The organism is Nocardioides sp. YJ-D4 (assembly GCF_054031495.1).
In genome coordinates this window covers 2,939,419-2,995,417 of the sequence record NZ_CM132932.1, presented here as the reverse complement: position 1 = coordinate 2,995,417, position 55,999 = coordinate 2,939,419, and the positions used below count along the sequence as shown (strand labels likewise).

At 69.8% G+C, this 55,999-nt stretch carries 52 protein-coding genes (2 of these 52 running past the window's edge); 35 read left to right on the top strand and 17 right to left on the bottom strand.

Translation table 11 applies throughout. The features are described 5' to 3' along the window. Nucleotides 1-289: the beginning of a GAF domain-containing protein gene (locus ACW14X_RS14195; protein WP_457165993.1), read on the bottom strand. The gene continues 923 nt to the left of window position 1, outside the view; the window shows 289 of its 1,212 coding nt (coding positions 1-289); its start codon is at nucleotides 287-289; the stop codon falls past the left edge of the window. 146 nt (nucleotides 290-435) lie between these two features. Between ACW14X_RS14195 and exaC the strand changes: the two genes are divergently transcribed. Genes exaC through ACW14X_RS14170 form a run of 5 tightly spaced genes read left to right on the top strand, consistent with a single transcriptional unit; the run spans nucleotide 436 to nucleotide 4,785 of the window. Further along, nucleotides 436-1,959: an acetaldehyde dehydrogenase ExaC gene (exaC, locus tag ACW14X_RS14190; protein ID WP_457165992.1), complete on the top strand. Its 1,524-nt coding sequence runs from the start codon at nucleotides 436-438 to the stop codon at nucleotides 1,957-1,959. After that, nucleotides 1,959-2,351 (top strand): DUF779 domain-containing protein, encoded by a 393-nt coding sequence (locus ACW14X_RS14185; RefSeq protein ID WP_457165991.1) that lies wholly within the window; start codon nucleotides 1,959-1,961, stop codon nucleotides 2,349-2,351. The genes exaC and ACW14X_RS14185 overlap by 1 nt, the downstream gene beginning before the upstream one ends. A 37-nt stretch (nucleotides 2,352-2,388) precedes the next feature. Next, entirely contained in the window at nucleotides 2,389-4,359 is a 1,971-nt protein-coding gene (acs, locus tag ACW14X_RS14180; protein WP_457165990.1) for an acetate--CoA ligase, read from the top strand. 1 nt (nucleotide 4,360) lies between these two features. Next, a complete protein-coding gene (locus ACW14X_RS14175) occupies nucleotides 4,361-4,639 on the top strand; it encodes a hypothetical protein (RefSeq protein WP_457165989.1) in 279 nt (92 codons plus the stop codon). Between the two features lie 23 nt (nucleotides 4,640-4,662). Further along, on the top strand, nucleotides 4,663-4,785 hold the full coding sequence (locus ACW14X_RS14170) for a hypothetical protein (RefSeq protein ID WP_457165988.1): 123 nt from the start codon (nucleotides 4,663-4,665) through the stop codon (nucleotides 4,783-4,785). 48 nt (nucleotides 4,786-4,833) lie between these two features. Here ACW14X_RS14170 and ACW14X_RS14165 read toward each other — a convergent pair whose 3' ends face one another. The 3 genes from ACW14X_RS14165 to ACW14X_RS14155 all read right to left on the bottom strand — a co-directional run bounded on the left by ACW14X_RS14165 (nucleotide 4,834) and on the right by ACW14X_RS14155 (nucleotide 9,702). Continuing rightward, the gene (locus ACW14X_RS14165; protein WP_350837616.1) at nucleotides 4,834-5,055 is read right to left on the bottom strand and encodes a heavy-metal-associated domain-containing protein; all 222 of its coding nucleotides are present in this window, start codon (nucleotides 5,053-5,055) and stop codon (nucleotides 4,834-4,836) included. A gap of 62 nt (nucleotides 5,056-5,117) precedes the next feature. Beyond that, the gene (locus ACW14X_RS14160; RefSeq protein ID WP_350837614.1) at nucleotides 5,118-6,560 is read right to left on the bottom strand and encodes an MFS transporter; all 1,443 of its coding nucleotides are present in this window, start codon (nucleotides 6,558-6,560) and stop codon (nucleotides 5,118-5,120) included. A gap of 58 nt (nucleotides 6,561-6,618) precedes the next feature. After that, on the bottom strand, nucleotides 6,619-9,702 hold the full coding sequence (locus ACW14X_RS14155) for an ATP-binding protein (RefSeq protein WP_457165987.1): 3,084 nt from the start codon (nucleotides 9,700-9,702) through the stop codon (nucleotides 6,619-6,621). Between the two features lie 146 nt (nucleotides 9,703-9,848). Here ACW14X_RS14155 and ACW14X_RS14150 point away from each other — a divergent pair, with 146 nt between their 5' ends. The 4 genes from ACW14X_RS14150 to ACW14X_RS14135 all read left to right on the top strand — a co-directional run bounded on the left by ACW14X_RS14150 (nucleotide 9,849) and on the right by ACW14X_RS14135 (nucleotide 15,173). After that, on the top strand, nucleotides 9,849-10,745 hold the full coding sequence (locus ACW14X_RS14150; RefSeq protein ID WP_457165986.1) for a hypothetical protein: 897 nt from the start codon (nucleotides 9,849-9,851) through the stop codon (nucleotides 10,743-10,745). 43 nt (nucleotides 10,746-10,788) lie between these two features. Beyond that, nucleotides 10,789-10,995 carry a heavy-metal-associated domain-containing protein gene (locus ACW14X_RS14145; RefSeq protein ID WP_350717426.1) on the top strand — a complete coding sequence of 69 codons (207 nt, stop codon included), beginning with the start codon at nucleotides 10,789-10,791 and terminating at the stop codon, nucleotides 10,993-10,995. A 72-nt stretch (nucleotides 10,996-11,067) separates the two neighbouring features. Beyond that, on the top strand, nucleotides 11,068-13,341 hold the full coding sequence (locus ACW14X_RS14140; protein WP_457165985.1) for a heavy metal translocating P-type ATPase: 2,274 nt from the start codon (nucleotides 11,068-11,070) through the stop codon (nucleotides 13,339-13,341). Nucleotides 13,342-13,469: 128 nt separating this feature from the next. Then, nucleotides 13,470-15,173 (top strand): cation:proton antiporter, encoded by a 1,704-nt coding sequence (locus tag ACW14X_RS14135; protein WP_400458550.1) that lies wholly within the window; start codon nucleotides 13,470-13,472, stop codon nucleotides 15,171-15,173. Nucleotide 15,174: 1 nt separating this feature from the next. Here the strand turns inward: ACW14X_RS14135 and ACW14X_RS14130 are convergent, their stop codons facing one another. Beyond that, on the bottom strand, nucleotides 15,175-15,552 hold the full coding sequence (locus ACW14X_RS14130) for a winged helix-turn-helix transcriptional regulator (protein WP_457165984.1): 378 nt from the start codon (nucleotides 15,550-15,552) through the stop codon (nucleotides 15,175-15,177). A 114-nt stretch (nucleotides 15,553-15,666) separates the two neighbouring features. On the opposite strand from ACW14X_RS14130, the gene ACW14X_RS14125 reads away from it, so the two are divergent. The 4 genes from ACW14X_RS14125 (at nucleotide 15,667) to ACW14X_RS14110 (ending at nucleotide 18,042) form a co-directional block, all read left to right on the top strand. Next, the gene (locus tag ACW14X_RS14125) at nucleotides 15,667-16,032 is read left to right on the top strand and encodes a DoxX family protein (RefSeq protein WP_457165983.1); all 366 of its coding nucleotides are present in this window, start codon (nucleotides 15,667-15,669) and stop codon (nucleotides 16,030-16,032) included. Nucleotides 16,033-16,132: 100 nt separating this feature from the next. After that, complete coding sequence (locus ACW14X_RS14120) at nucleotides 16,133-17,014, top strand: sigma-70 family RNA polymerase sigma factor (RefSeq protein ID WP_457165982.1); 882 nt, start codon at nucleotides 16,133-16,135, stop codon at nucleotides 17,012-17,014. 88 nt (nucleotides 17,015-17,102) lie between these two features. Further along, nucleotides 17,103-17,573 (top strand): carboxymuconolactone decarboxylase family protein, encoded by a 471-nt coding sequence (locus tag ACW14X_RS14115; RefSeq protein ID WP_457165981.1) that lies wholly within the window; start codon nucleotides 17,103-17,105, stop codon nucleotides 17,571-17,573. 82 nt (nucleotides 17,574-17,655) lie between these two features. Next, on the top strand, nucleotides 17,656-18,042 hold the full coding sequence (locus ACW14X_RS14110; protein ID WP_350837600.1) for a DoxX family protein: 387 nt from the start codon (nucleotides 17,656-17,658) through the stop codon (nucleotides 18,040-18,042). On the opposite strand, the gene ACW14X_RS14105 is transcribed toward ACW14X_RS14110, so the two are convergent. From ACW14X_RS14105 to ACW14X_RS14095, 3 genes are all read right to left on the bottom strand, one after another. After that, nucleotides 18,043-19,599 carry a multicopper oxidase family protein gene (locus ACW14X_RS14105; RefSeq protein ID WP_457165980.1) on the bottom strand — a complete coding sequence of 519 codons (1,557 nt, stop codon included), beginning with the start codon at nucleotides 19,597-19,599 and terminating at the stop codon, nucleotides 18,043-18,045. After that, a complete protein-coding gene (locus tag ACW14X_RS14100; protein ID WP_457165979.1) occupies nucleotides 19,596-20,009 on the bottom strand; it encodes a hypothetical protein in 414 nt (137 codons plus the stop codon). Before ACW14X_RS14100 ends, ACW14X_RS14105 begins: the two co-directional genes overlap by 4 nt. A gap of 73 nt (nucleotides 20,010-20,082) precedes the next feature. Beyond that, nucleotides 20,083-21,243 (bottom strand): ROK family protein, encoded by a 1,161-nt coding sequence (locus tag ACW14X_RS14095; protein WP_457165978.1) that lies wholly within the window; start codon nucleotides 21,241-21,243, stop codon nucleotides 20,083-20,085. Nucleotides 21,244-21,408: 165 nt separating this feature from the next. Here ACW14X_RS14095 and ACW14X_RS14090 point away from each other — a divergent pair, with 165 nt between their 5' ends. The 4 genes from ACW14X_RS14090 to ACW14X_RS14075 all read left to right on the top strand — a co-directional run bounded on the left by ACW14X_RS14090 (nucleotide 21,409) and on the right by ACW14X_RS14075 (nucleotide 25,372). Continuing rightward, the gene (locus ACW14X_RS14090) at nucleotides 21,409-22,578 is read left to right on the top strand and encodes a glycoside hydrolase family 19 protein (RefSeq protein WP_457165977.1); all 1,170 of its coding nucleotides are present in this window, start codon (nucleotides 21,409-21,411) and stop codon (nucleotides 22,576-22,578) included. Between the two features lie 222 nt (nucleotides 22,579-22,800). After that, the gene (locus ACW14X_RS14085) at nucleotides 22,801-23,664 is read left to right on the top strand and encodes an alpha/beta hydrolase family protein (protein ID WP_160026027.1); all 864 of its coding nucleotides are present in this window, start codon (nucleotides 22,801-22,803) and stop codon (nucleotides 23,662-23,664) included. 86 nt (nucleotides 23,665-23,750) lie between these two features. After that, nucleotides 23,751-24,113: a non-heme iron oxygenase ferredoxin subunit gene (locus ACW14X_RS14080; protein WP_160026026.1), complete on the top strand. Its 363-nt coding sequence runs from the start codon at nucleotides 23,751-23,753 to the stop codon at nucleotides 24,111-24,113. Then, complete coding sequence (locus ACW14X_RS14075; RefSeq protein WP_457165976.1) at nucleotides 24,110-25,372, top strand: NAD(P)/FAD-dependent oxidoreductase; 1,263 nt, start codon at nucleotides 24,110-24,112, stop codon at nucleotides 25,370-25,372. The genes ACW14X_RS14080 and ACW14X_RS14075 overlap by 4 nt, the downstream gene beginning before the upstream one ends. Nucleotides 25,373-25,469: 97 nt before the next feature. Here the strand turns inward: ACW14X_RS14075 and ACW14X_RS14070 are convergent, their stop codons facing one another. Continuing rightward, complete coding sequence (locus tag ACW14X_RS14070; protein WP_457165975.1) at nucleotides 25,470-26,000, bottom strand: Dps family protein; 531 nt, start codon at nucleotides 25,998-26,000, stop codon at nucleotides 25,470-25,472. A 149-nt stretch (nucleotides 26,001-26,149) separates the two neighbouring features. Between ACW14X_RS14070 and ACW14X_RS14065 the strand changes: the two genes are divergently transcribed. The 7 genes from ACW14X_RS14065 (at nucleotide 26,150) to ACW14X_RS14035 (ending at nucleotide 32,713) form a co-directional block, all read left to right on the top strand. After that, nucleotides 26,150-27,124, top strand: coding sequence for an AraC family transcriptional regulator (locus ACW14X_RS14065; protein ID WP_350837586.1), 975 nt, complete (start codon nucleotides 26,150-26,152; stop codon nucleotides 27,122-27,124). A 255-nt stretch (nucleotides 27,125-27,379) separates the two neighbouring features. Continuing rightward, a complete protein-coding gene (locus tag ACW14X_RS14060; protein ID WP_350837584.1) occupies nucleotides 27,380-28,672 on the top strand; it encodes an ABC transporter substrate-binding protein in 1,293 nt (430 codons plus the stop codon). Further along, a complete protein-coding gene (locus ACW14X_RS14055; protein WP_457165974.1) occupies nucleotides 28,669-29,451 on the top strand; it encodes an ABC transporter ATP-binding protein in 783 nt (260 codons plus the stop codon). Before ACW14X_RS14060 ends, ACW14X_RS14055 begins: the two co-directional genes overlap by 4 nt. Beyond that, entirely contained in the window at nucleotides 29,448-30,167 is a 720-nt protein-coding gene (locus tag ACW14X_RS14050; protein WP_350837580.1) for an ABC transporter ATP-binding protein, read from the top strand. The genes ACW14X_RS14055 and ACW14X_RS14050 overlap by 4 nt, the downstream gene beginning before the upstream one ends. After that, nucleotides 30,167-31,033: a branched-chain amino acid ABC transporter permease gene (locus ACW14X_RS14045; protein ID WP_457165973.1), complete on the top strand. Its 867-nt coding sequence runs from the start codon at nucleotides 30,167-30,169 to the stop codon at nucleotides 31,031-31,033. The genes ACW14X_RS14050 and ACW14X_RS14045 overlap by 1 nt, the downstream gene beginning before the upstream one ends. Then, nucleotides 31,030-32,055, top strand: a complete 1,026-nt coding sequence (locus tag ACW14X_RS14040) for a branched-chain amino acid ABC transporter permease (protein WP_160026019.1) — start codon at nucleotides 31,030-31,032, stop codon at nucleotides 32,053-32,055. The genes ACW14X_RS14045 and ACW14X_RS14040 overlap by 4 nt, the downstream gene beginning before the upstream one ends. A gap of 58 nt (nucleotides 32,056-32,113) precedes the next feature. Continuing rightward, nucleotides 32,114-32,713, top strand: a complete 600-nt coding sequence (locus ACW14X_RS14035) for a TetR/AcrR family transcriptional regulator (RefSeq protein WP_457165972.1) — start codon at nucleotides 32,114-32,116, stop codon at nucleotides 32,711-32,713. A gap of 74 nt (nucleotides 32,714-32,787) precedes the next feature. Here the strand turns inward: ACW14X_RS14035 and ACW14X_RS14030 are convergent, their stop codons facing one another. Together ACW14X_RS14030 and ACW14X_RS14025 are read right to left on the bottom strand one after the other, a co-directional pair. Continuing rightward, nucleotides 32,788-34,017 carry an epoxide hydrolase family protein gene (locus ACW14X_RS14030; RefSeq protein ID WP_457165971.1) on the bottom strand — a complete coding sequence of 410 codons (1,230 nt, stop codon included), beginning with the start codon at nucleotides 34,015-34,017 and terminating at the stop codon, nucleotides 32,788-32,790. Nucleotides 34,018-34,078: 61 nt separating this feature from the next. Next, nucleotides 34,079-34,534, bottom strand: coding sequence for a nuclear transport factor 2 family protein (locus tag ACW14X_RS14025; protein ID WP_350837570.1), 456 nt, complete (start codon nucleotides 34,532-34,534; stop codon nucleotides 34,079-34,081). A gap of 120 nt (nucleotides 34,535-34,654) precedes the next feature. Here ACW14X_RS14025 and ACW14X_RS14020 point away from each other — a divergent pair, with 120 nt between their 5' ends. From ACW14X_RS14020 to ACW14X_RS14005, 4 genes are all read left to right on the top strand, one after another. Beyond that, nucleotides 34,655-35,506 carry an alpha/beta fold hydrolase gene (locus tag ACW14X_RS14020; RefSeq protein ID WP_457165970.1) on the top strand — a complete coding sequence of 284 codons (852 nt, stop codon included), beginning with the start codon at nucleotides 34,655-34,657 and terminating at the stop codon, nucleotides 35,504-35,506. A gap of 118 nt (nucleotides 35,507-35,624) precedes the next feature. Next, a complete protein-coding gene (locus tag ACW14X_RS14015; protein WP_457165969.1) occupies nucleotides 35,625-37,415 on the top strand; it encodes an FAD-dependent oxidoreductase in 1,791 nt (596 codons plus the stop codon). Between the two features lie 29 nt (nucleotides 37,416-37,444). Next, entirely contained in the window at nucleotides 37,445-38,497 is a 1,053-nt protein-coding gene (locus ACW14X_RS14010; protein WP_457165968.1) for a maleylacetate reductase, read from the top strand. After that, nucleotides 38,497-39,390 (top strand): dioxygenase family protein, encoded by an 894-nt coding sequence (locus ACW14X_RS14005; protein WP_457165967.1) that lies wholly within the window; start codon nucleotides 38,497-38,499, stop codon nucleotides 39,388-39,390. Before ACW14X_RS14010 ends, ACW14X_RS14005 begins: the two co-directional genes overlap by 1 nt. 57 nt (nucleotides 39,391-39,447) lie before the next feature. Here ACW14X_RS14005 and ACW14X_RS14000 read toward each other — a convergent pair whose 3' ends face one another. From ACW14X_RS14000 to ACW14X_RS13980, 5 genes are all read right to left on the bottom strand, one after another. After that, the gene (locus ACW14X_RS14000) at nucleotides 39,448-40,437 is read right to left on the bottom strand and encodes a hypothetical protein (RefSeq protein ID WP_457165966.1); all 990 of its coding nucleotides are present in this window, start codon (nucleotides 40,435-40,437) and stop codon (nucleotides 39,448-39,450) included. 83 nt (nucleotides 40,438-40,520) lie between these two features. Beyond that, entirely contained in the window at nucleotides 40,521-41,276 is a 756-nt protein-coding gene (locus ACW14X_RS13995; protein WP_457165965.1) for a Clp protease N-terminal domain-containing protein, read from the bottom strand. Between the two features lie 43 nt (nucleotides 41,277-41,319). Next, complete coding sequence (locus tag ACW14X_RS13990) at nucleotides 41,320-42,126, bottom strand: class I SAM-dependent methyltransferase (protein ID WP_457165964.1); 807 nt, start codon at nucleotides 42,124-42,126, stop codon at nucleotides 41,320-41,322. A 148-nt stretch (nucleotides 42,127-42,274) separates the two neighbouring features. Then, a complete protein-coding gene (locus ACW14X_RS13985) occupies nucleotides 42,275-43,618 on the bottom strand; it encodes an FAD-dependent oxidoreductase (protein WP_160026008.1) in 1,344 nt (447 codons plus the stop codon). Between the two features lie 923 nt (nucleotides 43,619-44,541). Continuing rightward, the gene (locus ACW14X_RS13980) at nucleotides 44,542-45,816 is read right to left on the bottom strand and encodes a DUF222 domain-containing protein (protein WP_457165963.1); all 1,275 of its coding nucleotides are present in this window, start codon (nucleotides 45,814-45,816) and stop codon (nucleotides 44,542-44,544) included. Nucleotides 45,817-46,264: 448 nt separating this feature from the next. Between ACW14X_RS13980 and ACW14X_RS13975 the strand changes: the two genes are divergently transcribed. Then, the gene (locus tag ACW14X_RS13975; RefSeq protein WP_457165962.1) at nucleotides 46,265-48,286 is read left to right on the top strand and encodes an ArnT family glycosyltransferase; all 2,022 of its coding nucleotides are present in this window, start codon (nucleotides 46,265-46,267) and stop codon (nucleotides 48,284-48,286) included. Next, nucleotides 48,283-49,482 (top strand): glycosyltransferase, encoded by a 1,200-nt coding sequence (locus ACW14X_RS13970; RefSeq protein ID WP_457165961.1) that lies wholly within the window; start codon nucleotides 48,283-48,285, stop codon nucleotides 49,480-49,482. Before ACW14X_RS13975 ends, ACW14X_RS13970 begins: the two co-directional genes overlap by 4 nt. Here the strand turns inward: ACW14X_RS13970 and ACW14X_RS13965 are convergent. Next, nucleotides 49,454-50,308 (bottom strand): helix-turn-helix transcriptional regulator, encoded by an 855-nt coding sequence (locus tag ACW14X_RS13965; protein WP_457165960.1) that lies wholly within the window; start codon nucleotides 50,306-50,308, stop codon nucleotides 49,454-49,456. The two genes, ACW14X_RS13970 and ACW14X_RS13965, sit on opposite strands and share 29 nt — an antisense overlap. Before the next feature lie 102 nt (nucleotides 50,309-50,410). On the opposite strand from ACW14X_RS13965, the gene ACW14X_RS13960 reads away from it, so the two are divergent. From ACW14X_RS13960 to ACW14X_RS13940, 5 genes are all read left to right on the top strand, one after another. Continuing rightward, a complete protein-coding gene (locus ACW14X_RS13960) occupies nucleotides 50,411-51,412 on the top strand; it encodes an aldo/keto reductase (RefSeq protein ID WP_457165959.1) in 1,002 nt (333 codons plus the stop codon). Between the two features lie 346 nt (nucleotides 51,413-51,758). Then, nucleotides 51,759-53,288 (top strand): Re/Si-specific NAD(P)(+) transhydrogenase subunit alpha, encoded by a 1,530-nt coding sequence (locus tag ACW14X_RS13955; protein WP_160026002.1) that lies wholly within the window; start codon nucleotides 51,759-51,761, stop codon nucleotides 53,286-53,288. Nucleotides 53,289-53,290: 2 nt separating this feature from the next. Beyond that, a complete protein-coding gene (pntB, locus tag ACW14X_RS13950) occupies nucleotides 53,291-54,691 on the top strand; it encodes a Re/Si-specific NAD(P)(+) transhydrogenase subunit beta (protein WP_160026001.1) in 1,401 nt (466 codons plus the stop codon). 84 nt (nucleotides 54,692-54,775) lie between these two features. Continuing rightward, nucleotides 54,776-55,411, top strand: a complete 636-nt coding sequence (locus ACW14X_RS13945; RefSeq protein ID WP_160026000.1) for a YitT family protein — start codon at nucleotides 54,776-54,778, stop codon at nucleotides 55,409-55,411. A gap of 53 nt (nucleotides 55,412-55,464) precedes the next feature. Then, nucleotides 55,465-55,999, top strand: the 5' portion of a protein-coding gene (locus tag ACW14X_RS13940) for a nitroreductase family protein (protein WP_457165958.1). Its footprint extends 80 nt past the window's final position; 535 of the gene's 615 nt are visible here — the first part of the coding sequence; it begins with the start codon at nucleotides 55,465-55,467; its stop codon lies off the right edge, out of view.

The window sequence follows — 55,999 nt, the reverse complement described above, 5'->3', positions numbered from 1 at the left end:
GCTCCGCGCGGCGGAGCGCCGTCGGGGCACCGCACACCCAGAGCAGCTGACCGGCCTCGTCCGAGACGGCCATGATCGCGTCGCAGTCGCGCGCCGCCTGCCCGAGCACGTCGTCGAGGAGCGGAAACACGCGGGCCAGCGGATGGGCCGCGCGGATGTCCCGGAGCTGGTCCTCGGGCAGGGTGATCGGCGCGGACGTGTCGTCCGCGGTCACCCCGGCGGCAGCGGATCGGTGCCACGAGTCCGCCACGGCTGCACGCATGGAGGGGCTCTGCTTCGTGTCGTTCATCCGGACCTCCTCAAGTGATGAGGGTCACATTTGAAGGTTGCATTCACGTTGCATCGGTCGCGCAACGTTGCTGCAACCTCAGCGTTCCTAGCGTCTGTGACCACGATCACGCCCCAATGCCTGACTTTGCCTGAGGAGAATTCCCGATGACCGTATACACAGCTCCCGGCCAGCCCGACTCGCTGGTCACCGTCCAAGGCCGCTACGGCCACTACATCGGTGGTGCCTGGGTCGACCCGGTCAAGGGTGCCTACTTCGAGAACATCTCGCCCGTGAACGGCAAGCCCTTCACCGAGATCGCCCGGGGCACGGCCGAGGACATCGAGGCCGCCCTGGACGCCGCACACGCTGCCGCTCCGTCGTGGGGGAAGACCTCGACGACGGAGCGGGCCAACATCCTGCTCAAGATCGCCGACGTGATGGAGGAGAACCTCACCGCGATCGCCGTCGCCGAGACCTGGGAGAACGGCAAGCCGGTCCGCGAGACGCTGGCCGCCGACATCCCGCTCGCCATCGACCACTTCCGCTACTTCGCCGGTGTGCTGCGCGCCCAGGAGGGCACCATCGGCGAGATCGACGAGAACACCGTGGCGTACCACTTCCACGAGCCGCTGGGCGTCGTCGGCCAGATCATCCCGTGGAACTTCCCGATCCTGATGGCGGTCTGGAAGCTCGCCCCGGCGCTCGCCGCGGGCAACTGCGTCGTCCTGAAGCCGGCCGAGCAGACCCCCTGGTCGATCCTCAAGCTCGTCGAGCTGGTCGGCGACCTGCTGCCCGTCGGAGTGCTCAACGTCGTCAACGGCTTCGGCGTCGAGGCCGGCAAGCCGCTGGCCTCCTCGCCGCGCGTCGCCAAGGTCGCCTTCACCGGCGAGACCACCACCGGCCGCCTGATCATGCAGTACGCCAGCCAGAACATCATCCCGGTGACCCTGGAGCTCGGCGGCAAGAGCCCGAACATCTTCTTCGACTCCGTCGCCGCGGAGAAGGACGCCTTCTACGACAAGGCGCTCGAGGGCTTCACGATGTTCGCCCTCAACCAGGGCGAGGTCTGCACCTGCCCGTCGCGTGCGCTCGTCCAGCGCTCGATCTACTCCGACTTCGTCGGCGACGCCATCGCCCGGGTCGAGAAGATCAAGCAGGGCAACCCGCTCGACGACACCACGATGATCGGCGCCCAGGCCAGCAACGACCAGCTCGAGAAGATCCTGTCCTACATCGAGATCGGCAAGGACGAGGGCGCCAAGGTCCTCACCGGTGGCGAGCGGACCATCCTCGAGGGCGACCTCGCCGAGGGCTACTACGTACAGCCGACCGTCTTCGAGGGTGACAACTCGATGCGGATCTTCCAGGAGGAGATCTTCGGCCCGGTCGTATCGCTGACCGGCTTCGACGACGAGGCCGACGCGCTCAAGGTCGCCAACGACACCCTGTACGGCCTCGGCGCCGGCGTCTGGTCGCGTGACGGGTCGCAGGCGTTCCGGGCCGGCAAGGAGATCAAGGCCGGCCGGGTCTGGACGAACTGCTACCACGCCTACCCGGCCCACGCGGCCTTCGGCGGCTACAAGCAGTCCGGCATCGGTCGCGAGACCCACAAGATGATGCTGGACCACTACCAGCAGACCAAGAACCTGCTCGTCAGCTACAGCCCCGACGCCCTCGGGTTCTTCTGATGAGCGCGACCCACGCCTCCTCCCTTCCGGCGCGGGTCGCCGTGACCGACGGGGCGGCGGACCTTCTCCGCCGCCTCGTCGGTATCCACGGGCCGGTCATGTTCCACCAGTCCGGTGGATGCTGCGACGGCTCCGCCCCGATGTGCTACCCGAGCGGCGACTTCATGCTCGGCGACGCCGACATCCACCTGGGCGACCTGGACATCGGTCTCGACTCTCAGGTGCCGGTCTGGATGTCGCGCTCGCAGTTCGAGTACTGGTCGCACACCCACCTCACCATCGACGTCGTCCCCGGACGCGGCGCCGGGTTCTCCCTGGAGGCGCCCGAGGGCGTGCGGTTCCTGATCCGGTCGCGACTGTTCACCGACGACGAGGCCGCCCTGCTCGGCTAGCGCCTCCCCTCCCGCCCTCCCGAGAAAGCACGACGCCATGACCGACCTGACCATCTCCAGCACACCGATCCGCTTCGATCCTCCGGCCGACCTGGCCGCCGCCGCCAATGTCACCGAGGAGGCGTACGCCCGGGCCGAGTCCGACGTCGAGGCGTTCTGGGCCGAGCAGGCCGAGCGGCTGACCTGGGCCGAGCCGTTCACCGAGGTGCTGGACTGGTCCGACGCACCCCACGCGCGGTGGTTCGCGGACGGGAAGCTCAACGCGGCGTACAACTGCATCGACCGGCACGTCGAGTCCGGTCGCGGCGACAAGGTCGCCTTCCACTTCGTCGGCGAGCCCGGTGACACCCGAGACATCACCTACGCCGACCTCAAGGACGAGGTGTCCCGAGCCGCCAACGCGCTGACCGACCTCGGCGTGGTCAGTGGCGACCTGGTCGCGATCTACCTGCCGATGATCCCCGAGGCCATCGTGGCGATGCTGGCCTGTGCCCGCATCGGGGCCACCCACACCGTGGTCTTCGGCGGGTTCTCGGCCGAGGCCCTCGCCTCGCGGATCGAGGACTGCCGGGCCAAGCTGGTGATCACCTCCGACGGCGGCTACCGTCGCGGGGCTCCGTCGGCGCTGAAGCCGGCCGTCGATGCCGCCTTGGCGCGGCTGGGCGGCCAGAGCCCGGTCGAGCACGTCCTCGTCGTGCGCCGCACCGGGGAGTACGTGCCGTTCGACGACGCCACCGACCTGTGGTGGCACGACGTCGTCGACAGCGCTTCGCCCGAGCACACGCCGGAGGCGTTCGACGCGGAGCACCCGCTGTACGTCATGTACTCCTCGGGCACGACCGGGAAGCCCAAGGGCATCCTGCACACCACGGGTGGCTACCTGACCGGCGCGGCCTACACGCACCACGCCGTGTTCGACCTCAAGCCGGACACGGACGTCTACTGGTGCACCGCCGACATCGGCTGGGTCACCGGCCACAGCTACATCGTCTACGGGCCGCTCGCCAACGGCGTCACCCAGGTGCTCTACGAGGGCACTCCGGACAGTCCGCACCGGGGTCGCTGGTGGGAGATCATCGAGCGGTACGGCGTGACCCTCTTCTACACCGCCCCGACGGCGGTCCGGACGTTCATGAAGTGGGGACGTGAGATCCCGGACAGGTACGACCTCACCTCGCTGCGGCTTCTCGGATCGGTCGGCGAGCCGATCAACCCCGAGGCGTACCTCTGGTACCGCACGGTCATCGGCGGCGACCGCTGCCCCGTCGTCGACACCTGGTGGCAGACCGAGACCGGTCAGATGATGATCAGCCCCCTCCCAGGCGTCACCGCCGGCAAGCCCGGCTCGGCGATGCGGCCGCTGCCCGGTATCGGCGCCGACGTGGTCGACGAGGAGGGTCGCTCGGTGCCGAACGGGTCGAGCGGCTACCTGGTTCTGACCAAGCCGTGGCCCGCCATGCTGCGCACGCTGTGGCAGGACGACGACCGCTTCGTCGAGACGTACTGGACTCGCTTCGCCGACCTCGGCTACTACTTCGCCGGCGACGGGGCCAAGAAGGACGAGGACGGCGACATCTGGATCCTGGGCCGCGTCGACGACGTGATGAACGTGTCCGGCCACCGTCTCTCGACGAGCGAGATCGAGTCCGCCCTGGTCTCCCACCCGCGGATCGCCGAAGCAGCCGTCGTCGGCGCCGCCGACGAGACCACCGGCCAGGCCGTCGTCGCCTACGTGATCCTGCGCTCCGGGGACGGCAACACCGGCGAGGCGCTGATCCAGGAGCTACGCAACCATGTGGCCCGAGAGATCGGGGCCATCGCCAAGCCGCGGCAGATCACGATCGTCCCGGAGCTGCCCAAGACGCGGTCCGGGAAGATCATGCGCCGCCTCCTGCGCGATGTCGCCGAGGGCCGAGACGTGGGCGACACCACCACGCTCAGCGATCCGAGCGTCATGGCTCTGATCGCAAACCGCGACGCCGACGTCGTCGAAGCCGCGGAGGGATGAGATGGCCGCGCCCGCCACAGGCGTCGACCCCAGGACGATCGGGCACAGCTGGATCGTCGTGGCCAGGCACCGCCAGCCGGCGGGGACCAGGGATCCAGGCCCGTGGGGCGAGGCGCACCTCAAGCGGATCGGCACGTCCGTGACCCTCTGCGGTGTGCCGACCCAGGGGTGGCACGCGTTCTGGCACCTGCGCTCCGAGGACATCCGCCGGTGGTGCGCCTCCTGCTCGGTCGCAGCACGCCCGACCCGCACCGTGTCAGGCTCACTGAGCACCAAGTGACCCCACCGAGAAGAGGACGATCAATGAAGACCGTGATCCACACCTGTACGTGCCCCGGGGCGTTCCACGAGCTCGGACTGCACACTCGCGAGGGCGTGCTGCCAGGCCCGCGCTGGCTGCAGGTGCTGGCGCAGCTGCTGCGCTGAATGCGACCGAGGCACGTATCGTTCGGGTCCTGCCGGACCGACGACGGCTCAACGCACAGGCGTCACGGAACGCACCTCGGCCGTGAAGCTGCTGCCCGCGAGGGCGGAGAGCAGGTCGGTGGCGGCGACGTCTCCGGTGACGGTGATGCGGCCGGTGCCGCGGTCAGCGGTGAGGGTGGCGATCCCGGGGAGGTCCCGGAGCCGAGCCGTGGCCTCACGGACGCATTGAGGGCAGCGCATGCCCTCGACGTACAGCTGAATGGTCTGCATGGCGGTCTCCTGGTGCCGTCGTGGCCCCGGACGGATCCGGGGCCACGAAGAGGGGCGGACTGCTAGCGGCCGGCGGGAACCGACTCGGCGGCGGTCGCGGTGCGGACCGGCTTCCAGCCGATCCCGGTGACGACCGCACCGGCGAGGGCGATGCCGGCCGCGCCGAGGAAGCCGGCTGAGAAGCCGTCGGTCATGGCGGCCAGGTCGCCGACCTGGTCGGAGCCGTACGCGGAGGCGACGACGGTCATCGCCGCCAGCCCCAGCGCGGAGCCGACCTGGTAGCTGGTGTTGACGATCCCGGCGGCGAGACCGCCCTCCTCGGGTGCGGCCGCGCCGAGCGCCGTGCTCAGCGACGGGATGAACGCCAGCGCCATGCCCGCCGCGGTGACCAGCGTGGCCGGGAGCACGTCGACGGCGAAGCTGCCGTCGGCGTCGATCCGGGAGAGCCAGACCAGGCCGATTCCGAGGGCGACGAGGCCGCCGACGGTCATCGCCTTGGGTCCGTACGCGGCGGTCAGTCGCGGGGCGATGGCGACCATGCCGAGCATGATCGTCACCGTCATGGGCAGCAGGGCGGCGCCGGACTCGAAGGCACCGAGCCCGAGAACCTGCTGGAGGTAGAGGTTGATGAAGAAGAACATCGGGATCCAGGCCGCGCCGAGCAGGAGCTGGGCGATGTTGGCGGCGGCCAGGTTCGGCGCCCGGAAGATCCCCAGGCGCATCAGCGGTGCCGCCGAGCCGGCCTGCAGGGCCACGAAGGCGGCGAGCAGGGCGATGCCGACGAGACCGGCGATGAGCGTGCTGGGCGACCCCCAACCCTGCTCAGGGATGCGTACGACGGCGAACACCACCGCGGCGAGGCCCAGGGTGACGGTGAGCGCGCCGAGAACGTCGATGCGGCCGCGCTGCGCCCGGCCCGCCGGCATCACGGCGGGCGTCAGGAGGAGTACGCCGACGGCGATCGGCACGTTGATGAAGAAGACCCACGGCCAGGACAGGTACTCGGTGAGCACGCCACCGAGGAACACGCCGGCCGTGCCGCCGGCCGGGGCGGCCGCGCCGTAGAGCGCGAGCGCCTTCGTCAGCTCCTTCGGGTTCGCCCCGAACGTCATGAACAGGAGCGTCAGTGCCGACGGTGCGATGAGTGCGGATCCGGCGCCCTGGACGGCGCGACCGACGATCTCGACCGCGACGCCGTCAGCCAGTCCGGCGACGAGGGAGCCGACTCCGAGGACCAGCCACCCGATGGCGAAGATCCGTCGGGCGCCGAGCAGGTCGGAGAGCCGGCCGCCCAGCAGGAGGAGGCCACCGAAGGCCACCACATAGGCGTTGAACACCCAGCTGAGGTCCTGCGGGGCGAATCCGAGGTCGCGCTGTATCTCAGGGAGTGCGACTCCGATGATGGAGGTGTCCATGATGACCATGAACTGGGCGGCGGCGATGAGGCCGAGCGCGAGCCAGCGGCGGCTGTTGGCACCCGCCGCCGGGGATGCTGTGGAAGACATGGTTCTCTCTTTTCGTCAGGGCGGCCGTCCGGCCGCGTGAAAGAGAACCTGTCCCGGGTCACTGTCCCTGGACTGTCCGGCCGCCGTCTGTGCGGCCGCCGGCCAGCCGAGCCAGCGCCTCCTCCGCCCTGGCGGCGACGGCGGTCTCGCCGGCGGCGAGGCCGAGCGCGCGGGCCTCGTCGTAGCGCTCCGCCGCCGCCTCCGGCTCGGAGACCTGCTCGTGGCACCGGGCCAGGGCCAGCGTGGCCTTCGCCGTCATCGCGGGCGTCTCCAGCGTCTCGAAGCCCTGGATGGCGCTCGACAACAGTGCGATGGCGCTCGACCAGTCCTGCTGGCGCTCGGCCAGCCGGCCCCGTCCGTACGCGGCGAGGACCGAACCGGCGCGGTCGCCGACGTGACGGGACGCGAGCTCGGCGCGACGGAAGGCGTCCCGGGCCGACTCCTCGTCCCCGAGCTCGAGGTGGGTGATCCCGAGGTCGGCGAGGGCCCACTGCACGGTGTTGTGGATGCCTGCGGACGCCGCGACGTCGATGGCCTGCTCGAGCGTCCGGGCCGACTCCCGCAGGCGTCCGAAGTGCCGCAGCCCGTAGCCGAGGTGGTAGAGGACGGCGCTCTGACCCCACGGGTCGTCGAGGTGACCGAACTCGGCCGCGGTGGCCCGTCCGAGGCGTATCGCAGCCGGCTCGTCCCTGGCCTTCAGCGCGGTCTCGAGCCGGACGAAGCCGGCGACGGCGAGACCCCAACGGTCCCCCTGCTCGCGGAACCACGTCTCGGCGTCGTCCAGGAGCGCGGCGGCCTCCGGGTCCGTACCGTTGACGCCTTCGACGGCGAGCAGCACCCGGGAGACCGCGGCGCCGTCGGCGTCCCCGTCAGCGAGGAAGATCGCGAGGCTCTCCCGGGCCGCCTCGGCGCAGCGCGGATGGGGGTGGACGACGCAGGCCCGGGGACGCTCGACCAGCGCCACCGCCTGGAGGGCAGCCGCCCGAGCCGCGGCCGAGCCGCGGTCCTGCTCGAGGAGCCGACGCAGGATCCGGCGGCCCTCGAGATGGCGGCCCTGATGCCAGAAGAGCCCCAGATGACCGGCCAGACGCAGCGCGGCGTCGATGTCGCCGGCCGGACCCTCCAGCCAGGCGATGGCCGAGCGTACGTTGGCCTGCTCGTCGACGAGGAGGTGCCTGGCCCGGGCGTCCCCCTGCCCGCGCATCGCCTGCGCCGACCGCTCGGCGACCTGGGCGAAGTAGTGCGCGTGCCGGGTGGCCAGAGCATCGTTCCGGCCGGTCTGTGCCAGCCGGTCGGCGGCGTACTCCCGCAGCGTCTCGAGCATGCGATAGCGGGTGACCGGCCCGCGCTCGGCGACGATCAGGGACTGCTCGACCAGCCTGCCGACGGCATGGATGATCTGGTTCGAGTCGGTCTCGTCGTCGGAGAGGATCTGCTCGGCAGCGGTGAGGGTCCAGCCGCCGTGGAACACGGCGAGCCCTTCGAAGACGCGCTTCTCGAGGTCGTCGAGCAGGTCGTAGCTCCAGTCCACGGTCGCGCGGAGCGTGCGTTGGCGGTCCTCCGCCGTCCGCGCTCCCGAGGTGAGGAGCGTGAACCGCTGGTCGAGCCGATCGGCGAGGTCGCTCGGGGACAGCGTGGCCGCCCGGGCCGCGGCCAGCTCGAGTGCCAGCGGCATGCCGTCGAGCGCGCGGGCGATGCGACCGAGCGGGGCGTACGCCTCCTGGTCGGCCTCGATCCCCGGCAGGACCGTCGCGATCCGGCGGATCAGCAGCTGTACGGAGGCGGTCGCCGCGATCGCCTCGGCGTCGTCGTCCTCGCGCGGCGTCGGGAGCGGCCCGACGAGGGTCTGCACCTCGCTCGGCAGGGCGAGGGGCTCGCGGCTGGTGGCGATGACGGTGAGCCGGGGACAGCGCGCCAGGAGCTGCTCGACCAGGGTCGCGACCGGGTCGACGAGATGCTCGCAGTTGTCGATGACGAGGAGCAGGTGCTTGTCGGCGAGGAAGTCGGCCAGCCGCTCCTGGAGATCGATCGCCGAGCCGTCCTGCGGCATCGCCACGGCCGCGGCGACGGCCGGCACGATGTGCTCCCGGCTGCGGATCGAGGCGAGCCGGACGAGGAAGGTGCCGTCCGGGAACCGGTCGGCGACCCGCTGCGCGGTCTGCAGGCCGAGCACGGTCTTCCCGGATCCGCCGGGGCCGACGAGGGTGGTGAGCCTGGATGTACCGACCCGCTCACTCAGCGACGTGAGCAGCTCCTCGCGCCCGACGAGCGGGGTCAGGTCGGTCGGCAGGTTGGAGAGGCCGGACCTGGGGCGGCGCGGACCGGTTGCGGGGGTCGACAGGGTGACCTCGCCGGAGGTGCCGAGCGACGGGTCCTGCCGGAGCACCCGCTCGTGGAGCGAGCGGAGTGACGCCGACGGTTCCAGGCCGAGGTCGGCGTCCAGCGTCGTCCGGGTGCGGGTGAACACCTCGAGCGCGTCGGCCTGCCGGCCGGCGCGGTAGAGCGCGACCATCAGCAGCCCGGCCATCGCCTCGTGCGTCGGGTCGGTACGCAGCAGCGGCTCGAGATCGGTGACGACCTCCGCATGCCGGCCCAGCGACAGCGCGATCTGAGCACGCTCGGCGTACGCCGTCCGGCGGAGGTCTTCGAGCCGTACGGACTCGGGCACCGCCCAGGGCTCGGTGGCGAAGTCGGCGAGCGCGTCACCGCGCCAGAGTCCGAGTGCCGCGTCGTAGGCGTCGAGGTCGGTCTCGGTCGGGCTTCCGCCGCCGGCGACCGACGCCCGGACCCGGCGGATCCGGCGCTCGAAGTCCTCGGCGTCGATCGTGACCGGGTCGACCGCGGCCCGGTACCCACCGCCGTCGCGCTGAACCAGGTCGAGGCCGGCGGTCTTGAACACCCGCCGCAGCTTGGAGACCCGGAGCTGGAGGGCGTTCAACGGGTCGGCGGGCAGCGACGAGTCGGCCCACAGCCGGTCGATCAGGGCGGAGGCGGGCACGATCCGGCCGCGCGCCAGGAGCAGTACCGCGAGCAGGGCCCGCTCCGCCGACCCGGGGACCTTGACGATCTCGCCGTCGACCGCGGTTTCGAAGGGGCCGAGCAGCCCGAACCGGATGTCACGCGAGGTCGGGGTCGGCAGCACATCGAGATCGTAGTCAGACCGGGCGCAGGCGCCGATCGGATATCTGTCCGGGCCCCGACAATCCCGGGACAGTCCGCGGACAGATCGGCCGAGCAACCTCTGGCACGTCATCGAGAGTCATCGAGATTCGAGCCAGGAGAGATCACATGAACGCCATTGCCAAGGTCGGTGCGTTCACCGGAGCCGTCGTTGCCCTCGGCGGCCTGGGTTCCGCCGTGGGTGCCTCCGTCGGCCCTGTCGGCGAGCAGGCGCGCCCGACCCACCAGAAGCACGAGGCGGCGAGCGGTGACCACGGCGGTCACGCCGGGCACGGCGCGACGACGGCACCCGAGGCCACCGGACTCAACGTCAGCGAGGCCGGCTACACGCTCGACCTCGTCGAGGACCGCTACCAGCGCACGGCCGACGCCACGCTGCGGTTCCGGATCCTCGGCACCGACCACGAGCCGGTGACCCGGTTCGGGACCGCGCACGGGAAGAAGCTCCACCTGATCGTCGTACGCCGCGACCTGGCGACCTACGAGCACCTGCACCCGGTGATGGCCGCCGACGGCACCTGGTCGGTCACCGCCGACCTGGCCACGGCCGGGACCTACCGCGTCTTCGCCGACTTCCGGCCGGCGACCGCGGCCGAGGGTCTGACCCTCGGTCAGGACCTCTTCGTCGCCGGCCCCCACGAGCCGCAGCCGCTCCCGCCGGCCGCCGCCACCAGCACGGTCAGCCCCTACCAGGTGGACCTGGACGGTCACCTGGTCGCCGGGAAGACCTCGAGCCTCACCCTGTCCGTCACCAAGGACGGCGAGCCCGTCACCGACCTGGAGCCCTACCTCGGGGCGTACGGGCACCTGGTCGCGCTCCGCGACGGCGACCTCGCCTACCTCCACGTCCACCCCGAAGGGGCACCCGGAGACGGGCGCACCGACCCCGGGCCGGAGATCACCTTCTCCGCCGAGGTGCCCTCGGCCGGGACGTACCGGCTGTTCCTCGACTTCAAGCACGCCGGCGAGGTCCGGACCGCTGCCTTCACCGCCGAGGCCCACTGACCCCCTGCCTGAGCAGGGTCCACCACAGAGAAAGGAAAGCACCATGTGCAGCACCACCTACACCGTTTCCGGGATGACCTGCGGCCACTGCGTCAGCTCCGTCACGGAAGAGGTCGCCCAGATCGCGGGCGTCTCCTCGGTCGACGTCGACCTGGCCACCGGCCAGGTGACCGTCACCTCCGCGAACGAGCTCGACCGCGTGCAGGTTCAGCGCGCGGTCGAGGAGGCCGGCTACCAGCTCGCCGGCTGAGCCACCCGCGTCGGCTCCCTGTGAGCGGGGAGCCGACGCGCACCACCATCACCCACCCGAAGGACACCAGTGATGACCGTCTCCGGAACCTCCGCCCCCACGACCGACTTCGAGCTCGAGATCAACGGCATGACCTGCGCGTCGTGCGCGAACCGCATCGAGCGCAAGCTCAACAAGCTCGACGGTGTCGCCGCCACCGTCAACTACGCGACCGAGAAGGCGAAGATCTCCGTCGCCGCGGACAGCACCGACATCGACGCGAGCGTGCTGATCGCGACGGTCGAGAGCGCCGGGTACGGCGCCAAGGAGCCTCGCCGCGAGGCGGCTCCTTCGAGTGCCTCCGCCGATGCCGACGCCGACATCTCGGACCCGGTCGCCCTCCTCAGGCGGCGGCTGCTGGTCTCGACCCTGCTCACCGTCCCGGTGGTGCTGCTGGCAATGGTGCCGGCGCTGCAGTTCGAGAGCTGGCAGTGGCTCTCGCTCACGCTCGCCGCACCGGTCGTCGTCTGGGGCGCGGCGCCCTTCCACCGGGCAGCCTGGACCAACGCCCGCCACGGTGCGGCGACCATGGACACCCTGGTCTCCATCGGCACCCTGGCAGCCTTCGGCTGGTCGCTGTACGCCCTCTTCCTCGGCACCGCCGGCGAGCCCGGCATGACCCACGCGTTCAGCTTCGCCATCGAGCGCACCGACGGGCTCGGCAACATCTACCTCGAGGCGGCGGCCGGGGTCACGACGTTCATCCTCGCCGGCCGCTACTTCGAGGCCAGGTCCAAGCGCCGCGCGGGCGCCGCCCTGACCGCGCTCCTCGAGCTCGGCGCGAAGGAGGTGGCCGTCCTCCGGGACGAGGTGGAGACCCGGATCCCGATCGACGAGCTCGCCGTCGGCGACCTGTTCGTCGTACGTCCCGGGGAGAAGATCGCCACCGACGGCATCGTCGAGGACGGGTCCTCCGCGATCGACGCGGCCATGCTGACCGGCGAGTCGGTGCCGGTCGAGGTCGGACCCGGTGACGGCGTCACCGGTGCCACCGTGAACGCCGGCGGGCGCATCGTCGTCCGGGCGACTCGGGTCGGTGCCGACACCCAGCTCGCCCACATGGCGCGCCTGGTCGAGGAGGCGCAGACCGGCAAGGCGGCGGCTCAGCGGCTCGCCGACCGCATCTCGGGGATCTTCGTACCCATCGTGATCGCCCTCTCGGCCATCACCCTCGGGTTCTGGCTCGGTGCCGGCGCGGGGACCGCCACCGCCTTCACCGCGGCGGTCGCGGTGCTGATCATCGCCTGCCCGTGCGCGCTCGGTCTGGCCACGCCTACAGCGCTGATGGTCGGAACCGGACGCGGCGCCCAGCTGGGCATCCTGATCAAGGGACCGGAGGTGCTCGAGAGCACCCGCAGGATCGACACCATCGTGCTCGACAAGACCGGCACGGTCACCACCGGCAGCATGACCCTGACCGACGTCATCGCCGCGCCCGGCGAGGAGGCCGACGAGATCGCGCGGCTGGCCGGCGCCCTCGAGTACGCCTCGGAGCACCCGATCGCCCGGGCGATCGCCGCCGGGGCCGAGGCCCGCGTCGGCACCCTGCCGGCGGCCGAGGACTTCGCCAACGTCCCGGGCCTGGGTGTGCAGGGCATCGTCGAGGGCCACGCGGTCCTCGTCGGCCGGGTCCGCCTGCTCGAGGAGTGGAGCCAGTACCTGCCCGAGGACCTCGCGTCCGCGATCGCTACGGCCGAGAGCGAGGGCCGCACCGCCGTCGCCGTCGGCTGGGACGGACAGGCGCGCGGCGTCCTGGTCGTCAACGACGTGATCAAGCCGACCTCGGCCGAGGCGATCGCGGAGTTCCAGCGCCTGGGCCTGACCCCGGTCCTGCTCACCGGCGACAACGAGACCGTGGCTCGGAGCGTTGCCGCCGAGGTCGGGATCCCGGTCTCCGCGGACACCGTCATCGCCGAGGTTCTCCCCGAGGACAAGGTCGCGGTGGTCCGTCGGCTGCAGGAGGAGGGCCGTGTCGTGGCGATGGTGGGTGACGGTGTCAACGACGCGCCGGCGCTCGCCCAGGCCGACCTCGGCCTCTCGATGGGCACCGGCACCGACGTCGCCATCCAGGCCAGCGACCTGACCCTGGTCCGCGGCGACCTGCGGGTCGCGGCCGACGCGATCCGGCTCTCCCGCCGGACCCTGGCGACCATCAAGGGCAACCTGTTCTGGGCGTTCGCCTACAACGTCGCCGCGATCCCGCTGGCCGTCGCCGGACTGCTAGACCCGATGCTCGCCGGTGCCGCGATGGCCTTCTCGTCGGTGTTCGTGGTGAGCAACAGCCTCCGGCTGCGCCGCTTCAGCTGATCCCACCGCCGACAACCCGCCGATCGCCGAGTCGGCTCGTCATGACGCGCCGACTCGGCGTGGTTTTGCGACAGGACGCGCCGACTCGGCATCCGGAGCCGTGTCCAGCGGTTTCCTAGGCTCCTGACATGGACCATCGGGTAATGCTGATCGTCGGGGTGGCGCTGGCGATCATGATCGCGGCGTCGGTGTTCGCGCGGCGTACGGGGGTGGCGGCGCCGCTGCTGCTCGTGGGGCTCGGGATCGGGGCGAGCTATCTGCCGGGAGCGCCGGCGATCGAGCTCGATCCGGAGTGGATCCTGGCCGGCGTACTGCCGCCGTTGCTCTACTCCTCCGCGGTGAACCTGCCGGTGATCGACTTCCGGCGAAACCTGCGGCTGATCAGCTGGCTCTCGGTCGTGATGGTGATCGTCTCGGCGCTGGTGATCGGGGCGGTCGTCCACTGGCTGTTCCCGGAGATCTCCTTCCCGCTCGCGGTCGCGCTCGGAGCGGTCGTCAGCCCCACCGACGCGGTGGCGGCGACGGCGATCGGGCGCCGCGTCGGGCTGCCACCGCGGGTGATGACGGTGCTGGAGGGCGAAAGCCTGGTCAACGACGCCTCCGCCCTCGTCGTCCTCCGGACGGCGGTCGCGGGGATCGCGGCGGCCAGCTCGTTCTCGCTGGGACGTACGGCGCTGGAGTTCGGCTGGGCGGTGCTGGGCGCGCTCGTGATCGGCGGCGTGGTCGGCTGGCTCACCGTGCTGCTCCGCCAGCGCCTGGACGACCCGGTGCTCAACACCACGATCTCGTTCGCGGTGCCGTTCATCGCCTACTTCCCGGCCGAGGAGCTGAACGCGTCCGGTGTGCTCGCCGTCGTCGTCGCCGGGCTGGTGACGGGCGGTCTCGGCAGCCGCCGGTTCAGCGCCCGCGACCGGCAGACCCAGACGACCACCTGGGCGACCTTCAACTTCATCCTGGAGAGCGGCGTCTTCCTGGCGATGGGCTACCAGCTGCCCGACTTCGTCGATGCCGCCCAGGGCGAGACCACCCTGGGCGAGATGGCCGGGCTGGTCGCGATCGTGGTCGGCCTGCTGGTCCTGCTCCGGTTCGCCGGGCTCGCCGGGCCTGCCCTCCGCGACCGCGAGGAGAGCAAGGAGCAGGTACGTGCCCGCCTGGACCAGTTCGAGGAGAAGATCGAGTCGCTCACACCGGCCGACGACCGGGAGGACGCCCGGATCACCTCGGCCCGGAGGCGGTTGGCCAGAGGTCGGGCAGACATCGACTTCGAGGAGCGGGAGCCGATCACGAAGCGCGGCTTCCTGACGATCGGCTGGGCCGGGATGCGCGGCGTCGTCACGGTCGCCGCCGCCCAGACGATCCCGGTCGGCACCTCCCACCGTGCGACCGTCGTGCTCGCCGCGTTCCTGGTCGCGCTGATCACCCTGGTGCTCTTCGGCCTCACCCTCCCGGCGGTGATCCGCCGGATGCGGTTCTCCCCCGAGAGCGCCAAGGAGCGGCACAACGCGTTCCGCGCCCTGCTGCGTCAGGTCGGGGAGTCGGCGGTCGACACGCTTGGACCGCTGGAGTCACAGACCATCGACGGCGAGCCGATCGACCCGCAGTTGGTGACGAAGCTGAAGGACCGCATCCTCCCGCGGGTGCTCGCGGGTGTACGCGACACCCCGAGGCTCAAGCCCGCGGTGATGGAGCAGACGATGATCCTCCAGCTGCGCTACCTCGACGCGATGCGTGACGCGCTCGCCGCCGAGCGCGGCATCGGGGCGTACAGCTCGCAGACCTACCGCAAGGTCGAGTCGCTCCTCGACGACATGGAGAAGCGGCTCGAGGTGTGAGTCAGTCCAGACGGGCGTCGTAATCGCGTCGCCGCTGATCGATGAGCGGGTTGTGCCGGATCGCCCACTCGGCCAAGGAGACCGCGGGGCCGACCAGCGTCCTGCCCATGTCGGTCAGCTCGTACTCCACCCGCGGCGGCACCTCGGGGTAGCTGGTGCGTGCCACCAGCCCGTCGCGCTCGAGGTGGCGCAGGGTGAGCGTGAGCATGCGCTGGGAGACGCCCGGGACGTGCCGCTTCAGATCGCCGAACCGCATCCGACCGCCGTCCAGGGTGACGATCACCAGCAGGCTCCACTTGTCCCCGATGCGATCCAGGATGCCGCGGATCGCGCGTCCGCCATCGCCCCTGATCAGGCAGGCCTTCTCGTAGTCCGACACGCTCTGCTCCCGCCGCTCCCCAGGCACACCGATGTGCCTTTTGTACGCCCCTCGAAACCCGTCCATGCTGGGTGGTCATTGCTCAGTTACTCATCGTAACCAAAGGAGTTCGACATGGCTGTCGCGTACTGGATCGTCGCCTCGCTGCTCGCGGCGTTCTACCTCTATTCGGGCGGGATGAAGGTGGTTCGGAGCCAGGAGCAGCTGGCGCCGATGATGGCGTGGGCAGGCACCTCGATCCCGATGGCGGGAGTCCGGGCGATCGGTGCGGTGGAGATCGCCGGCGCTCTGGGGCTGATCCTCCCACCGCTGACCGGCATCGCCCCCGGCCTGGCGGTCTGGGCGGCGGGCGGGCTGGCCGTGGTGCAGGTGCTCGCCGCGATCTTCCATCTCTCGCGCGGAGAGCGTGGGGACCTGTGGCTCAACGGTGTGCTGGCCTTGGTCGCCCTGGCCGCCCTGTTCCTGGCCGTCGGCCGCTAGCCCGGGGTCGTCCGGGTCGGATCTCACCGTCGTGACGGTTACCTTGGCGTCTGCGGACCCGTCATCACCATGACGGAGTTTCCGCGAGGAAGGTAACGACATGACCGGATCAGGTCCACACGAAGCGACGGCGGAGGCCTTCGAGCAGCAGCGGGAGCGCCTGGTGGCGGTCGCGTACCGGATGCTCGGGTCGAGGGCGGACGCCGAGGACGCGGTGCAGGAGGCGTGGATCCGGCTGTCCCGGCAGGACGAGGCGTCGATCGACAACCTGGCCGGCTGGCTGACGACCGTGGTGGGACGGGTCTGCATCGACGTGCTCCGCTCGCGGAGGACCCGGCCGGAGCTGTCGTACGAGGACCGGCTACCGGAGCTCGTGGTGGCCGTCGACGGTGGAGCAGCACCCGAGGACGACGCGATGCTCGCCGAGTCGGTCGGGCTGGCCCTGCTCGTCGTGCTCGACTCGCTCACGCCCACCGAGCGGCTGGCATTCGTCCTGCACGACATGTTCGCGGTGCCCTTCGCCGAGATCGGCGAGATCATCGGCCGGTCCACCGATGCGACCAAGATGCTCGCCAGCCGGGCCCGCCGGAAGGTGCAGGGCACCCCGCTGCCGCAGGATGAGCCGCGTCGCCAGCGTGCCGTGGTCGACGCATTTGTCGCCGCGTCACGGAACGGGGACTTCGAAGGGCTCGTCGCCCTGCTCGATCCGAACGTGACCTGGCGGACGTACCACCCGAAGGGCGTGCTGACCACGGTCGGCGCAGCCGAGGTGGCCGAACCGGTCCTGCGCGGCGCCCGCTCGATGACCTCGACGCTCCCGGTCCGCGTCAACGGCGAGCCCGGGTTCGTGGCCTGGGGCGCCCACGGCAAGGTGCTCGGCCTAGTGGTGTGCACCGTGGTCGAGGGGCTGATCGTCGAGCTGGTGACCGTGAGCGACCGCAAGCGCCTCGACGCCATGGATCTGCCCCCGCGACCCGAGTAGCGAGCCCCATCGTCGCCCCGGGTTGTTACCTCGTGGACAACGGCTCCGTCGTACTGGTGCAAGCATCCGAAGACGAAGGAGACCCAAGATGGAAAGCCGGATCAACCCGATGGGCAATGAGATCGGGGCCGCGTGGGCGAAGCACATCATCTCGTCGAACAAGATCATCGCCGGCTCGACGCTGCCGAAGGCGGTGCAGGAGCTGGTGAAGATCCGCGCCAGCCAGATCAACGGCTGCGGCGGCTGCCTCGACATGCACACCAAGGACGCCGCGGCCGCCGGTGAGAGCGCGACGCGGATCAACCTGGTGGGGGCGTGGCGGGAGACGACCGTCTACACCGAGGCGGAGCGGGCGGCGCTGGAGCTCACCGATCAGGGCACTCGCCTCGCCGACTCCAGCGGTGTCACCGATGAGGCCTGGGCGAACGCGGCGAAGCACTTCGACGAGGACCAGCTGATGGCCCTGGTCGGACTGATCTGCCTGATCAACGCCTTCAACCGTCTCAACGTGATCACCCGGACTCCCGGCGGCGAGTACCAGCCCGGGCAGTACGCCTGACCCGACGTGCCTCGGCTCGCGGCGGACCCGGCCGGGTCCGCCGCGGCCACAGACCTCATCGATTCTGCCCAGGAGAAGACACATGAACATCGCACTATGGATCGTCGCCGGCCTGATGGCCGCCATCTACCTGCTCTCCGGCTTCGGGAAGCTGTTGGTCCCCAGGGAGAGGATGGCCACGATGGGCGACGCCTCGCGCTGGGTCCTCGACTTCCGGCCCGCGACCCTCAAGACCATCGGCGGCCTCGAGATCCTCGGCGCCATCGGTCTGATCCTGCCCGCCCTGCTCGACATCGCGCCGATCCTGGTGCCGCTGGCGGCAAGCGGGCTGACACTGATCATGGTCGGCGCCGTGACCTTGCGGATCCGCAGAGGCGAGACGAAGGCCGCGCTGGTGGACGCGACCTACCTCGCCCTGACCGCTTTCGTGGCGATCGGCCGGTTCGCCTGGGTCCCCTTCACCGGCTGATCACACCGTCTCGAAGCCCGCCATCATCGCCATGTCCTCGTGCTCCAGGTTGTGGCAGTGGATCAGAAACCGGCCGGCGTACTTCTCGAACTTCACCCTGACCCGGACGGCCTCGTAGGGGCGTACGTCGACGGTGTCCTTCCAGCCGAGGTCCATCGGACCCGGGCCGCGGTTGCCGCGCCGCAGGACCTGGAAGGGAGAGAGGTGGACGTGGACGGGGTGGTGCGCGTCGGTGAAGAACTCCCAGATCTCGGTGGACTCCAGCGGCACCCGGGCCTGCGGCACCGCGGGGTCGAAGGGCTTGCCGTTGATCCCCCAGCCCCGCCGGCCGTGCACCTTCGCCTGGCGGAAGTGCCACCTGCGGACGACCGCGCCGTCGGGCGCCTCGGGCTCGGGTACGTCGGCGAGCCGCTCCGCCAGCCGGACGTCGTCGGCCGCTCGCCGGGCGATGCGGAAGCGCATCACCTGGGCGGTGCGGCCGGTGCCGAGGCGGTTGCGCATCTCGACCGTCGTGCCCGGCGCGAGCGACCGGAAGTCCACGACGGCGTCGAACCGCTCCCCGGAGGCCATCGTGATCTCACCGTGCTCGACCGGGGCCGCGAGGAGCCCGCCGTCGGAGCCGATCTGGGTGAACGCCACCGGCCGTCCGTCGGAGGTGCGCAGGCTCAGCGCGTAGCGACGCGCATTGGAGGCGTTGAGCAGCCGCAGCCGATACTGCGCCGCGTCGACCTCCGCCTCCGGCCACGGGGCGCCGTTGACCAGGATGACGTCGCCGAGCACGCCGGCCATGTATCGCTCCTCGACGCCGGGCTCGCCGAGCAGCTCCGGGTCGAGCGCGGGATAGCGAAGCGTGCCGTCCTCGTCGAAGGCACGGTCGGCGATCATCAGCGGGATCTCCCGCTCGCCCCGTGGCAGCGAGAGTGCGTCCTCCTCGTCGTCGCGGATGATGTGGAACCCGGCCAGCCCACGCCACACCTGCGGGGCGGTGAAGTCCATCCGATGGTCGTGATACCACAGCGTCGTCGCCGGCTGCTCGAGCGGATAGCGGTAGTCCCGCTTCCCCGTCGTGACCTGCGCCTTCGGATCGGCCATGGCCTCGTGGCCACCCCCGTGACCGGCGTGGTGGGCGTGGTGCGACTCGAAGCCAGGAGGCAGCAGCAGATCCGTCGGCCAGCCGTCGCTCTTCGCCGGGGTGTGCCCGCCGTGGAGATGCGTCGCGGTCGGCAGCGTGAGGGAGTTGGTGTGGCGTACCGTCACGGCCTCGCCGCGGCGGGTCTCCAGCGTCGGCCCGGGAAAGACCCCGTCGTACGTCATCATCTCGGTCCGCAGCCCGGGCAGGATCTCCACCGACGCGGTGCGTTGGGCGATCTCGATCAGTTCGCCCGACGGCCGCTTGACCGGCGGCAACGGCAACGGAGTCTCGTACGCCTTCGGCAGCCGTGCCGCGCTGCGCAGGATCCGTCCGGTCTGCCCGGGGGCCTCGCCGCACGCGGCCAGCGATCCGGCGAGCGGGGCAGCCAGTCCGGCGCCGAGGAGGGTGCGTCGTCCGATCCTCATCGCCGGACCTCCCGCGGGCTGCCGGCGCCGCGGCGTACGGCGGCGACGGCCACGGCCACCGCGATGCCGACCGTGAGGACGCCGACCGGGACGTGCAGCTGCAGGACCCGGGTGTAGCCGAGGATCGCCTGGACGTGGATGAGGAAGAAGAGCGCGACCGACCAGATGAGGAACCACCAGCGCCCGCGCATCGCCACGACGGCGCACGCGGCGATCGGCAGCAGCAGGCCGAGGCCCTGCAGTGCGACCGCGCCCGCGGAGTGGAGGCCCAACGCCTCGAAGGTGCCGGCGAAGTAGGAGCCGATGAAGATCGGTTGCCCGATCGCGAAGAGCGCGGTCAGAACCGCGACGGCTCGGAAGCAGAAGAGGCTGACGCGTGGTCGGCGCTCGCGTATCTGGGTGGTGGTCACACCCCGACGATATGTAGCCGCGGTACCTATGGCATCGGGCGTTCCCCTGACTGCCGGCGAATCCTCGTCGGGGTCAGCCCTGGTGGGTGAAGACCTCGTCGCGGGCCGTGTCGAGACCGATCTGGAGGGCACCGCGGAGCACGGGGTCGCCGGAGATCTCGGTGGGAACGACGGTGGGGACGTTGGGGCCGAGGGCAGCGATCGCCTTCTGTACGCGGGCCGCCAGGACCGGCCCGCCGGCGCGTCCGACCTCGCCCGCGAGCACGCAGAGCTCGGGGTCGAGCACGACGCAGATGCCCGCCAGGCCGAGGGCGAGCCTCCTGGCCAGCTCCTCGAGGAACGGCTCGGCGTCGGGGTCGCCGCCGGCGGCCGCGCGTACGCAGTCCACGCCGCTGCCCTTCAGCCCGAACGCCCGGGCGAGGGTGTCCATGGCCTCGACGCTGACCAGCGACTGGAAGGCCGCGTGCTGCGGGCTGTCGGTGCCATGGGGTGTGGAGGCGCCCGGAACCGCCAGATAGCCGATCTCGCCGGCACCGCCGCCGGCGCCGCGGTGGAGGCGGCCGTCGACGATCACCGCGAGACCGAGGCCGCGGTCGATCCAGGCGAGCACCGAGTCCTTGACGCCGTGGGAGGCTCCGGCGGACTGCTCGGCGAGCCCGGCGAGGTTGACGTCGTTCTCGATCAGTATCGGCCGCTGGAAGCTGCGGCGGAGGTCCTGGAGGACGCCCGCGCGCCAGTCCGGCAGATCGTTGGCGAAGCGGAAGTCGCCGGTGCGCGGGTCGATCATCCCGGGCGTACCGATCGAGAGGCAGCGGAGCTGCGTCATCGTGATGCCGGCGCTCCGGGTGGCGTCGGCGACGGTGGCCCGGACCGCCTCGACCGGGTCGGAGGTCTCGTGGGGGTCGAGCGCGCCGGTGGCCAGCTCGGTGCCGGTGATGTCGGCGACCGACGCGGTGATCTGGTCGGGTCCGATGTGGAGGGCCGCGACATAGCCCGCCGACGGGACCACGCCGTAGAGCGCGGCGTTGGGGCCGCGACCGCCCTGCTGGGTCCCGACGACCTCGACCAGGCCGCGCTCGCCGAGCCGACTCAACAGCTGTCCCGCGGTCACCTTCGAGAGGCCGACGAGCTCGCCGAGCCGGGTCTTCGTCACCGGCCCGTTCGAGAGCATCAGATCGAGCGCCGCGCGGTCGTTGGTGTCGCGGATCAGATGTGTCTTGGGCGGTCTCGACATCGGCGGCGCTCCTTTCGAGGGTCGGGGTGGCGTACGGAAAGCAACCTAACAATTGCAGGGCTCGCGCCGGTGTTTGTCCACGCAGGGTCTAGACGATAACTGTAAAGGAACCTTACAGTGGGGCTTCGATCGCCATCCTTCTCAACCCCCATCAAGGAGTTTGGAATGCGTACTACCACGAAGATCGCCGTTCTCGGCGGGATCTTGCTGGCGCCCGTCCTGGCCATGTTGCCGACGAGCCCCGCAAGTGCGCACGGCTACATCTCGAACCCCCCGAGCAGGCAGGCCCAGTGTGCTGCCGGCACCGTCGAGTGCGGGGACATCAAGTACGAACCACAGAGTGTCGAGGGCCCGAAGGGCCTGACCAGCTGCTCCGGCGGCAACTCGAGGTTCGCCGAGCTCGACGACGACTCCAAGAACTGGCAGGCCACGCCCGTCGGGCGGACCCAGACGTTCACCTGGTCACTGAGCGCCCGGCACAGCACCAGCACCTGGCAGTACTTCATCGGCGGCACCAAGATCGCCGAGTTCGACGACGGTGGCGCGCAGCCCCCGGCAACCGTCGAGCACCAGGTCGACTTCGGGTCGTTCACCGGCCGGCAGAAGGTCCTCGCGGTCTGGAACGTCGCCGACACGACCAACGCCTTCTACGCCTGCATCGACGTGAACATCGGCGGCACCGCCACCGACCCGGAGTCACCGGCGCCGGTGGCCGGTGAGTTCCCGGTCAGCGAGGAGCAGTTCAACCAGCTCTTCCCCAACCGCAACCCCTTCTACACATACGCGGGCCTCGTCGAGGCACTCAGCGCCTACCCGGAATTCACCAATGCTGGGGACGAGGCGACCCAGAAGCGCGAGGCTGCCGCGTTCATCGCCAACGTCGCCCACGAGACCGGTGACCTGCTCTACGTCGTCGAGCAGAACGAGGCCAACTACCCGCACTACTGCGACACGTCCCAGCCCTACGGTTGTCCGGCCGGCAACGACCAGTACTACGGTCGCGGGCCGGTCCAGCTGAGCTGGAACTTCAACTACAAGGCCGCCGGGGACGCGCTCGGGATCGACCTGCTCAACAACCCGAACCTGGTCGCCACCGATCCGGCGGTCGCCTGGAAGACCGGGCTCTGGTACTGGAACACCCAGAACGGCCCGGGCACCATGACGCCGCACGCGGCGATGGTCAACGGCGCCGGCTTCGGCGAGACCATCCGGTCCATCAACGGCGCCATCGAGTGCAACGGAGGCAACCCGGCCCAGGTGCAGAGCCGCGTCGACAACTACACCGAGGTCACCTCGCTGCTCGGGGTGGACCCGGGCGGGAACCTGTACTGCTGAAGCGGAGCCCGAAGCGATAAAGCACTGCTGAGGACATCCCGCACAGAAACCGACGGCGTACGCAGCCCCACCTGCGTACGCCGTCGTGTTTCTGTTTTGTGACATGCGCCCAACGAGGTTCTGCCTCCGTGCCGGTGTCGGCCGCCCGGCTGCGCCCCTACCTTCGAGTAGCAACCGGATCCCCGGACAGCCCGGGGCCGGACGGACGAAGGAGCATGCTCGGTGCTCAGATCACTCTCTCTCCGAATCGCCGCGGTCGCCGCGGCCGTCACTCTCCCCCTCTTCGGCCTGGTAGCGCCGGCCGATGCGGAGAGCCCCTACGAGCGCGGGCCGGACCCGACGTCGGCCAGCGTCCTGGACAACGGCACGTTCTCCCTCTCCACCGCCTCGGTCTCCTCGCTGGTGACCGGCTTCGGCGGAGGGACGATCTACTACCCCACCTCCACCACCGCGGGGACCTTCGGCGGTGTCGTGCTCGCCCCCGGCTACACGGCCTCCTCGTCGTCGTACTCCGCGGTCGCTCGCCGGGTGGCGTCGCACGGGTTCGTGGTCTTCGCGATCGACACGAACTCCCGCTACGACCAGCCCGACAGCCGCGGCTCGCAGATCCTGGCTGCGGTCTCCTACCTGAAGAACAGCGCCTCCTCGACGGTCGCCTCTCGCCTGGACGAGTCGCGGATCGCGGTCTCCGGCCACTCCATGGGCGGCGGTGGCACGCTCGCGGCGGCCAACCAGGACTCCTCGATCAAGGCCGCGGTCGCGCTGCAGCCCTGGCACACCGACAAGACCTGGCCCGGCATCCAGATCCCGACCATGATCATCGGCGCGGAGAACGACAGCGTCGCGCCGGTCAGCTCGCACTCCATCCCGTTCTACACCTCGGCCACGGGGGCCCGGGAGAAGGCGTACGGCGAGATCAACAACGGCGACCACTTCATCGCCAACACCGACGACGACTGGCAAGGGCGCCTGTTCGTCACCTGGCTGAAGAGGTACGTCGACGACGACACCCGCTACTCGCAGTTCCTCTGCCCGGCGCCGTCCTCGATCAACCTGTCCGACTACCGCAACACCTGCCCGGACTGATCCGTCGGCCCCGGACGTACGCAATCGAACCGGCCACCTCGGGGGAGGTGGCCGGTTCTTCTGCACCCACGTTGGAAGATGGGGGCATGACCGCAAATAGTGGAAACGGCGGAAGCAGCACAGGCATCCGCGTCGCGTCCGTCGACGACATCCCGGAGGGCGAGGGGATCGCCATCTCCTCCGACATCACCGGCACCGAGGACGACATCGCCATCCTGCGCGACGACGACGGCACCTGCTGGGCCCTCAACGACACCTGCACCCACGAGACCGCCTCGCTGGCCGAGGGCTGGGTCGAGGACGGCGACGTCGAGTGTCCGCTGCACTCCTCGCGGTTCAACCTCAAGACCGGCAAGGTCGACGGGCTCCCCGCCACCCGCGACACCGTCCCCCACCGCGTCGAGGTGCGCGACGGTGAGGTGTACCTGTTCCCCGGCGAGAGGCCGTGACGGTCTCATCGGTCCTCGTCGTCGGTGGCGGGATCGCCGGTGTGTCGACGGTCGCGGAGCTGCGGAAGAACGGGTACGCCGGTGAACTGACGCTCGTCACCGTCGACCCGTTCCCGTACGACCGTCCGCCCCTGTCCAAGGAGTACCTGGCGGGGGCGAAGGTCCTCGGCTCGATCGCGCTGCAGGCTCCGGAGTGGTACGCCGAGCAGCGGATCGACCTGATCACGGCTGCGCTGGTGGTGGATCTGGATCCGGCTGCCGGGACGGTGTCGCTGTCGGACGGCCGGCGGCTCTCCGCCGACAGGATCGTCCTGGCGACGGGCGGACACTCGCGGTGGCCCGACTTCGAACGCGTCGTCGGGGAGCGGCTGGATTTTCCGCCACCCGGTGAGGGAATCCCGATCTCGACCACCGGTATCCACACGCTGCGAAGCGCCGAGGACGCCGATGCGCTGCGACATGTGCTGCTCTCGCGTGCCCGGCTGTTGGTGGCCGGTGCCGGCCTGATCGGGGCCGAGGTCGCCTCGACCGCTCGGAAGCTCGGCTGCGAGGTCGTGCTCGTGGATCCCGCCGACCCGCCGATCGCGGCGGCGGTCGGCACCCGGGTCGCTGCGTGGCTGCACTCCCTGCACGCGGACCACGGTGTGGAGACGGTGACCTCGACGATCGAGAAGCTCGAGTCGACGAGGGCCGGAGTCGTGGCGCACATCGCGGGCGAGGTGGAGCCGCGTACGTTCGATGCCGTCCTTCTGGCTGTGGGCATGGTGCCGGACACCGCCCTGGCGACGGCGGCTGGCCTGGACGTCGACAACGGCGTCCTCGTCGACGACCATCAGGTCACCTCACACCCGAACGTCCTCGCCGTCGGTGACTGCGCCCGACGCCGCGGCGATCGCCGCGCGGAACACTGGGAGGCCGGGCTGCACGAAGGTCGACGGGCTGCGACGACGATCCTCGGTGCCAACGCCGGCGCGGAGACCGCGCCGTGGTTCTGGACCGACCGCTACGACCTGCATGTCGAGGTCGTCGGTGGAATGCACGAGCCAGATGCGGATCACGAGAACGTCGTACGCGGCACCCTCGGCGAGCCGCCGTTCGCGGTCTTCACTCTTCGTGGCCAGCGCGTCATCGGCGCGGTCGCGGTCGACGACCCCAACGCCGCGAGAGCAGCGCGCCGGCTGATCGATCGTGCTGCCGACGTACGCGCATCTGATCTTGCGGATCCGACCAAGAGCCTCCGAACCCTGCTGCGTCGGTAGCGAGCTCGCCGACGAGACTCACTCGGCGGCGCTTCGCGCACAACGAAGAACGGCGCCCCGCGAGCAGCTCGCGGGACGCCGTCCTCAGGGAAAGATCTCAGACGGTCAGCTGAGCCGGCTTGGACTGGTTGGCGACGCGGTTCTCGGAGTCGATGAACCAGGCCAGCTGCTCGACGCGGGTGATGATCGCGTGCAGCAGGTCGGCGGTGGTCGGGTCCTCGGAGTCGATGTCGTCGTGGATGTCGCGAGCGGTCTTCGAGGTGGCGTAGAGCGCGGCGGCGGCGAGGTCGGCGGCGGTCGCGGTGTCGACCTCGGTCGCCGGGAGCGGCGCGAGGGTGGTGTCCTCGGCGACGGTGCCGGTGCGGCCGTCGGGGAGGATGTAGAGCGCGCGCATGCGCTCGGCGACATCGTCGGTGAAGTCACGGGCGGCGTCGACGACCTCGTCGAGGACGAGGTGCATGTCGCGGAAGTTCTTGCCGACGACGTTCCAGTGCAGCTGCTTGCCCTGCAGGCTGAGCTCGGTCAGATCGACGAGCAGGCGCTGCATCTGGGTCGCGAACGCCGGGCTCGGGATGAACGCGGGGTGCGAGGTGTGGGTGGCGCTGCTCGTGGCGGTCTGCGTAGCCATGTTCGGTGTATCCCCCTGGATCGATGTGGGTCTTTCGTGGTGACACCCACTGTGCCACCTTTTCTTGAACCATTCCAGAAAGGTAAGTCTTCCCTAAGTCGCCCCCGAAGTCATCGCGGACGGCACCCGCAACGCCGTAGAGTCGGCCTGTGCCGCCAGCCGGAGTCGATCCAGCCCCTCTCCTCGCGCGGGTTCGCCGCCCGGAGGTCTTCGAGACCAGCCGGCTGAACGAGGACGCGCAGGTCGAGGCCTGGGAACGCCACAACGCCAGCGCCCTGGTCGCGCTCTCCTGTCGGCCCATCGACGGCCACGGGTTCGACGCGCAGGAGGTCAACCTGCAGCTCGACGAGATCCATCTGGCGCGGGTCCGAGCCACCCGCCACGTCGTCGAGCGGCCGGCCAGCCTCGTCAAGGAGATCCCCGCCCGGTCGATCGCCGTCTACGCGAGCCTCCGCGGCGAGGCGATCCTGGAGTACGCCGGTCGCCGCAAGGTCATCCGGCCCGGACAGCTGATCGTGTGCGACGTCGACGCACCCTTCCTGCGCGGCTTCGGGCACGGGCTCGAGGAGCTCGCGGTCAAGGTCCCGGTGGACGCCTTCGCGGCCCGCACCGGGATGGCGTCGATGCCGTCGCCGCTCGTCCTCGACGCCGGCCGCGACCAGGACCCGCACGGCCGAGCCCTCGTGCAGATGGTCGGCCGCGCCCTGCGGCCGCACGACCCGGTGCCGGCCGACGAGGGCGCCGTGCTCGACCTGATCTCGGTGATCGCCACCGCCGGAAAGGTCTCGCTCGCCACGGCCCATCGGGCGGCGGCGAAGGCGTTCATCGAGGACCACCTCGCCGACCCCGGCCTCTCCGCCACCACCGTCGCCGCGGGCGCCGGCATCTCCGAGCGCCACCTGTCGCGGCTCTTCGCCGACGCCGGCACCAGCGTCCCCCGCCACATCCTCGGCCGCCGCCTCGAGCTCGCCTACGCGATGCTCGCCACCGGCTCGGACCCGGCCATCCGCACCGTCGACGTCGCCGAGAAGTGCGGCTTCACCTCCGCCTCGTACTTCTCCCACGCTTTCCGCAAGCGCTTCGGCGTCGCCGCCGGAGACGTACGCCGCGCCGCCCGCGCCTGACCCCAGCCGAGGCGTCACCCCCGTCGGCCGAGGCGTCAGGCGCGTCGGCCGAGTGGTCGTTCGTGTGCCAATTCGGCCGACGGAAGTGACTTCTCGGCCGACGTACCTGACTTCTCGGCGCGAAAGGGTGACAAGTCCACCAAAAGTCCGATAGGTCTTCCATGCGATTTTCCGCCAACCAGACCCTGCTTCCCACCTGTAGGGGCGGTGGCGGACGACACTCTCGAACACCCCACACTCTCTAAGGAGACGTACGTGCGCAACGGACTCACCACCGGACGCGGCCTGAGCTTGGCAGCCGCCGGTGTCGCAGCGATGGCGCTGACCTTGACGGCCTGCGGGTCGGGCGGCATCGACGACGAAGGCGGTGGCGGCGAGGACACGCTCACCATCGGGTTCGTCTCGACCGAGACCGGCTCCTCGGCGCCGTTCGGCGAGGCGAACAGCTTCGTCGTCGACGAGATGGAGGCCTACTTCAAGGACCACCCGGTCAAGGTCGGTGACAAGGAGCTCGACGTCGAGATCGTGGTGCGCGACGCGCAGAGCGACACGACGAAGGCCGGGGCGGTGGCCGGCGACCTGATCAACAAGGACGGCGCCGACATCATCGTCGCCTCCTCGACCCCCGACATCGTCAACCCGGTCTCGGAGCAGTGCGAGGCCAACTCGATCCCGTGCATCACCACGGTGGCCCCGTGGCAGCCGTTCGCGATCCGCAGCGGCGACAAGCCGGCCGAGCTGAAGTACAGCTACCACTTCTTCTGGGGTCTCGAGGACGTCGCGACGGTCTACGCCGACATCTGGGGCAAGGTTCCGAACAACAAGAAGGCCGGCGGCCTGTTCCCGAAGGACCCCGACGGTGAGGCCTGGGGCGCCAACTTCCCGGCGCTGACCGAGGCGTCGGGCGTGAAGATCGACAACCCGGGCAACTACCCCAACGGCACCAAGGACTTCTCCGCGCAGATCAGCGCCTACAAGGGCCACGACGTCCTGGTCGGCGTCCCGATCCCGCCGGACTTCACCACGTTCTGGCAGCAGGCGAAGCAGCAGGGCTACAACCCGAAGGTCGCCACCATCGGCAAGGCGCTCCTCTTCCCGAGCAGCGTCGAGGCCCTCGGCCCGATCGCCCACAACCTCTCCACCGAGGTGTGGTGGACCCCGACCGCTCCCTACGAGTCCTCGCTGACCGGCCAGTCCGCGCAGGAGCTGGCGGACGCGTACGAGGAGAAGACCGGCAAGCAGTGGACCCAGCCGCTGGGCTTCGCGCACGCGCTCTTCGAGGTCGCGACCGCGGCGGTGACCGAGGCCGGCTCGACCGACGCCGACGCGATCACCAAGGCGCTGGCCGGGCTCGAGGTCTCCACGGTCGTCGGTGACGTCGCCTGGGGCAAGGACGCGAACGTCCCGCCGTACGTCGCCAAGACCTCGCTCGCGGGTGGTCAGTGGCGCCAGGTCGAGGGCGGGGAGCACCCGTTCGAGCTGGTCGTCGTGCAGAACTCGCTGGCTCCCGACGTACCTCTCGGGGGCGAGCCCGAGGCGCTCAAGTGACCTCTGCTCAACAAGCGGTCGAGGCCTCCAGCAGCGCGCCCGGCGCGCTGCTGGAGGCCGAAGGCCTGGCCAAGGCGTTCGGCCAGGTCGTCACCGCCCGCTCGGTCTCCTTCCACGTGGCCGCGGGCGAGGCGCTCGGCATCGTCGGGCCCAACGGCGCCGGCAAGTCCACGCTGCTCAACCTGGTGACCGGCACGCTCCCGGCCGACGCCGGCACCATCCGCTTCGACGGCGCCGACGTCACCCGGATGCCGGCTGCCCGCCGTACGGCCCTCGGGATCGGACGTACGTTCCAGGTCCCCCGCCCCTTCGAGGGGCTCACCGTCTTCGAGAACGTGCTGGTCGGGTCGACCTTCGGTGCGGGTACGCGCCGGAAGGAGGCCAACGCGCTGGCCTGGGAGGCGCTGGAGACCGCCGACCTGACGCACCTGGCCAACACCCCCGCCGGCTCGCTGCGGCTGCTCGATCGCAAACGGCTCGAGCTCGCCCGCGCGCTTGCCACCCAGCCGCGGCTGCTGCTCCTCGACGAGATCGCCGGCGGCCTCACCGAGCACGAGCTCCCGGCGCTGATCGAGACCATCTCGGCGATCCGCGACGGCGGCACCGGCGTCGTCTGGATCGAGCACATCGTGCACGCGTTGCTGCAGGTCGTGGACCGGTTGATGTGCCTGGCCCAGGGCGACGTCATCGTCACCGGCGACCCGCGCGAGGTGATGGCCTCGGACGCGGTCGCCGCCGTCTATCTCGGCTCCCCCGACCTGGAAGGCGACACCCCATGACGAGCCTGCTCGAGGTCGACGCGATCGACGTCGCCTACGGCGACTTCCGCGCCCTGCACGGCATCACGGTCCGGGTCGCCGAGGGCGAGACGCTGGCCGTGATCGGTGCCAACGGCGCCGGCAAGTCCACGCTGCTGAAGACGATCGCCGGCCTGCTCCGCCCGACCGCCGGCCAGATCCGCTTCAACGGCCACAACGTCTCCCACACCCCCGCCCACCGGCGGGTCCGCGAGGGCATCGCGCTCACGCCGGAGGGACGCCGGATCTTCGCCTCCCTCACTGTCGAGGAGAACCTCAAGGTCGGCGCGCACGGACGCCGCCCCGGCCCCTGGAACCTCCAGACCGTCTACGACGCGTTCCCGCTGCTCGCGGAGAAGAGAACGCGCCGCGGAGCCCACCTCTCCGGTGGCGAGCAGCAGGCGACCGCCATCGGCCGGGCGCTGATGTCCAACCCGAAGCTGCTCCTGCTCGACGAGGTCTCGCTCGGCCTCGCCCCGGTCGTGATCGCCGACATCTACAAGGCGCTCCCCACGATCACCGCGAAGGGAACGACCGTGCTCGTGGTCGAGCAGGACCTCACCCAAGCGCTCACCGTCGCCGACCGGGTGCAGTGCCTGCTCGAAGGCCGTACCGTCCTCGAGGGCGCGGCGGCCGACGTCACCCGAGAGCAGGTCCAGGCGGCGTACTTCGGGATCGACGAGCAGGAGGTCGGCTGATGGACTGGATCAACGCGGTCCTCCAGGGACTTCTGCTCGGCGGGCAGTACGCACTCCTCGCCTGCGGTCTGAGCCTCATCTTCGGCGTGATGCGGATCGTCAACCTCGCTCACGGCGTCCTCGCCGTCGCCTCGGCCTACCTCGCCTACTGGCTCGTCCAGCAGACCGGGATGCCGGCGTTCCTCACCATCGTCATCGTGATCCCCGTGCTCGCCGCGGTCGGCTACGCGATCCAGCGCGGCCTCTTCAACCCGGCGCTGCGTCACGGGGAGCTGTCGCCGCTGCTGGTCTCGTTCGGCCTGGCCGTCATCGGCGCCAACCTGCTCCAGGAGATCTTCACCGCCGACTCCCGCAAGATCTCGATCGGCACCCTGTCGACCTCGTCCGTCGAGCTCGGCGGCCTGCGTCTCGGTGTCTTCTCGCTGATCACACTCGTGGTGGCGGTCGGTGTCATCGTCGGTCTGCAGCTCTATCTCTCCCACACCCGCATCGGCCGCGCGATGCGCGCGACCAGGGACGACCCCGAGGCGGCCACGCTCATGGGGATCGACGAGAGGCACATGTACGCCCTGGCCACCGCGATCGCGATCGGCACCGTCGCCCTGGCCGGTGTCTTCCTCGGCATGTCGACGCAGTTCAGCCCGACGTACGGGGATCTGGTCCTCATCTTCGCCTTCGAGGCGGTCATCATCGGCGGCCTCGGCTCGCTGTGGGGCACCCTCCTCGGCGGCCTCGTGCTCGGCGTAGCGCAGACCGTCGGCGCCCAGATCGACCCGGCCTATGGCGTCCTCGCCGGTCACCTGGTCTTCCTGGTCGTACTCCTGTTCCGGCCCCAGGGCCTGCTCCCGAAGGCGGTCGTCGCATGAGCACAACCCTCGCCGGACAAGACCTGAAGGTCGTACGCGGCGGCTGGCCCTCGCTCGCCGGCGGCGGTGTCCTCGCCGCGATCGTGGTCTTCCTCGCCGCGGCACCGTGGTTCGTGTTCAGCCCGGGTGACGTGACCAACCTGGTCACGCTCTTCGCGCTGATCATCCTCGGCACGACCTGGAACCTGATGGCCGGCTACGGCGGGCTCGTCTCGATCGGTCAGCAGGCCTACATCGGTGCCGGCGGCTACGGCGTGATCAAGCTCGCCGACGTCGTCGGGCTGCCGGTCCCGGTGGCCGTCGTGGCAGCCGGCGTGGTCTGCGCCGCCCTGGCCATCCCCACCTCGTTCCTGCTGTTCCGGCTGGTCGGAGGCTATTTCGCGATCGGCACCTGGGTGGTGGCCGAGGTCTTCAAGCTGGTCACCCAGGAGCTCCCGGGCTTCGGCGGCGGCTCCGGCCTCTCGCTCACCGCCTTCCAGGGCGTCGACCGGGTGACCCGGATCGCCACCGTCTACTACCTGGCGCTAGCGCTGGCCGTGCTCGTCGTGCTCGCGACGTACGTCCTGATGCGCTCGCGCGTCGGCCTCGGTCTGACCGCGATCCGTGACGACTCGGTGGCGGCGGCGTCGCTCGGGGTCGCGGTGCGGCGCTCGCAGCGGCTCGTCTACGTCGCCGCCTCCGGTGGTGCCGGTCTGGCGGGGGCGCTGATCGCGGTCAACGGCCTGCGGGTCTCGCCGGACTCGATGTTCTCGGTCCAGTGGACCGCCTTCATGATCTTCATCGTGGTCATCGGCGGGCTGGGGACGATCGAGGGCCCGATCCTGGGCGCGGTGATCTTCTTCGCGCTCCAGCAGCTGCTGGACTCCTACGGCACCTGGTATCTCGTCGCGCTCGGCGCCGTCGCGATCGCCGTCGTGCTGCTGGCTCCGCGCGGGTTGTGGGGGCTCGCGGCGCGGGGTCGCTACGAGGTCTTCCCCGTCGGTCACCAGGTTTATCCACAGGGTTCTCCACAAGGGCCCTAGTCTGTGGATTTCGAGTGATTTTGGACTGGCTGGTACTGGTTCGAGGTAGGCTCGGGACATGGCGTTCACCACCAAGGGCATGGCCACGCGCCAGCGGATGCTCGAGGGCGCGGCGGCCTACCTTCGCGGCACCGATCCCGGGAACGCGACGTTGGACGACATCCGCGCAGCCACCCAGACGAGCAAGAGCCAGATCTTCCACTACTTCCCGGGTGGCAAGGAGGAGCTGTTCCTCGAGGTCGCCCGCCTCGAGGCCGCTCGCGTGATCGACGACCAGCAGCCGCACCTCAGCGAGCTCGACTCGTGGGCCGCCTGGGACCGCTGGCGCAAGGCGGTGATCGCGCGCTACAAGGCGCAGGGCGTCAACTGTCCGCTGGCGGCGCTGATGAACCAGGTCGGAAGCGTTCCTGGGGCTGCCGAGGTCTCGACCACGCTGATCCGTCGGTGGCAGGACTACGTGCAGCGCGGCATCGAGGCGATGCAGGCGAACGGGTCCGTGAGCGCCGAGCTCGATGCCGGGCGTACGGCGGCAGCGATCATCGCCGGTATCCAAGGCGGTGTCTCGGTGCTGCAGGTGACCGGCCGGACCGACCATCTGGAAGCGATCCTGACGCTGCTGATCAGCCACCTGCGCGACTCCGGACCGGTCGCGGCGTAGGCCGCCGTCGACCGCACCCGCCGTCGCCCCGACCCGCGGTCGCCACGGCTGCGCGGATCGGGGCGGAAGTTAGGTCAGTCGAGGATCCTGCGGAAGGTCTCCCGGAGATCGGAGGCGAAGGCCTCAGGATTCTCGTAGTGGACGAAGTGGCCCCCCTTCACGTGGGCGTTCACGTTGACGACGTTGTACAGGTCGCGGGTCGGACCGTTCTCGAAGTAGGCGATGCGGTCCTCGACGGTGTCGATGGCGGGCGGGTACGCGTCGCCGAGCAGGAAGGTGAAGCCGGCAGGCGCCTGGACGAGGGGCTGGCGGTCGTGAGAGGGCACGAACCGGTAGCGCTCCGCGTTGCGGTACATCCGGATGGAGGTGCCGATGGACTGCGTCACCCAGAAGATGGTCGCCTGGGTGAGGATGAAGTCGCGCGAGAACGCCTCCTCGAAGTCGCCGTGCTTGTCGCTCCAGGACTTCCAGCGCTTCAGCAGCCAGGCGAGCATGCCGATGGGTGAGTCGTTGAGACCATGGGTCAGCGTCGAGCCGTCCAGCATGTGCGCCGCGACGTGTGAGGCGTAGGTGTCGACGAAGTACTTCCAGCCGGCGCGCCACTCCTCCGGGGCGTCATCGGGGGTCTTGGCTCCGTCGGTCAGGTCCCAGAACCGCTCGTTCTCGAACATCCCCGGTGGGAGGGCATGGCCGAGGTGCAGGCCGATGATGCTGTCGGCGTACTTGTGGCCCAGTGCGCTCGTGACGAGGGCACCGTAGTCGGAGCCGGCCACCGCGTACTTCTCGTGGCCCAGCACCTCGGTCATCAGCGTGTGCATGATGTCGGCGATCTTCCAGTAGTTCAGATCGCCTCGGCCGACGGGCGTCGAGAAGCCGAAGCCGGGCAGGTCCGGGATGATCACGTCGAACGACAGCGCGGGGTCGCCGCCGTGGGCGGCGGGGTCGGTCAGCGGCCCGATGAGCTGGTAGCTGAACTCCCCGGGCCACGGCCAGCCGTGGTGGATGATCAGCGGGATCGGGTTGGCCCCCTTGCCGCGGACGTGGACGAAGTGCACCGGCGTGCCGTCGATCTCGACCTGGAACCGGTCGTAGGTGTTGAGCCGCTGCTCCTGGGCGCGCCAGTCGAAGCCGTCGGCCCAGTACTCGACGAGAGGCTTGAGGTAGGCGGTGCTGATCCCGTAGTAGCCCTCCTCGTTGTCGAGGTCGTCGAAGAAGCGGGTCCGCCTCAGGCGGTCCCGGAGGTCGTCGAGGGCGTCCTGGGCGACGTCGATCTTGAAGGGGGTGAGCTCGGTGGTCGTGTTCATGGTGTGTGCTGCTTTCCGGGTGAAGGTCGGGATGAAGGTCGGGATGAAGGTCGGGTGAGGGTCAGCTGAAGTCGAGCCGGACGCGGGTCTGGGTCAGCTCGGCGATCCGCCAGGAGCCGTCGGTCCTGACGAACCGGGCGTGGTAGTGGCCGAACCCGTGCATATGGCGGAACGGGATGGCCTCGGACACCTCGGCGTCCTCGGGCCGCGTCACGATGTCCTCCATCGCGAAGACGCCCTGGGCGCTCGTCGCGGAGTCGACGTCGATCTCGTCGGAGAACAGGTGGTGGATCAGGGTGACGCCGGGGCCGCCGCTCGCGCCGACGGTCGCGACGATCTCGTCGCGGCCGCTCATGTGCAGCCAGACCGATCCATCGGGCTTGTGCGGGGTGAACGTGCCGTCCTCGGTGAACAGGTTCGCCAGATCGTTCCAGCGTTGGTTGTCCGCGTAACGGACGTAGCGAGCCATCAGGCGCCGTACGTCCTCGGTGATGGCGAGGCGGTCGAGGGTGTCCATGACATTCCTTCCTGTGTGGACTACTTGGTCCAAACAGGATGACTCCCGAAAAATGGACCCACAAGTCCAGAATCATGGCGGAGTGACCGCGAAGCCCTACTGGCGGGTAACATTCGCAGGGTGACCGAGACTTCGACCCCCACGACCACCCCCGAGGCGTACGGAATCGAGCGTGCCGAGGGCACCAGCTTCACGCTGACCGTGGTCTGTGCGGCCGACCCCGAGGCGCCGACCGTGCTGGTCGTGCCCGCGATGGGAATGCCGGCCGGCTACTACGACAAGCTGATCGTGGCCTTCGCGGAGGCGGGGATCAACGTGGGCCGGATGGAGCAGCGTGGCCACGAGGAACTCGGCGGGCGGGTCGCCGGCTGGTCCTACGACTTCGGCTACGCCGACCTGGTCGACGACATCGCCGCCGCCGTCGAGCGGCTCGGCGAGGTGGTTCCGGCCTCGGCCGGTGCGGCGTACGTCCTCGGGCACAGCCTCGGCGGACAGGCTGCCAGCGCCTATGCCGCGCTGCACCCCGACCGGGTCGCCGGCCTGATCTACGTCGCCTCGCAGACGCCCTACTGGCGCAACTACGGCCCGGGCTTCCTGGTCGCCAGCCAGGCGATGGGCCTCATCGGCCGCGTCGTCGGCCACTTCCCCGGCAAGCAGCTCAAGTTCGCCGGGCGCGAGGCCCGCACCCTGATGAGGGAATGGGCCAGGTACGCCCGCACCGGCCGGCTCCGCTTCGGCAGCCCGGCCCGCGACGTCACGCCCGCGATGCGCGCACTCGAGAAGCCCGCGCTGATCGTCTCCATCGAGGGCGACTGGCTGGCCCCGGGCGCGACGGTCGATGAGATTCACCGGCGGATGCCCGGGCTCGACGTCGCGAGGGTCCATCTGGACGAGCCCGGCATCGACCACTTCAAGTGGGCCCGCCAGCCGGACTCGACGATCGCGGCCGTCCAGGAGTGGCTCGTGCGCTAGTCGCGTACGCATTTCCGCCAACCCGGCACCCCACCTTTGATGCGGCCCGAGCGGGCCGCAAGACTCGCCCTGAGGCTGCGATCCCACACCCCACCGCGGCCTCGGAAAGGTGAGGAACATGCCAGTCTTCGACGACGGTCAGAAAGAGACCGAGGTTCCCGAGACCGAGGATGTCGTGACCACCGACGTCCTCGTCGTGGGATCCGGCCCGGCGGGCGCGTCCGCCGCGCTCTTCCTGAGCGAGCTCGGTGTCGACAACATCATGATCACGAAGTACCGCTGGACCGCGAACACCCCGCGGGCACACATCACCAACCAGCGCGCGATGGAGATCTTCCGCGACCTGGGAATCGAGGAGCAGGTGCTCGCCGACGCGACGCCGCACGAGCTCGTCGGTGACACCGTCTTCTGCACGAGCATCGCCGGCGAGGAGATCGGCCGCATCCGCACCTGGGGCACGCGCCCCGATCGCGAGGCCGACTACCAGCTCGCCTCCCCGTGTCTGACGGTCGACATCCCGCAGACGTACCTCGAGCCGATCCTGGTCCGCAACGCGACCGAGCGCGGCTCCCAGACGCGGTTCTCCACGGAGTACGTCTCGCACGTCCAGGACGAGGACGGCGTCACCACGATCGCCCGCGACCGGCTGACGGGCCACGAGTACAAGATCCGGTCGAAGTTCCTCATCGGCGCCGACGGCGCCCGCACCCAGGTCGGTGCCGACATCGACCTCCCGATGGAGGGTGCGATGGACATCGCCGGCTCGATGAACATCACCTTCAAGGCCGACCTCTCCGAGCTCGTCGACCACCGCCCGTCGGTCCTCTACTGGGTCATCCAGCCGGGCTCGAACGTCGGCGGCATCGGCACCGGCCTGGTGCGGATGGTCCGCCCCTGGGACGAGTGGCTGATCGTGTGGGGCTACGACATCAACCAGCCGCCGCCGGAGCTGACCGAGGAGTACGCCGTCAAGGTCATCCGCGACCTGCTCGGGATGCCCGACCTGGAGCCGGACGTGACCGGCTACTCGCTGTGGGGCGTGAACGAGATGTACGCGACCCACGCCCAGAAGGGCCGTGTCTTCTGCGCCGGCGACGCCATCCACAGGCACCCGCCGTCGAACGGTCTCGGTTCGAACACCTCGATCCAGGACTCCTACAACCTGGCCTGGAAGCTCGCCGCGGTGCTGCAGGGCTATGCCGAGCCGTCGCTCCTGGAGTCCTACTCCGCCGAGCGTGCCCCGGTCGCCAAGCGCATCGTCACCCGCGCCAACCAGTCCGCGCGCGAGTTCGGAGAGCTCTTCGAGGCGCTCGGCGTCGTCGGCCTCGAGGGCGAGGAGATGGCCAAGGCCATCGAGGAGCGCAAGGCCAACACTCCCGAGGGTGCCGCCAAGCGGGCCGCGCTCGTCACCGCGATGGAGCGGAAGAACTACGAGTTCAACGCCCACGGCGTCGAGCTCGGCCAGTTCTACGAGTCGTGTGCGGTCGTCTCGGACGGCACCCGGCCCGCGCCGACCGACGACGAGGACCTCTACCACCGGATGTCGACCTCTCCGGGTGCTCACCTGCCGCACGCCTGGGTCGGGGACAACGTCGAGAAGCACGCGATGCTCGACCTCGCCCCCTACACACAGTGGACGCTGATCACCGGCGTCGCCGGCGAGGCGTGGGAGGACGCGGCGGAGGCGGCCCGGACGAAGTTCGGGATCCCGCTCCAGACCGTCGTCATCGGCCCGGGCCGGCCGGTCACCGACCTCTACTTCGACTGGGCCAAGCTCCGCGAGGTCGAGGAGTCGGGCGCGATCCTGGTACGTCCCGACAAGCACATCGCCTGGCGCTCCATGTCGCTTCCCGAGGACCCCGGCGCCGCGCTGGGCGAGGCGGTCGCGACGCTGCTGGGCAAGGCCTGACCCTTTCCGGGGCCTGACGGGGGGATTCGATGAAGTTCACGCACGAGTCGCTGCCGCAGCGGGTCCGCTTCGCCACCGGCGAGGCGCCCGCCGCGGTGGCAGCGGAGATCGACGAGCTCGGCGCGCGGCGGGTGATGGTCATCGCCGGCGCGCGCGAGGCCGAACTCGCCGCCCGGGTGACTGCCGACGTACCGGTCGCGCTGCATCACGACGAGGTCGTGATGCACGTGCCGGTCGAGGTCGCCGAGCGGGCTCGTGAGCGGGCGGCCGAGTCCGCCGTCGACGCGCTGGTGTGCGTCGGCGGTGGCTCGACCACCGGCCTGGCCAAGGCCGTCGCGCTCACCACGGGGCTGCCGATCGTGGCGGTCCCGACGACGTACGCCGGGTCCGAGGCGACCAACGTCTGGGGCCTGACCTCGGGCGAGACCAAGACGACCGGCATCGACGCTCGCGTCCTGCCGCGGTCGGTCGTCTACGACGCCTCCCTGCTGACCACGTTGCCCGGCGAGATGACCGTCGCCAGCGGCCTGAACGCGCTCGCGCACTGCGTCGACGCGATGTGGGGTCCGCGGGTGGATCCCATCGACCAGGTCTTCGCGGCCGAGGGGATCCGGGGGCTCGCGGCCGGACTACCGCTGGTCGCGGGCGACTCGGCGAACGTCGAGGGGATCGAGCAGACCCTCTACGGCGCCTACCTCGCGGCGGTCTCGTTCACCTCCGCCGGCTCCGGGATGCACCACAAGATCTGCCACGTGCTCGGCGGCATGTTCAACCTGCCGCACGCCCAGACCCACGCGGTCGTGCTCCCGCACGTGCTCGCCTTCAACGCGCCGTCCGCCCCGGAGGTGGAGGTACGGATGGCGGCGGCGTTCGGGGCAGCCAGCGCCGTGGAGGGGCTCGCTGAGCTGCGTACGACGCTCGGCGCGCCGACGGCGCTCAAGGACTACGGCATGCCCGAGGACGGCATCGCCAAGGCGGTCGCGCCGATCATGGCCGCCATCCCCGACAACAACCCGACCCCGGTCACCGAGGAGAACCTGACCGCGCTGCTGACCGCGGCGTGGGTGGGAGAGGAGAGCTGATGAGCGACGTAGCCGCCGTATCGCCGGAGCAGCAGGCGGTCGAGCAGACCCTGGTCGACACCGTCGTCGCGTCCTTCGACGCCTGCGAGGACCCGCGCCTGAAGGAGGTCATGGTCTCGCTGACGCGTCACCTCCACGCCTTCATCCGCGACGTACGCCTCACCGAGGAGGAGTGGGCCGCGGCCATCGAGTTCCTGACCAAAGCGGGCCACATCACCGACGACGTACGCCAGGAGTTCATCCTCCTCTCCGACACCCTCGGTGCCTCGATGCAGACCATCAACATCAACAACCAGGCGTACGCCGACGCGACCGAGGCCACGGTCTTCGGGCCTTTCTTCGTGGAGGACTCCCCGGCGATCGAGCTGGGTGGGGACATGGCCTTCGGTGCTCCGGGCGAGCCGTGCTGGGTCACCGGGACGGTGACCGGAACCGACGGGAAACCGCTGGTCGGAGCGCGGATCGAGGTCTGGGAGGCCGACGAGGACGGGCTCTACGACGTGCAGCGCGACGCGGGCGCCAGGGCCGCCCGGGCGCACCTCTTCACCGACGCCGAGGGTGGCTACCGGTTCTGGGGGCTGACGCCCACGCCGTACCCGATCCCCGACGACGGCCCCGTCGGCCAGATGCTGGCCGCGGTCGGGCGGTCGCCGCTGCGGGCCTCGCACCTGCACTTCATGGTGACCCACGAGGGCTGCCGCACGCTGGTCACCCACATCTTCCCTGAGGGCGACCCGATCGGCTGGAAGGACACCGTCTTCGGGGTCAAGGAGTCGCTGATCAAGAGGTTTGAGCGGCAGGCAACCGGGACGCCGACGCCGGACGGACGGGACGTCGACGGCACCTGGTCGAAGGTGCGGTTCGACATCGTCCTCGCGCCCGCCGGCGCCTGATACGTCCCTGGCGTGCTTCGGGCACAGGGGTGTTGCCCCGGCACGCCAGGGACCCCCTCACGGAGCCGGATGGACGATGTAGGTGAAGTCCTCGTCGAGCAGGACGTTGCCGGCGGAGTCGGTGATCGTGAGGTGGTCGGCCACGCGGGAGTCGGGCGGATACGAGTCGAGATAGATCGGCACCTCGGTCCAGGTCTGGCCCTCGGGGACGACCGAGCCCTTGACGTCGAGCCCGCCCGGCGGCGCCGGATGGTCCAGGGTGATCCGTAGGGTGCCTGACACCCACCCGTCCGACCCCTCGGGTGTCAGGATCGGCTCGTTGACGGTGAACCGGTCGCCGGCCCGGAACGCGCGGATCTCCGGCCGGACCTGCATCGCCCGGGCGGCGCTCTTGCCGTTCCGGGTCGCCCTGATCGTCACGTTGAACGCGGGCAGCGTCCCGACCGCTGGCGCCTTCGTGACCGCCGTGAACGACGCCGTACGCCGCCCGGCCAGGATCGTGAGCGTGCCCGGGACCGTCACCCACGACGAGCTCGAGGTGAGGCTCACGGCCAGCGAGGTGCGGGCAACGCAGTCGAGCGTGACCGTCCCGGTGGCCCTCTGCCCGGCGTGGACGTAGGCGGGCAACGCCACCGCGGTGGGCACCGGCGTCGGGTAGCACGGGGTGACCGTGCGGACGAGTGCCGCGCGGCGTACCACCTGCCGGTAGACCGCCTTGACCCGGCCGCTGCTGCGGACCGTCGTGGGTGAGGTCCTGACGGTGACGAGGCGCGTGCTCCGGCCGCCGGCGACATAGACGTACGCCGGGACCCGGATGCCCGTGCTGGCCCACAGCTGCACCTTGGCGCGCCGAGGAGTCCGGCAGGTGAGGCGGATCGTGGCGGTGGTCGACGTTCCTCCGGCCACGGTGCTCCTGGCGAGCGTCAGCGACTTGAGCGCCGGCCGACAGGCCGCCTCCGCCGACGGTGCCGTCACCGCGGCAGGCACGTTGAGGACCGCGACGGCCAGGACGATGCCGAGGACGAGTCGGGCGAAGCGGCGGGACATCTTCGGAACGTATCGGGACCGCCGGTACGTGCTGCTCGCACGTACCGGCGGTCCCTCAGATCAGGTAGCCCTCGCCCGGTCGCCTACTTCTGGGCGTCGGCGTCGGCCGCGGCGAAGTCGACCTGGAGCGATTCCAGGATCGAGGCGATGGTCTGCTCGGTCCTCGCCTTCTCGATCCCGGCCTCGTGGAGGATCCCGGCGCCGTCCTCGTGCTCGAGCAGGGCGAGCAGGATGTGCTCGGTGCCGACGTAGGAGTGCTCGAGCCGCAGGGCCTCGCGGAACGTCAGCTCGAGCACCTTCTTGGCGTCGGCGGTGAACGGGATCATCTCCCCGACCTCGCCGTAGGGCTCCGGCGTGGCGGCGGTCGCCGCGGCGCGCACGGCGTCGAGGGTCACGTCCTGGGCCCGGATCGCATGACCCGCGACGCCCTCCGGCTCGGCGAGCAGACCGAGCACCAGGTGAGGTACGCCGGTCTCCGCGTTCGCGGCCTTCCGTGCCTCCCCCTGGGCGGCGACGACGACGGTGCGAGCGCGCGGGGTGAACTTCGCGAACCCGGCGTTCGGGTCGAGCGCCGTCTCGCCGGCCTTGGGGACGTACTTCTTCTGGGCCGCCTGCTTCGTCACCCCCATCCGGGTCCCGATCTCGGTCCAGGAGGCGCCGGAGCGGCGGGCCTGGTCCACGAAGTGCCCGATCAGGTGGTCGGCCACCTCGCCCAGGTGCTCGCCGACCACCATCGCGTCGGCCAGCTGGTCCAGGGGCTCGGTCCGAGCCTTCTTGATCGAGTCGATCAGGGTGTCGAGGCGTACGGCCTTGAGCGCGGGGTCTGGGGTGGTGGTCATGTGTCCTCCAAGATGATCGGAACTGCTGATGGGAACTGTCGGGTCATGGCACGCGCCGGAGTGGGACCGCGATACCCACCGTGACGGTGTTCAGCGTGAACTTCCCGCCGAGGTCGTCGATGGCCGCACCGACCATCTCCAGTACCGGCGCACACTGTTCGGGGGAGAGCCGGGTGAGGAAGCCCTGCGTCGGCACGAAGTCGAGCCACTCCTCGCGCGTGAAGTCACGCGACCACGAGAACCGCCACGGCTCCGGCTCGGCGAACCCGCCGCGCTCGACGAAGCGCTCGCCGACCTGCCGGGCACCCTCTTCGTACGTCTTGTCCGCCTGCTTCATGGCGCCCAGGCCGAGAGGGAGGTCGGGAACGACGTCTTTCAGGCCTTCGAGAAGCGCGTCCCCAACCGGCGCGGGCGGCTCATAGACGTTCCAGAAGGCTGCGAACAGCCCGCCGGGACGGAGCAGGTCGCTCACCTTCGCTGCGCCGGCAACCGGGTCCACCCAGTGCCAGGCCTGCGCCGCGACGACGGCGTCGAACGTACGCCCTGCGGCATCCCAGTCCTCGAATCGTGACTCCTCCACGACGAGCCCGCGCGAACGTGCGTACTCCGCCATCCGCGCGTCCGGCTCGACGCCGAGCACGCTCGCGCCGGCCGCCTGAAGCTGCCTGGCCTCGATCCCGGTCCCGCACCCGACATCCAGCACGTCGGGCCCCGGGGAGAGCTCCAGGATGCGGGCGATCAACTCGTCGGGATAGGCCATCCGCGCTCGGTCGTAACGGTCGGCGTCTGCGCCGAACGACTCGGCCATCTGTCGCTGTCGGTGAGCGGCTTCGGATCCAGAAGTGACCACGCGTCAACTCTAGGTTGACGCTCGCGATGCGTCAACCTGTGGTTGACGAGTGACTGCGCCTATCGTGCGGGACGCGCGCGTAGCGGCGGGAAATGCGACGCGGGCCGGTCATCCGTGTGGATGACCGGCCCGCTGCGTACGGCGTGTGTCAGTGGTTGGAGATCTGGATCATCTCGTCGCGGGGGACGACCTTGATCCGCTCGCGGCCCTGGGCCTCGCCGAGCGAGCGCTCGTGGTTGTCGAGCTTCTCCCAGCCCTCGATGGTGGTGAACTCGACGCCCTTGCCGGAGAGGTGCTCGAGGACCGCCGCGGGCGAGCCGAGCTCGGCGGGCTTGAGCTTGTCGAGGTCGTGGAGGAGGTTGTCGATGGTCTCCTTGGCGTCGGACTTGGTGTGGCCGATGAGGCCGACCGGTCCGCGCTTGACCCACCCGGTGACGTACGTCCCGTTGATGTGCTCGCCGTTGAGGTCGAGCACCCGGCCGCCGGCGTTGGGGATGACGCCGTTCTCGCTGTCGAAGGGCACGTCGGGGAGCGCCTCGGAGAGATAGCCGACGGCGCGGTAGACGGCCTGGACCGGGGTGTCGGTGAACTCGCCGGTGCCGGTGACGGTGCCGTCGCCGTTGTATTCGGTCTTCTCGCTGCGCAGCGCGACCACCTGACCGTCCTCGCCGAGGATCTCGACGGGGTTCTGCATCATGTGGATGACGATCTTGTGGGGCTTGTCGCCGGCGGGCGCCTCCATGTACTTCAGGAGGATGTCGGCCACCAGCTTGGTCGCCTTGTGGCTCTGGATCGCCTTCTCGCCGGCCTCGTCGATCTCGAAGCCCTCCTCCTCGACGACGACGTCGACCGACGGGGAGTGGGAGAGCTCGCGCAGCTCCATCGGGCTGAACTTGATGTGCGCCGGGCCGCGGCGGGCGTAGACGTGGATCGTCTTGGCCGGGTTCTTCTTCAGACCCTGGTAGACGTTGTCGGAGATCTCGGTGACCAGCTGCTCGTCGGCGGGCTTGGCCAGCATCCGGGCGACGTCGAGCGCGACGTTACCGGCGCCGAGGACGGCGACCTCCTCGGCGTCGAGGGGCCACTCGCGGGAGACGTCGGGGTGTCCGGCGTACCAGCTGACGAAGTCGGCTGCGCCGTAGGACTGGGGCAGGTCGATCCCCGGGATGTCGAGCTCTCGGTCGGCCATCGCGCCGGTGGCGAAGATGACGGCGTCGTAGAACCGGTGCAGGTCGTCGAGCTTGAGGTCGGTGCCGAAGTCGACGTTGCCGATGAAGCGGATGCTGTCCTGGTTCAGGACGCGCTTCAGAGCCTTGATGATCTCCTTGATTCGCGGGTGGTCAGGAGCCACGCCGTAGCGAACCAGGCCGTAGGGAGCAGGCAGGCGCTCGATGACGTCGACGCGCGCACCAGGGTGCTCCTTCGTGAGGATGTCGGCAGCGTAGATGCCGGCCGGGCCGGCACCGACGATCGCAACGCGGATGTCACGCATAAGGGAGTTCAACCTTCCGTGGATGTACTAAGGCAAGCCTAAAGGGGGTCGTGTAACCCTCCGAATCCGTTCCACCAGGTGGTTACGAGGTCGTGCGTGGGTTCCACGCTCAATACTAGAACGTGTTCTCGTTTAGGGGTTGCCTGGGGACGTGATCTCGGACACGTACGGCGCGTCATCGGGCCTCGATCGGGTCGGGGATGCTTCGAAGCTGGTGGCCGCCGACCCTGTTATCGATGGTGTTCTCGGTGTCGGTCCGGAGTCAAGGGCGGGCTTTGCTGTGGAGCTCTGTGGAGTCTTGGTTTCGGTCTCGGTTCGCCGCGTGGGAGGTGGCCGTGGCTTCGCTTCTGGGTTCGCCGCCGACCCTTGGTTCGATTGTTTCTCGATCGCGCACCGCGTCAAGGACGGGCTTCGCCCGCCGGCTTCGCCGGTCGCCTGCGGCGATCCTTGACCCGGTACGCGATCGAGAAAAACTTGGCCTGTATCGGGTCGGCGGCGAGAGTTTGGCGCAGCGGATTCAGTTGGGTGCGGGCTTGGGGCCGTGGGCTGGTCGTGCGCCGGCGGGTAGTGCTTCGTGGATGCCTATGGCAGTGGGCGCGACCTTGTGAATCGTGCACAAGGTTGCCGTCGGCTCTGGTCGGGTCGGGGTCGGTCAAGGCGGGTCATCAGTTCCCCACCGATCCGAAGAGTTCCCCGCGGGCACAGAGGATCCCCATCCTCCGGAGCGTGGGGAACCTTCACTGGAGTGGGGAAGCGTCCCTACGAGTGGGGAAACGGCGAGCGTGGAGTCCAGAAAGCCGACCGGAACGCTCGTCGAGCATTGGAGCGGCCGGCTTCGGCAAGAACCGAAGACAGGTTGATGGTTGGAGTCATCGGGCCCGAAGGTGGGCAGGACCCGGTGAAATGATTCCTCGCCCAGTCGGTTAGGGGCGACGAGTGAACCTGATGGTCCCATCGGGTAGCCGCTCATGGGTATAGCCGGGTGCGTGGGCCAGGCGGTGATGATGGAGACACAACAACGCCCCGTCCTTCAGGTCTGTCTTCCCGCCGGCGGCCCACGGGTCGAGGTGGTGGGCATCGCACCACTCCGGTGGCATGTCGCAGCCTTCGGCTTGGCAGCACTTCTGCTGCAACCGCATGGCCTTGCGTTGGATGGGCTGGAAGAACCTGCTGCCTCGGCCGGCGTCGAGGACCTCGCTGTCGCCACCGAGGACCCAGGGGATGATGGTGGCGTTGCACGCCATCCGCCTCGCCTCGGCCGCGCTGATGGTGGTGCCGTTGGTCTCGTCGTAGCCCAGGGTGGCGATGCCGAGGTCCTTGCGGAGCTCCTCCAGGGAGATCACCACGTTGATGGTGGTCGCATCACCACCGTGGCGGGGCAGCCCGGCGGGGTCGATCGTCTCGAGCAGCCGGGCGAAGCCCTGGCCCATCAACCGCTCCCACGGCGGCAAGGACGCACCCTTGGCAACAAGCTGCTGCTTACGGGGCTGGGCCCAGGCCTCCACCAGCCGCTTGAACCTCATCCCCATCGAGACCGGCAGCACCCCGTCGAACCCGACGGTGCCGTCGTGGTTGTCCCACACCCGTAGGGCGGTCTTCTGCTGAGCCCGTTCTTCCTCGGCGAGGAGTGCTTTGGCTTCGGCGTCCTCGAACCGGGCCGGATCGATCTCTGCCAGGATCCGTCGTCCGACAATGCGGAGCTCGTTCGCGGTCAGGCGACCGGCGTAGTCGACCAGCAGCTTCTCCGCCAACACCAGATCCTCAGCACTGGCAAGGGGGTCGGTCTCGATCTTGTCGAGGGCTTGGGTGATCACCCGGGCCTTGTCCTGGGACACCACACCCTCAGCCAGGCCGTCAGCCACGAGGCCGTACTTGGCCACCGCCGCCGCGAGTTTGATCTCCGAGCGAGCCACGGCTTTGTCGACGAGGAGTTCGGCGCGCATCCACCCGGAGGCGTCTTTGGCACCGATCTCTTCGGCGATATCGCCGGCCGCGGCGAGCACCCTCAGCTTCAGTGCCGATTGTTGGGCTTGGAGTTTCTCTAACCGCTCCAGCAGGTCCTTCTTCTGGCCTGTGCGCCAGTAAGCGGGATCAGTGCAGAGGAGGTCTTGAAGGGCAGACTCGATGGCGGCCAAGGCAGCGTCGATCGCATCGCCGGGGTTGGTGCCCCAGGGGTCGATCAAGCGGCCGAGACTCATCGCTGCCCTCTCCTTCAGAGGTGTGCTGTGATGTGTCCGATTCTACGCTTCCAACACCTGCTTGACCACCTATTTTCCCTGTTCACGCGCTGTTTTCGCGGTGAGCGAACGGCATCGCATCTGTGGATGGTAAGTGGCCCGAAGGGCCACCCTCACACCCCATCAACCTCACCCGTCCCAAGCAAGATTCCGCTGCGCCACACCCGGGCCGCCGCCCCGATAGCCAGCCAATTTTTTCTCGACGGGCCTCGGTGTCAAGGACCGCGAAGCGGCCGGCGAAGCCGGCGGCCGCAGGCCGTCCTTGACTCCGGGGTTCGTCGAGAAGACCCTCCAAGAACGGGTCGGCGGCCCACCCCAACCCTGAAAACACATCAGCCATCAAAGGCCCATAGCCCACTCACAGCCACAAAAAACGACCCCCACAGCCCCGCCCCCGACCGTGGTCGCCATGACCCAACTCCTCGACCCACCAACGGCGACAACACCGGCGAAGACAAGAAGCTGGCGCCCCACCCCCGAGCGCACAGCGCTCACCATCCTGCTGACCCTCACAGCAGTGGCGTACCTATGGACGCTCTCAGAGTCCGGATACGCCAATCAGTATTACTCCGCCGCCGCACAAGCCGGCGGCGAGAGCTGGAAGGCGTGGTTCTTCGGTGCGCTCGACGCGAGCAGCTCGATCACGGTCGACAAGCCGCCGGCGTCGCTGTGGGTGATGGGCCTGTCCGTACGCCTCTTCGGGCTGTCCTCGTGGAGCATCCTGGTTCCGCAGGCGCTGATGGGCGTCGGGACGGTGGGGCTCGTCTTCGCCCTGGTGAAGAAGGTCGCGCCGTGGCAGGCGGCGATCGCGGCGGGGGCGTTCACCGCGCTGACCCCGGCGGCGGCGCTGATGTTCCGGTTCAACAACCCGGATGCGCTGCTGCTCCTGCTGCTGGTCGGTGCCGGGTTCTCGACGCTGAAGGCGATCGAGACCGGCAGGGGCAGGTGGATGGTGCTGGCCGGTGTGCTGCTCGGCTTCGGGTTCCTGACCAAGATGCTGCAGGCGTTCCTGATCATCCCGGCGATCGCGGTCGTCTACCTGATCGCGGGCAAGGGCTCCTTCGGCAGGAGGATGACCCACGGTATCGCCTGCTTCGTCGCCACGGTCGTGAGCGCGGGCTGGTACATCGCGATCGTCGAGCTCATCCCCGAGTCCTGGCGCCCCTACATCGACGGCTCGACCGGCAACTCGCTCCTCGAGCTGACGCTGGGCTACAACGGTGTCGGCCGGCTCAACGGCGGCGACTACGGCGGCCTCGGCAACGCCGGCTTCTCCAGCGCGGCCGGAGTCCTGCGGCTCTTCCAGGGAGTCTCCGGCGGGATGGTCTCCTGGCTGCTTCCCGCGGCTCTGCTCCTCCTCGTCACCGGGCTCGTCGCGCTGCGCAAGGCGCCGCGTACCGACCTGACCCGTGCCGCGCTGATGCTCAGCGGCGCCACGATGCTCGTCACCGGCCTGGTCTTCTCCTTCATGGAGGGCATCTACCACGACTACTACGTGGTCGCGCTGGCCCCGTGGATCGCGATCACCGCGACCGTCGGCGCAGTGATCATGTGGCGCGACCGCGACAGCCTCTTCGCCCGGGTCACCCTGGCGGTCGCGATGGCCGGCAGCGCCGTGTGGGGCTGGGTGCTCCTCGGGCAGTCGGGCGAGCAGCCGTACGACGCGCTGCGCTGGCCCGTCCTGATCATCGGTCTCGGGGTCGCCGCCGCGTTCGTCTTCGCGGACAGATTCACCCGCCGGGCAGCCGCGGCGGTCCTCGCGGCGGCAGCCGTCAGCGTGGGCCTCGGGCCCGCGGCGTACGCGATCCAGACGATCGGCACAGCCCACACCGGCTCGATCGTGACCGCCGGTCCGTACGAGGGCGGCGGCATGGGCGGGATGCGCGGTGGTCGCCCCGGTGGTGCCGGCGGCCCCGGCGCTCAGACCCAGAACGGAGCCCCGCCGACGGGCCAGATGCCGGGCGGAACCGCCGACGGTGCCACCGGCCAGGCCCCGCAGATGCCCGGCGGTATGCCCGGCGGCAACCCCGGCGGGACCCGCGGAGGCGGAATGATGGGCGGCGGCGCGGTCGACGAGGAGCTCGCCGAGGCGGTGAGCACCAACGCCGGCCATTACACCTGGGTGGCCGCGACGATCGGATCCCAGACCGCAGCCGGCCTCCAGCTCGAGACCGGCGAGGCCGTGATGGCGATCGGCGGCTTCAACGGCACCTCGAACAGCATCACGCTCGAGCAGTTCCAGGAGTACGTCGCCAACGGCGAGATCCACTACTTCATCGCCGGCGGCGGGATGGGCGGCATGCGAGGCGCCGGAGGCAGCAGCGACGAGACCTCCAGCGCCTCCCAGATCAGCGCCTGGGTGGAGGAGAACTTCACCCAGACCACGATCGGCAGCTCCACGGTCTACGACCTGACCGAGGGGGCCGCATGACCGCGGACACGACACTCTCGGGTGGCCTGCGGGTCGTCGACGAGAAGCGATTGCTGACGACGATCGACCTGGTGATCCCGGTCCACGACGAGGAGAAGGGCCTGGAGGAGTCCGTACGCCACCTCGACGGCTACCTGCGCACCCTGCCCTACTCCACGACGATCACGATCGCCGACAACGCCAGCACCGACGGCACCTGGGAGATCGCGGAGCGGCTCGCGACCGACATCACCCGGGTCCGCGCGATCCACCTGGACGAGAAGGGCCGGGGCAGAGCGCTCAAGGCGGCTTGGTCCACGTCACGAGCGGAGGTGGTCGGCTACATGGACGTCGACCTCTCCACCGACCTGCGGGCCCTGCCGCCCCTGCTCGCCCCGCTGCTCTCCGGCCACTCCGATGTCGCGATCGGGTCCCGGCTGGCCCGCGGCAGCCGGATCGAGCGTGGCCCCAAACGGGACTTCCTGTCCAAGGGCTACAACCTGCTGCTGCGCGGGGTCCTGTCCGCGGAGTTCACCGACGCGCAGTGCGGCTTCAAGGCGCTCCGCCGCGACGTCGCCGAGAAGCTGCTCCCCCTGATCGAGGACGACAGCTGGTTCTTCGACACCGAGCTCCTCGTCCTCGCCTCCGAGGCCGGGCTGCGCGTGCACGAGGTGCCGGTCGACTGGGTCGACGACCCCGACTCGCGCGTCGACATCGCCACCACGATCAAGGAAGACCTGGCCGGCATCAGCAGGCTGCTGTTCGGGCTGGTCAGCGGCCGGATCAACCTTGATGGCGTACGTCCTCCCGGGCCCGTGCGGAGCCCGAGCCTGGCGGCTCAGGTGATCCGGTTCGGGGCCATCGGGGTGATGAGCACGCTGGCGTACCTGCTCCTCTACGTTCTCCTCCGCACCGCCGTCGGAGCGCAGGCGGCCAACCTCATCGCGCTCCTGGCGACCGCGGTCGCCAACACCGCGGCCAACCGCCGGCTGACCTTCGGGATCACCGCGCGGCAGGGCGCGGTGAAGCATCACGTCGCCGGGCTGGCCGCCTTCGGTGTCGGGCTGGCCCTGACCTCGGGATCGCTCGCGCTCCTCCACCTGGCCGCGCCGACACCTGCGCGAGCGTTCGAGATCGTCGTGCTCGTCGCCGCCAACGCCGCGGCCACGCTGATCCGCTTCATCGCCCTCAGGTGGGTGATGAGTCCGCGCTCGTGAGCCGCTGGGTGCCGATGACGCGAAGCAGCTCGAGCTTCTCCGCGGCATCGGTGCCCTCGGCCGGGAAGTAGGCGAGCAGCTTCACGTCGGCCTCCTCGGTGAGCAGGACCTCGCAGCGTACGGCGACCGCGCCGACCTCCGGATGGATGAACGTCTTCACGTCGGCACGCCGCACGCCGACCTGGTGCCGCTCCCACAGCCCGCGGAACTCCTCGCTCGCCGCGAGGAGGTCGTGCACCAGCGAGGTGATGTCGGAGTCACCGGCCCGCCGGGCGTACGTCGCCCGCAGATCCATCACATGGCTCGCCGACATCCGGTCCCAGTCCTCCCGCGGCGCCGGCCGGCGGTCGGGCTCGACGAACCAGCGCCACATCAGGTTGCGGCCCCGGCCGGGCCCGTCGGGCAGCGGCGGCAGCAGCGTGGTGGCGAGCGAGTTGAGCCAGGCGATCTCGCCGGTGTCGGTGCAGATCACGACGGGGATGTCGGTCAGCCGCCGGGCGAGGGCGATCAGGCCGGGACGTACGTAATGGCCCGCCCGCCGCGGAGGCGGCGTCATCCCGGCGAGGTAGAAGAGGTGGTCGCGCTCATCGAGATCGCACTGCAGCGCCCGCGCGATCGCGGAGAGCACCGACTCCGAGGGCGCCGACCCGCGCGCCTGCTCCAGCCGTGTGTAGTGGTCGGTCGAGACCCCCGCGAGCGAGGCGACCTCCTCCCGCCGAAGTCCAGGCGTACGCCGCCGCAACCCGTCCGGGAGGCCGACATCGGAGGGCCGGAGCAGCTCCCGGCGACGGCGGAGGAAGTCGGCGAGCTCACGGCGGTCGGTCACGCTCCTCATCCTCCGCCGGTGGTGTCCGGTTATCCAGGGACGGCTCGTCCCTGGATGTGCCGTGCCTGCCGAGGGCCGCTCGACCGCCGCACGCTGGGTGGCATGACGACCCACGACATCACCTTCAGCAGCCGACAGCTCGGCAAGAACGGACCCACGGTCACCTCCCCCGCACTGGGCGGGATGAGCCTCTCCGGCGCCTACGGCGCGGTCGACGACGAGGAGGGCGTACGCGTCCTCCACGCCTATCTCGATGCCGGCGGCACCCTGATCGACACCGGCGACTTCTACGGTGCCGGCCACAACGAGATGCTGATCGCCCGGGCGCTGCGCGAGCGCGAGCGCGACGACGTGGTGCTCTCGGTGAAGTTCGGCGCACTGCTCACCCCGGTCGGGATGCCGGCCGGCTTCGACGCCCGTCCCGAGGCGGTCCGGTCATCTCTGACGTACTCCCTCCAGCGGCTCGGCACCGACCACATCGACATCTACCGCCCTGCACGGCTCGACCCGCAGGTGCCGATCGAGGAGACCGTGGGCGCGATCCAGGAGCTCGTGGAGGCGGGATACGTACGCCACATCGGGCTCAGCGAGGTCAGCGCCGACACGATCCGGCGGGCCGCCGCGGTGGCCCCGATCAGCGACCTGCAGATCGAGTACTCCCTGCTCAGCAGGGGGATCGAGACCAACGGCATCCTCGACACCTGTCGCGAGCTGGGCATCGGCATCACCGCGTACAGCGTCCTCGGCCGTGGCCTGATCGGCGGTAGCGGAACCGTCGGCGGCTCGCTCGCCCACATGCCGCGCTTCCAGGGCGACAACCTCGACCACAACCGCGCTCTGCTCACCACGCTGGAGGAGATCGCCGCGGCCAAGGGGGTCACCCTGGCCCAGCTCGCGATCGCCTGGGTGGCCGCCCGCGGCGAGCACATCGTCCCCGTCATCGGCTCTCGCCGGGTCAGCCAGGTCGAGTCGATGGCAGGTGCGAACGAGGTCACCCTGGACGACGCCGATCTCGCTCGCATCGACGCCGCCGTGCCCGTCGGCGCCGCCCGCGGCGACCGCTACCCGACCCAGTTCATGGCACAGCTCGACAGCGAAGGCTGACCCGGACGACCGGCCTCGGCGACTCCGGACGAACTCCGGACGAACAGGTAAGTACCCCAGTAAATAGTGGGTACTCCCGCGGTCGCCGGAGCGCCGCCATGATGAAGGCACACCGGTCGGGACGACGGGCTGTGAGGACGTGAGGAAGACCACAGGTATTGGACCGATACAACCGGTGAAACCTGGTGTCCACCTGCTGACCTGCCCTACCGTTACCGGCCAGTAACCAGCACGGTGGGGTTCCGGACCCCGCCGGTCAAGAATCGGTCACGCGCTGATCGGCTGACCGGGATCCCACCATGCTGGAGACTGAAGACACTGCGCAGCTAGACCCAAGGAGTCGAGGATGCTCATCGGAGTGACCCGAGAGACGAAGCCCGGGGAGACCCGGGTGGCGGCCACCCCCGCGACCGTCAAACAACTGACCGGTCTGGGCTATGACGTCGTCATCGAGGGTGGGGCCGGAGAGGCGTCCAGCTTCAAGGACGAGGCGTACGCCGAGGCCGGCGCCCGCATCGGCACGGCCGCCGACGCGTGGGGTGCCGACCTGGTCTTCCGGGTCAACGCGCCTTCCGTCGGCGAGGTCGAGCTGCTGAAGAGCGGCGCGACCCTCGTCGCCCCGCTGGCGCCGGCGCAGAACAGCGAGCTCCTCGACGCCCTGGCCGCCCGCAAGGTCGACGCCTTCGCGATGGACGCGGTGCCGCGCATCTCGCGCGCACAGTCGATGGACATCCTCTCCAGCCAGGCCAACATCGCGGGCTACCGCGCCGTGGTCGAGGCGGCCCACCACTTCGGCCGCTTCTTCACCGGCCAGGTGACCGCGGCGGGCAAGGTGCCGCCGGCGAAGGTGCTCGTGGCCGGTGCCGGTGTGGCCGGTCTGGCCGCGATCGGTGCGGCGAGCTCGCTGGGCGCGATCGTGCGTGCCACCGACCCTCGTCCGGAGGTCGCCGACCAGGTCAAGTCGCTGGGTGGTGAATACCTGAAGGTGGAGGTCGAGGTCGAGAAGTCGACCGACGGCTACGCCAAGGCGACCTCGGAGGCCTACGACCAGCGCGCCGCGGAGATCTACTCCGAGCAGGCCGAGGACGTCGACATCATCGTGACGACCGCGCTGATCCCGGGACGCCCGGCGCCGAAGCTGATCACGGCGGCCGACGTGGCGAGCATGAAGTCCGGCTCGGTCATCGTCGACATGGCGGCCGCGATGGGCGGCAACGTCGAGGGCACGGTCAAGGACGAGGTCGTCACCACGCCCAACGGCGTCACGATCATCGGCTACACCGACCTCCCCGCGCGCCTCCCCGCGCAGTCGAGCCAGCTCTACGGCACCAACCTGGTGAACCTGATGAAGCTGGTGACACCCGAGAAGGACGGCGTACTCGCCCTCGATCTCGAGGACCAGGTCCAGCGCGGCCTGACCGTCGTGCACGACGGCGGCGTGCTCTGGCCGCCCCCGCCGGTCCAGGTCTCCGCCGCCCCGGCGGTAGCGGCCCCCGCCGAGGTCGCGGTCAAGGAGGAGAAGAAGCCGCTCTCCGCCGGTGCGAAGCTCGCGCTGGTCGGCACCGGTGCGCTCGCCCTCTTCCTGCTCAACGCGGTCGCTCCGGCCGAGATCACCCGCCACTTCACCGTGCTGACGCTGTCGGTGGTGATCGGGTTCTACGTGATCGGCCACGTGCACCACGCGCTGCACACCCCGCTGATGTCGGTGACCAACGCGATCTCCGGCATCGTCGTCGTGGGCGCCCTGCTGCAGCTCACCGTCGCTGACAACGTGGTGCTCGTGCTCGCGGGCATCGCCACGCTGCTGGCGAGCATCAACATCTTCGGTGGCTTCGCCGTGACCCGCCGCATGCTCTCGATGTTCCGGAAGGCCTGATCATGGATATCTTCTCGATCGCCGGTGCGGCCTACCTCGTCGCCGCCCTCCTCTTCATCCTGTCGCTGGCAGGGCTCTCCAAGCACGAGACCGCCTCGCAGGGCTGGCTCTACGGCGTAGCGGGCATGACGCTGGCGCTGGTCGCGACCGTCATCCAGGTCGTCGACGGCGGCACCACGACCGCGGTGCTCGTCCTGGTCGCCGCCGTCGCCATCGGTGCGGTCATCGGCCTGTGGCGTGCCAAGGTCGTCGAGATGACCGGCATGCCCGAGCTGATCGCGCTGCTGCACTCCTTCGTGGGTCTGGCGGCCGTCCTGATCGGCTGGAACGGCCACCTCGAGGCCGCTGCCGGCCACGTCCACGGTGGCGCGATCCACTCGGCCGAGGTCTTCATCGGCGTCTTCATCGGTGCGGTCACCTTCACCGGCTCGATCGTCGCCTTCCTCAAGCTCTCCGCGCGGATGAAGTCGGCGCCGCTGATGCTGCCGGGCAAGAACGTCATCAACATCGGTGCCCTGGTCGTCTTCGTGATCCTGACGGTCGTCTACGTCATCAACCCGACGCTCCCGCTGCTGATCGCGGTCACCGTCGTGGCGCTGGCGCTCGGCTGGCACCTGGTCGCCTCCATCGGTGGCGGTGACATGCCGGTCGTGGTCTCGATGCTCAACAGCTACTCCGGATGGGCCGCGGCCGCCTCGGGCTTCCTGCTGGGCAACGACCTGCTGATCGTCACCGGTGCCCTGGTCGGGTCCTCGGGTGCGTACCTCTCCTACATCATGTGCAAGGCGATGAACCGTTCGTTCATCTCGGTCATCGCCGGCGGGTTCGGCATCGAGGCCGGGCCGTCCGGTGACGTCGACTACGGCGAGCACCGCGAGATCAACGCCGAGGACACCGCCGAGCTCCTCGCCGGCGCCTCCTCCGTCGTGATCACCCCGGGCTACGGCATGGCTGTCGCCCAGGCGCAGTACCCGGTCGCCGAGCTCACCCGCATCCTGCGGGACAAGGGCGTGGACGTACGTTTCGGCATCCACCCCGTCGCCGGGCGTCTGCCGGGCCACATGAACGTGCTGCTGGCCGAGGCCAAGGTGCCCTACGACATCGTCCTGGAGATGGACGAGATCAACGACGACCTGGCCGAGACCGACGTCGTCCTGGTCATCGGGGCCAACGACACCGTGAACCCGGCCGCCGCCGAGGACCCGTCCTCGCCGATCGCGGGCATGCCCGTCCTGCGGGTCTGGGAGGCCAAGAACGTGGTCGTCTTCAAGCGGTCGATGGCCGCGGGCTATGCCGGTGTGCAGAACCCGCTCTTCTTCCGGGAGAACTCGCAGATGCTCTTCGGTGACGCCAAGGCCAAGGTCGACGAGATCGTCAGCGCCCTCGCCCGGGTCCCTGCCTGACCTGGAAAATTACACCTGACCAGCGGAAACGTGACGTACGTCTCGCCCTGCTGAATTCTGCACGGCTCGGGCACGACACCCAGAATGAGTGTCGTGTCCGAGCCGTTCACTGACTCCCTCGAGTCGATCCGCGTCCCCCATACGTTGCTGGAGGACGCGCTCGGCTACGTGACCAGCATCGTGGTGACCTCGCTGGGGCTCCACCTGATCCAGTCGGTCGGAGCGGTCACCGGCGGCACCGCCGGCCTGAGCCTGCTGGTGAGCTACTGGACCGGGCTGCCGTTCGAGGTGCTGTTCGTCCTGGTCAACCTGCCCTTCTTCGGGCTCGCGCTCTCCAAGAAGGGCATCGGTTTCACCCTCCGGTCGCTGGGCTGCGTCATCGCGGTCTCGGCGATGACCCGCGTCCACGCCGACCTGCTTCCGCTCGACGGCCTCGACACCGTCTACGGGGTCGTCGTCGGCAACCTGCTCGTCGGCCTCGGGCTCCTGGTGATCTTCCGCCACGGTGCCTCGCTGGGCGGGTTCAACGTGCTCGCACTGCTCCTGCAGGAGCGGCTCAACCTCCGGGCCGGGTACGTCCAGATGGGCCTCGACGTCAGCGTCATCCTCCTCGCGCTCTTCGTCGTCTCGCCCGCGACCGTCCTCCTCTCTGCCCTCGGTGCGGTCGTCCTCAACATCATCCTGGCCTTCAACCACCGGCCCGGCCGGTACCTCGCCTGACGCCGCCTGAGACGTTTGTCTTCCAAGTCGGTAGACATTGCAGAATAGAGGGCATGACTGCCGCGAAGCGCGCGCCCCAGGCCGGCGCCGAGGACCTGACCGAGCACCTGCGTGACCGCTGGTCGGTGAGCGTCTTCGACCCGGACCACGTGCTCGCCGACGCCGAGATCAGGCTGCTGCTCGAGGCAGCCCGGTGGGCGCCGAGCGCGGGCAACAGCCAGCCGTGGTCGTTCCTGGTGCTGCCCCGCGGATCGGCCGGGCACGCGACGTTCGTGAGTCACCTCTCGCGCGGCAACTCCGGCTGGGTGCCGCGGGCATCGGCCGTGTTCGTCGCGATCTCCCAGGTCGGCGTGGACCCGGACGGCAACGGCCCGAAGTGGTCGGACTACTCCCACTACGACCTCGGTCAGGCGGCCGCGCACCTCACCGTCCAGGCCGCGTCCCTCGGCCTCTCCTCCCACCAGTTCGCCGGGTTCGACCATGCTGCCGTGGCGGCGGCCTTCGGCGTACCGGACTGGTGGAAGGTGATGACCGGGATCGCGGTCGGCCTCCACGGCGACCCCGCGCAGGTCGACCCTCGCGACGCGG

Excerpts from the sequence above, each read along its gene's own strand:
- exaC (WP_457165992.1), top strand. The coding sequence starts at position 436 with ATGACCGTATACACAGCTCCCGGCCAGCCCGACTCGCTGGTCACCGTC.
- ACW14X_RS14185 (WP_457165991.1), top strand. The coding sequence starts at position 1,959 with ATGAGCGCGACCCACGCCTCCTCCCTTCCGGCGCGGGTCGCCGTGACC.
- acs (WP_457165990.1), top strand. The coding sequence starts at position 2,389 with ATGACCGACCTGACCATCTCCAGCACACCGATCCGCTTCGATCCTCCG.
- ACW14X_RS14175 (WP_457165989.1), top strand. The coding sequence starts at position 4,361 with ATGGCCGCGCCCGCCACAGGCGTCGACCCCAGGACGATCGGGCACAGC.
- ACW14X_RS14170 (WP_457165988.1), top strand. The coding sequence starts at position 4,663 with ATGAAGACCGTGATCCACACCTGTACGTGCCCCGGGGCGTTCCACGAG.
- ACW14X_RS14165 (WP_350837616.1), bottom strand. The coding sequence starts at position 5,055 with ATGCAGACCATTCAGCTGTACGTCGAGGGCATGCGCTGCCCTCAATGC.
- ACW14X_RS14160 (WP_350837614.1), bottom strand. The coding sequence starts at position 6,560 with ATGTCTTCCACAGCATCCCCGGCGGCGGGTGCCAACAGCCGCCGCTGG.
- ACW14X_RS14150 (WP_457165986.1), top strand. The coding sequence starts at position 9,849 with ATGAACGCCATTGCCAAGGTCGGTGCGTTCACCGGAGCCGTCGTTGCC.
- ACW14X_RS14145 (WP_350717426.1), top strand. The coding sequence starts at position 10,789 with ATGTGCAGCACCACCTACACCGTTTCCGGGATGACCTGCGGCCACTGC.
- ACW14X_RS14140 (WP_457165985.1), top strand. The coding sequence starts at position 11,068 with ATGACCGTCTCCGGAACCTCCGCCCCCACGACCGACTTCGAGCTCGAG.
- ACW14X_RS14135 (WP_400458550.1), top strand. The coding sequence starts at position 13,470 with ATGGACCATCGGGTAATGCTGATCGTCGGGGTGGCGCTGGCGATCATG.
- ACW14X_RS14125 (WP_457165983.1), top strand. The coding sequence starts at position 15,667 with ATGGCTGTCGCGTACTGGATCGTCGCCTCGCTGCTCGCGGCGTTCTAC.
- ACW14X_RS14120 (WP_457165982.1), top strand. The coding sequence starts at position 16,133 with ATGACCGGATCAGGTCCACACGAAGCGACGGCGGAGGCCTTCGAGCAG.
- ACW14X_RS14115 (WP_457165981.1), top strand. The coding sequence starts at position 17,103 with ATGGAAAGCCGGATCAACCCGATGGGCAATGAGATCGGGGCCGCGTGG.
- ACW14X_RS14110 (WP_350837600.1), top strand. The coding sequence starts at position 17,656 with ATGAACATCGCACTATGGATCGTCGCCGGCCTGATGGCCGCCATCTAC.
- ACW14X_RS14105 (WP_457165980.1), bottom strand. The coding sequence starts at position 19,599 with ATGAGGATCGGACGACGCACCCTCCTCGGCGCCGGACTGGCTGCCCCG.
- ACW14X_RS14095 (WP_457165978.1), bottom strand. The coding sequence starts at position 21,243 with ATGTCGAGACCGCCCAAGACACATCTGATCCGCGACACCAACGACCGC.
- ACW14X_RS14090 (WP_457165977.1), top strand. The coding sequence starts at position 21,409 with ATGCGTACTACCACGAAGATCGCCGTTCTCGGCGGGATCTTGCTGGCG.
- ACW14X_RS14080 (WP_160026026.1), top strand. The coding sequence starts at position 23,751 with ATGACCGCAAATAGTGGAAACGGCGGAAGCAGCACAGGCATCCGCGTC.
- ACW14X_RS14070 (WP_457165975.1), bottom strand. The coding sequence starts at position 26,000 with ATGGCTACGCAGACCGCCACGAGCAGCGCCACCCACACCTCGCACCCC.
- ACW14X_RS14050 (WP_350837580.1), top strand. The coding sequence starts at position 29,448 with ATGACGAGCCTGCTCGAGGTCGACGCGATCGACGTCGCCTACGGCGAC.
- ACW14X_RS14045 (WP_457165973.1), top strand. The coding sequence starts at position 30,167 with ATGGACTGGATCAACGCGGTCCTCCAGGGACTTCTGCTCGGCGGGCAG.
- ACW14X_RS14040 (WP_160026019.1), top strand. The coding sequence starts at position 31,030 with ATGAGCACAACCCTCGCCGGACAAGACCTGAAGGTCGTACGCGGCGGC.
- ACW14X_RS14035 (WP_457165972.1), top strand. The coding sequence starts at position 32,114 with ATGGCGTTCACCACCAAGGGCATGGCCACGCGCCAGCGGATGCTCGAG.
- ACW14X_RS14030 (WP_457165971.1), bottom strand. The coding sequence starts at position 34,017 with ATGAACACGACCACCGAGCTCACCCCCTTCAAGATCGACGTCGCCCAG.
- ACW14X_RS14025 (WP_350837570.1), bottom strand. The coding sequence starts at position 34,534 with ATGGACACCCTCGACCGCCTCGCCATCACCGAGGACGTACGGCGCCTG.
- ACW14X_RS14015 (WP_457165969.1), top strand. The coding sequence starts at position 35,625 with ATGCCAGTCTTCGACGACGGTCAGAAAGAGACCGAGGTTCCCGAGACC.
- ACW14X_RS14010 (WP_457165968.1), top strand. The coding sequence starts at position 37,445 with ATGAAGTTCACGCACGAGTCGCTGCCGCAGCGGGTCCGCTTCGCCACC.
- ACW14X_RS14005 (WP_457165967.1), top strand. The coding sequence starts at position 38,497 with ATGAGCGACGTAGCCGCCGTATCGCCGGAGCAGCAGGCGGTCGAGCAG.
- ACW14X_RS14000 (WP_457165966.1), bottom strand. The coding sequence starts at position 40,437 with ATGTCCCGCCGCTTCGCCCGACTCGTCCTCGGCATCGTCCTGGCCGTC.
- ACW14X_RS13995 (WP_457165965.1), bottom strand. The coding sequence starts at position 41,276 with ATGACCACCACCCCAGACCCCGCGCTCAAGGCCGTACGCCTCGACACC.
- ACW14X_RS13985 (WP_160026008.1), bottom strand. The coding sequence starts at position 43,618 with ATGCGTGACATCCGCGTTGCGATCGTCGGTGCCGGCCCGGCCGGCATC.
- ACW14X_RS13980 (WP_457165963.1), bottom strand. The coding sequence starts at position 45,816 with ATGAGTCTCGGCCGCTTGATCGACCCCTGGGGCACCAACCCCGGCGAT.
- ACW14X_RS13975 (WP_457165962.1), top strand. The coding sequence starts at position 46,265 with ATGACCCAACTCCTCGACCCACCAACGGCGACAACACCGGCGAAGACA.
- ACW14X_RS13970 (WP_457165961.1), top strand. The coding sequence starts at position 48,283 with ATGACCGCGGACACGACACTCTCGGGTGGCCTGCGGGTCGTCGACGAG.
- ACW14X_RS13960 (WP_457165959.1), top strand. The coding sequence starts at position 50,411 with ATGACGACCCACGACATCACCTTCAGCAGCCGACAGCTCGGCAAGAAC.
- ACW14X_RS13955 (WP_160026002.1), top strand. The coding sequence starts at position 51,759 with ATGCTCATCGGAGTGACCCGAGAGACGAAGCCCGGGGAGACCCGGGTG.
- pntB (WP_160026001.1), top strand. The coding sequence starts at position 53,291 with ATGGATATCTTCTCGATCGCCGGTGCGGCCTACCTCGTCGCCGCCCTC.
- ACW14X_RS13945 (WP_160026000.1), top strand. The coding sequence starts at position 54,776 with ATGAGTGTCGTGTCCGAGCCGTTCACTGACTCCCTCGAGTCGATCCGC.